This is a genomic window from Mesorhizobium sp. WSM4846, from assembly GCF_055811415.1.
Genome location: NZ_JBVVPZ010000001.1, coordinates 1 through 56,091, shown reverse-complemented (window position 1 = coordinate 56,091; position 56,091 = coordinate 1). Strand labels below are relative to the sequence as shown.

Here is a 56,091-nt window from a genome sequence, read left to right as displayed (position 1 = left end):
CAGATCCGGACAGTTCTCCTTGAATGCGATGCCAAGCACCAGGACACGGCTGCCGACGACGGGAAAGCCGCGCTTCATCATCAGGAGAGCGACGCGCTCGGCCACCACCTCGCCCATGCGGTCGTTGATGCGCCGGCCGGCCAGGATGACCTCAGGATGGTAGCCCACCTCCTGGGCGCGGTGGGTGAGATAATAGGGGTCGACACCGATGCAGTGGCCGCCCACCAGGCCCGGCCTGAACGGCAGAAAGTTCCACTTGGTGCCGGCCGCGGCGAGCACCTCGAGCGTGTCGATGCCGAGCCTGTGGAAGATGATGGAGAGCTCGTTCATCAGCGCGATGTTGAGGTCGCGCTGCGTGTTCTCGATGACTTTCGCGGCTTCCGCCACCTCGATTGACGAGGCCCTGTGGGTGCCCTTCGGAACGATCGAGCCATAGAGCGCGTCGATTGCTTCCGCCGCTTCGGGGGTCGAACCGCTGGTGACCTTGGTGATGGTGGTCAGCCGATGCTCGCGGTCGCCGGGGTTGGCCCGCTCGGGGCTGTAGCCGAGGAAGAAATCTTCATTGAATTTCAGACCTGACGTCGCTTCAAGAATTGGCATGCATACCTCGCGGGTGCAGCCGGGATAGACAGTCGATTCGAAGATGACTACAGCACCCTTCGACAGTGCCGATCCGACCGTATGACAAGCCCTGATGAGCGGCGTCAGGTCTGGGCGATTGGCGGGGTCTATCGGCGTCGGAACGGTGACGATGAAAATGCCGCACCCGCGTAGATCGTCGGCACAGTTCGAGAACGAGATATGTTTCGCTTCAGAAAACGCTGCGGCATCGACCTCTAGGGTCGAGTCCTCATTGCGCTCCAGCGCGTCGATCCTGGATTCCCTTATGTCAAATCCGAGGACAGCCCTTTTCTTGCCGAACTCCATCGCCAGAGGCAGGCCGACATAGCCCAAACCGATAACTGCTATTTTCAAATCGTCTAAATTCATTACAAATTTTCTCGATGAACATTGTTTGTACACTTTAGCAACCCGTGCGGAAGACTCATTGGGGAGCGAACCCTGTCAAGATTGTCCAATGATGCGCAGAAAGTCACCAGCCACGTACGCAACGTGGTGGAAATCGCAGTATAATTCTTCTCGCTCATCATCATCACTCGCGACATAAGAATCCATCGCCTGCTGGCTTGGTGTAATCTTACCTTGCGGTAAACGTGCGATAATGACCCACATCGCCCATCCAGCTATTTCCGCGGAGCGTTCTCCGCCACCACAATGGCTACCGCACTCCTGGGTGAAACCCGAGAGCCGGCTTTGCAGCAGCTTGCATCGCATAACCGAGCGTCAATTATGCGATCGCGACGAGTTCCCTTGTATCCATGTCAACAGGGATCTTGCCATTCATGATGGCAACCAGAACCCGGGCCCTTCCGGCGGGGTCGAGCCGGTCAAGGCGACCGATCATCTCCGCGAAAGGACCTGAAAGAATCCGAACCGAGGCGCCTGCAGTAAGGCCTCCGCTGAAATCAAGCAAGCCGTCCTTGCCGGTCAGGGCAATCAATCGCTCAACCAATCCCGAGGGCACCGGCAATGGCCGTTCGGCCTGCATGATGAGGGAGCGCACACCGAACGTTCCGTTGACCGAGCGCCACCGCTGCAGCGCGACATCGAGGGCGATGAACATGTAACCTGGAAAATAGGCCGCCGGTCGCGTCTCGATGCGCCGGGCATGACGTATGGTCTTCTCGCAGCGAGGTATAAACGGGTGAAACCCCTGTAACCGGAGATGCCGTTCGGCGAGGTCTTCATTTCCCGGAAAAACGCTGGCGGCGTACCAGCGCGCTGCGGCGCCGGTTGAGGGCCGTTGCAACGATAGAGTCGCCTTAGCAGTTGTTTTTTTCGGGCTAATCACGCGTCTCGCTCTCGGCGGTCTTCGGCATGGTTGATGTCAAGGGTCGCGACAGCGCAACGATCTCGGCAAGCAGCTGTCTCGCGGGGATCAAGGCGGTTCGTCGAAAAATTCCTGCTATTTGTCCATTAAACTGTGCCTAAGAAGTTATCGAGCTGCATTATTTTTTTGCGACCCAACCAGCGATACAGAACGATTGCGTCGCTGTGTAGCCGCCTGGTTACACTGGCTCGCGACGATCGCCGGCTGGTCCTTAGTCCCCAGTCTTGACCATTGTGTGACAGTATCGTTAGCAAAGCGTTGCATTGCAGATGCAGCCCAATGGACGCCGCCCTGCGTTGACGAGTCCGACGAGCCGTCGCTGAAAACGGATCATTCCTGTGCTTGCCGATCAGTGCTGCGCCCCAGAGTTCAGGAGCGCTTGAGCAGCGACCAGACGGCTGGCACAAGGCTCGCCGCCAGGGCGACCTTGATCAGGTCGCCGACGATGAACGGCACGATAACGAACTGCCATGATTTTTCCGGGCCGATGACCAGCGCCAGCCAGGCAAAGCCCATCGCCATAATGACGATTTCGGCAACCAGAATCGCGTTGAAGAGCTTGACCGGATGGCGATCCCAACCACGATCGGCGGCCCAGACCGCCTGCTGCTGCCCGGCCATGGCGGGCCGGTGACAGCGCCAGCAGCTGAAAGCGCGGCCGAAGCAGGAGATGCTTTGGATTGGGCAGTTGGATGGTGGTGGTGTTCAAATTGCCACTCGCGAACCGGGTCCCACGAAAACCTGACATTCACCTGCAAAGATGCCGCTCTCGGCCAACGCTCGAATAGGCTATGCCTTCCTTCACGACATCCTCACCTCGGTAAACGTTTCGAAGGTCAACCATCACTGGCATCGCCATGAGTGCACGGAGCCGCTTGAGATCCAATGACCGAAAGGCATTCCACTCGGTGACGATCACTATCGCATGGGAGCCGTCGGCTACCGCGTAGGCGCTGTCCCCGAATTCAATGCCCTCGATCAACTTGCGCGCCTGCTCCATGCCGACCGGATCATACGCCTTGATCGAAGCGCCCGCATCCTTCAGCGCCTGAATGATGGCTAATGAGGGGGCGTCGCGCATATCGTCGGTGTTTTGCTTGAACGTAAGGCCGAGGACACCAATGGTCTTGCCGCGAACCGAGCCCCCGCAGGCATCGACCACTTTGCGCGCCATCGCCCGTTTACGCTGGTCGTTTATCGAGACCGTCGTTTCAATAAGCCGGATGGGACTTGCCGCGTCCTGCGCTGTCTTGACCAGCGCCAGCGTATCTTTCGGGAAACAGGAGCCGCCGTAGCCCGGCCCCGCGTGAAGAAACTTTGCGCCGATGCGATTGTCCATGCCGATGCCCCGCGCGACGTCCTGCACATCGGCTCCCAACCGCTCGCAGAGATCGGCAATTTCGTTGATGAAGGTGATCTTCATCGCCAGAAATGCATTCCCTGCATATTTCGTAAGCTCCGCCGTACGTCGGCTCGTATAGAAAATCGGCGCGGCATTCAGCGAGAGCGGACGGTAGACCTCGCCCATCACTGCCTTGGCCCCTGTGGTGTCGGTGCCGACAATGATGCGATCAGGTCGCTTGAAATCGTCGATCGCCGATCCCTCGCGAAGAAATTCCGGATTGGAGACCACCGCAAAATCGGCCGTTGGATTCTGCTCGCGGATAATTCGCTCGACCTCGTCACCAGTACCAACAGGTACCGTTGATTTCGTCACAACGACCGTAAATCCCTTCAGCGCCCGGCCTACTTCGGCCGCCGCGTCATAAACAAAGGATAGATCGGCAAAACCGTCGCCACGTCGCGACGGCGTGCCCACGGCGATGAAGACGACATCCGATTGAGAAACCGCGTCCGCCAGATTGTCGTCGAAACGCAAGCGACCTTGCAAAGCGTTGGTCGTGACGAGTTCCTCGAGCCCTGGCTCATAGATTGGGATCTTGCCGCCCTTGAGCATGGCAAGCTTTTCTGGATCGCGATCAATGCAGCAGACCTGATGGCCAAAGTCGGCGAAACAGGCGCCCGAGACAAGCCCGACATAGCCGGCGCCAATCATTGTTATTCGCATGCCACGTACTCCCAATCGGCGCGGATGAGACGATCTCGCAGAGCGCGAGTCTTACCAACCGACGGCTACCGCACTCCCGGGTGAATCCCGAGAGCAGATACCATAACAATTTACATACCGCGCCGCCTTGATGGTGGCGCTACGCGATCGCGACGAGTTCCCTTGAATCCAGGTCGACAGGGATCTCGCCATTCATGATGGCAACCAGAACCCGGGCCCTTCCAGCCGGATCGAGCCGGTCAAGGCGACCGATCATCTCCGCGAAAGGGCCCGAAAGAATCCGAACCGAAGCGCCCGCAGTAAGGCCTCCACTGAAATCAAGCAAGCCGTCCTTGTCGGTCAGGGCAATGAACCGCTCCACCAGCCCCGACGGGACCGGCAATGGCCGCTCGCCCTGCATGATGAGGGAGCGCACACCGAACGTCCCGTTGACCGAGCGCCACCGCTGCAGCGCGACATCGAGGGCGATGAACATGTAACCTGGAAAATAGGCTGCCGGTCGCGTCTCGACGCGCCGGGCATGACGAATGGTCCTCTCGCAGCGAGGGATAAACGGGCGAAAACCCTGTATCCGGAGATGCCGTTCGGCGACGTCTTCTTTTCCCGGAAAAACGCTGGCGGCATACCAGCGCGCTGCGGCGCCGGTTGCGGGCCGCTGTGGCAACACAGTCGCCTTAACAGTTGTTTTTTTCGAGGTGATCACAAGTATCCTTCTCGGCGGTCTTTGGCACGGTCGGGGCAAGCGTTACGACAGCGCCAAGATACCAGCAAGCAACCATATCGCGAGAATCGATGCGGTTGGTCGAATCCTGTTAATTGTCCACTACTTTAGCTGCGCCTAAAAGTCATCGCGCCGCTTTCTTTTTTAGCTATCCAGCAGCGGTATCGAGCAATTGTGTCGATATGTAGCTGCCTGGTTACGCTGACTCGCGACGAACCGCTGGCTCTTCTGGTCCTTAATCAGTCGATTTGAACATAGTGTGACGGTGTCGTTAGCAAAGTGTTACCGACCGCTTGGCGCGGCTTGCTTTGACGAGAACTCGAGGCAGGCCGTCGCTGAAACGGGACCCATTCCACGATCTGTGGTTGCGTGCTCGATCAGTGCCGCGCCCGATCTGTCGACCAGAGTTCAGGAGCGTTTGAGCAGCGACCAGACGGCCGGCACAAGGCTCGCCGCCAGGCCGACCTTGATCAGATCGCCGACGATGAACGGCACGACGCCGAACTGCCATGACTTTTCCGGGCCGATGAGCAGCGCCAGCCAGGCAAAGCCCATCGCCATCATGACGATTTCGGCAACCAGCATCGCGTTGAAAAGCTTGACCGGATGGCGATCCCAGCCGCGATCGGCGGCCCAGCCGACGATCGCCGCCATGACCACGAAGCCGGCAAGATAGCCGCCGGTCGAGCCGAGCATGTAGGCAAGGCCGATGCCCTTTTCCGGCGTGCCCTGGAAGACCGGCAAGCCCATCGCGCCCTCCGCCATGTAGAGAAGCAGCGTGGCGACGCCGAGGCGCATGCCGAATGCAGCTGATATCAGGAACACGGCCAGGGTCTGCATCGAGATGTCGACCGGTCCGAGCAAAACCCTGGTCTTGGCCGACAAGGTCAGCACCAGTGTTCCAACGATCGCCAGTAAAAGCTGCGTCGCCAGGCGGGCCGCGCCCTTTTCAGGCAGAGCGAGAGAAACAAGCGGCGTCGTTGCAATTGCCATGGTCTTCCTCATTGCGGACTGCCGCAGATCGCGGCCTTGCGTTTTCCTATATTGGCTTCTGTGTTATGCGGCAATCGGTTTTGCCGACATCGGTTTTGCCGCCTCTGGAACAGGGCTGAACTGCCATGGCGCTGAAATTCGACACATACTTCGACCCGGCCTACGGCCAGGGCGTGAAGGTTGCGCCCGACGTGGTTCGGATCACCGCGAAAAATCCCAGCCCGTTCACATTCTACGGCACCAACAGCTACATCGTCGGGCGCGAGACGCTGGCGGTGGTCGATCCCGGGCCGGATGACGAGGCGCATCTCAAGACACTGCTCGAGGTGATCGCAGACAGGCCGGTCAGCCACATTTTCGTCAGCCACACGCATCGCGACCATTCTCCGCTGGCAGCGCGGTTGAAGCAGCACACCGGTGCGATTGTCCTGGCCGAGGGTCCGCATCGGCCGGCGAGGCCGCTGCGCATAGGCGAAATCAACCCGCTCGACGCCAGCGCCGACACCGCCTTCAATCCGGATATCGCGCTTGCCGACGATATGGTGGTCGACGGCGACGGCTGGGCGATCAGAACGGTGCCGACCCCGGGCCATACCGCCAATCATGCAGCCTTTGCGCTGGAAGGAACCGGTACCCTGTTCTCGGCCGATCATGTCATGGCCTGGGCGACCTCCATCGTTGCGCCGCCGGACGGCGCCATGGCCGACTATATGGCCTCGCTGGATCGGCTGATCGAGCGCGACGACCGCCTGCTGCTGCCCGGCCATGGCGGGCCGGTGACGGCGCCGCGCAGCTTCATGCGCGCGTTGAAGACGCATCGCAGGATGCGCGAGCAAGCGATCCTGGAGCGGATCAGAAGCGGCGACCGGACGATCAAGGAGATGGTCGCGGCGATCTATCGGGATACCGACCCGCGTCTGCACGGCGCGGCCGCGCTGTCGGTGCTTGCCCATCTCGAGGGCCTGGTGGCGCGCGGCCTGGTGAGCACCGACGGCGACCCTGATATCGACGGCATTTTCAGCCTGCCTGGCTAAGCTCCCGCCAGAACGCGCACTCCGCTCCTGAAAGCTCAGAACCGGCTGGAACGCTCTTCCGGTTGAGGCGACTTCAGACCCTGGCAAGAGCATTGCGGATTGACCGGAAGTCGCGCGGCGGTCTCCAGCGCGACAACCGAGGCTGTCATCGAGAGATTGGGCAGCACGTCCTCCTGCAGCAATTTCTGGCGGTTGCGGTCCATATAGTCGTTAAAGCCCGCCGTGACGAACGCACAGGGCACGAAGCAGGCGCCGATCTCGCGCGCCAGGGTCGCCTCGGGGGCGATGGAGTGGTTGAGCACATCCGCCCCCATGCCGCGATACGCCAAAGCCTCGGCCGGCGTTGTCAGCCGCGGCCCATAGCAATGGGCAGCCACCAGCTGCTGTTCGATGCCATGGACGCGGGATGGCCACTGGCGGCGGGCCGTTTCGACCAGAACCGCCGCACATCTTGGGCATACGATCTGCTTGCCCGAACAGTCAAAACTCTGGCGATCCGGAAGCAGTGAAAACGGGGTCTGCGTCAGTTCGATGATATCGGCGGGCACCACCATGTCGCCGGGCTGGATCGCCTTGTTGACGGCGCCAACGGTCGAGCAGGCGAGGACTTGCCGCACCCCCGCTTGCATCAACACCCAGAACGCGCGGCGATGGCAGGAATGGTCGATATGGTCGCGGGGATTGCCGTGCGAATACATGCACAACGCCCGCTTTGCTCTGCCTTCGGCTGAAATCGAGGCATCGAACTCGAGCAACTTCCAGTTGTCGGAACGACCGAAAGGCGTTTCAAAACTCATGTCGCGCCGCAGCGTGCGCACGCCCTCGACTCCGACATCTTCCGGGAAGGCAAGCCCCCAGTTTGCCGACCCGGTGATGATGGCCAAGCCTACCTGAGGAATGTCAGTCGATTGATCCGCCGGAGCACCGGCCGCGTGATGATTTTGGGGCATGCTTCCAGTCTCGGTCAGGATTTTTGGCGAACGGCCACGATCACGACGACGACCACAACAATAGCGGTCCACAATGTCGAGATCGCCGCAATGGTCGGATCGATCTGATCGCGCAGCGAGATGAACATGAGCTTCGGCATCGTGCTGTTGCGACCACTTGCGACGAAGATCGAAATCACGGACTCATCGAGCGACGTCAGGAAGGCCATCAAGGTCGCCGACAACAGGCTGAGCCGAAGTTGCGGAACGATTATTCCGCCAATGGCCCTGGCCCAGTCCGCGCCGAGGCTGCGCGCCGCCTGAACCTGGTTCCAGTCGAAGCGAGCCAGGGCCGGCAACAACACAATGCACGCCACCGGAACAGCCAGCACCACATGTCCGACCAGCACACCGAACAGCGTTCCGACCAGACGTTGCCCCGCCAGCACAAAGAAGAGGCCGATCGCCAGCAGGATTCCGGGGGTGACCGAGGGGGTGAGCAGGACGCCCTGGATGGAAGCCGCGGTCTTGCCGCCCAGCCGATTCATCGAGATGCAGGCGAGCAGCGCAAAAGGCACCGCGATCAGCGCCGTCAATGTCCCGAGGATCAGGCTGGTCCTGAGCGCTGCCATCCACGTCGCCGAGCCGAAGAAGTTCTCGTACCAGCGCAACGAGTAGGCTTGCGGCGGAAACTCGAGGAGGCTCGACGCCGAAAACGAAAGCGGCACCACCACGAGCGTCGGCAACATCAGAAATGCCATGACCAGAGCAGCAAAGCTCCACAGGACGATACGGGCGAGCCTGTTTTGCGGATAGGCTTCAAGCATGGGAGGCTGCCGCTGCGTTCTGGGCCAGCAGGCGGCGTGCCGCCAGCAGCATCACACCGATCAGCGCCATCAGAACGAGGAGCAGAATGCCCAGGACGCTCGCCGATCCCCAATCCTGAAAGGTCGATAGCGCACGCTCGATCCGGGTAGAGAGAGGATTTACCTTGCCGCCGCCAAGCACCGCCGGCGTGATGAAGAAACCGATGGAATAGATGAGCACGATGACCGAGCCCGAGAAGATGCCGCCGGCCGAAAGCGGCATTATGACGGTGCGGATGACCTGCCCGAGCGTGGCTCCCATGCTCGCTGCCGCGCGAACGAGGTTTGGGTCGATATCGCGCATCGCGGCATAAACCGGCAGCAGGAAGATCGGCAGCATGTAGTGAACCATGCCGATCAGCGTTCCGGTGAAGTTATAGACCAGCGGCAAAGGCTCCGCCGTCAGGCCAGAACCAGTCAAAGCCGCGTTGATCAGGCCATCACGCCGCAACAGCACGAGCCAGCCATAGGTGCGCACCAGGATGGCGGTCCACAGCGGCAGCATGACGAAGGCCATCAGCACGTTGGCCACCCTTGGCCTGGCGCTGGCCAAGGCGAGCGCCAGCGGGGTGCCCAGAAGAATGCAGATCGCCAGCGTGCCGAGGGACAGTTCGAGGGTGGTGACGAGCGCCGACCATGTCAGTCCGCTCGAAAGCACTTTCGCGTAGTTGCCGATAGTGTACTCACCGCCTGTGGTCAAAAAAGATTGCCGGATGATCCAAAGGATGGGCAGTATCGCCGCCAATCCAACGATGATCAGCGCCGGCAGCGAAAGCGAAAGGAAAAACCGCCGCTCGCGGCGCGCATCCGCCAAGAGCGCTGGATCCGCGGTGACGGTCACGCCAGCGCTCCCGGTATCGCGTGAATCTTCGCTGCTGGTGCATAGGCGGTCATCCGCTGACCGGCGGCAAGCTCGGCGCAACCGCCGGCCAGCGCTGCCGGAATGCAGACAAGGACCTCCTGGCCACCGTCGAGCGCCAGCGTCAAAAGCCAGTTCTCGCCGCGGAATGCCTTGGCGCGCAGTGTTCCTTCGAGAGCCACTGCGTCTGCCCCGGCGAGCTTCGCATCAAGATGGAAGCTTTCGGCGCGAATCATCAGGGTTTCGCGTGACGCTTCGGCGCCATCGATCCTGCGCACCGAGCCCGGCGCCACAATGTTGGCCTCGCCCATGAACTCGGCGACGAAGCGGGTCGATGGACGATCATAGATCCGCTGCGGCGTATCGATCTGCTGGATGCGGCCAAAATTCATCACCGCAATCCGGTCAGACATGATCAGCGCCTCGCGCTGGTCGTGGGTCACGTAGATTGTGGTGATGCCCAGATCATCGTGCAGACGCCGGATTTCGTACTGCATGGTTTCGCGCAGATTCTTGTCGAGCGCCGACAGCGGCTCGTCCATCAGCATCACGCGCGGTTCGAAGACGATTGCCCGCGCCAATGCCACCCGTTGACGCTGGCCGCCGGACAGTGCGGCAACATTGCGCTCCGCCAGGCCTTCCAGCTTGACGCGGGCCAGGGTGGCAAGCGCCCGCTGACGCGCCTCCGCTCTCGGCGTCTTGCGCAGCGCCAGCGGATACGCGACATTCGCCAGGACGTTCATGTGGGGAAACAAGGCGTAATTCTGGAATACGATGCCGATGTCGCGTTTGTTGGGGGCCAGGCGGGTGATGTCGCGATCGCCCAACAACAGCCTGCCGGAATCCGGCCGGACAAAACCGGCCAGAGCCATGAGCAGCGTGGTCTTGCCCGATCCCGATGGCCCCAGCAGCGTGAGGAACTCGCCAGCTTGAACGTCGAGCGAAACATCATCCAGCGCGACGTAGGACCCGTAAGCCTTGCTGACGCTGTCGATGGTGATCGGGAGCGACTTCATCATCTGCTCCAGCCTTGTCAGCCGAGACTCAGCGGGCCATCATCTCATCGAAGGCCTGTTGGGCAGCCTCGCCGTTCTTGACCCACCATTCTGAATTGGAAAACACCGAGGTGCCGGCATTTTCAGGCGCGGTCGCAAGCGTCTTCAGACGGTCCTCGGGAATCAGGCCACCCTCATAGGCCGCAGGATTGACCGGGCCATAGGCGATGAAATCGGTCAGCTTCGCAACGCGCGCGGGCTGCGTCATCGCTGCGATGAGCTTCATCGCGGCTTCCTTGTTCGGCGCGCCCTTCGGCACCCCAAGGCAGTCCGTGCCGATGACCGAACCCTTGAACGTGTAGTCAGCCGCGCCGCCATCTTTTTTAACAGTCTCTGCGCGTCCGTTCCAGGTAACGACCAGATCCGCCTCACCATCCTTCAGCAGCTGCGCGGACTGGGCTCCCGAGGTCCACCACACGGCGACATCCGGTTTGATCGCTTCAAGCCGCTTGATGGCGCGCTCCAGCCCTTCCGGCGTGCTGAGCACGGCATAGACGTCCGCCGGCGCCACGCCATCGGAGAGAAGCGCGATCTCGATCGAGTCCTGCGCATTGGCGCGCAACGCGCGGCGGCCCGGGAATTTGGCAACGTCCCAGAACTCGGCCCAGGTCTTCGGCGGGTTGTCGCCATAGGTCTTGGTGTTCCACGACAGGACGGTGCCATAGGAATCGAACGGATAGCAGTAGTCGGACGCGGCACCCTCCGGCACGGATTTGGCATCGATGATCTTGTAGTCGAGCGGCTCCAGCAGCGACTGAGCGGCGGCCTGAGCGCCTTCCGGCGAGCCGAGGTGGATAATGTCGGTCGCAACTGCCCCCGAGGTGACCTGCATCTTCAAGGCGGCCAGGCCGTCGCTCAGCGTCTCCTCGCGAACATCATGGCCAAGCTCTTGTGCAGCAGGGCCCCACATGGCCTCTTTCATGGCGTTGCCATAATCGCCGCCTGCGGTCGTGATGGTGAGTGTTTGTGCATGGACGGGCAAGGCAGCCGAGATGGCGAATGCTGTTAAGGAAATGCGCAGCCAGGACATAGGTTCTCCTCCACAACTTGATCAAATATTGCCTGAAATGGCTATTTATTTGTAATCGTAACGTTACGATTGCATCTGAATACGCAGGAGTCAAGCTGCTTGCGACGGGCGTTCGGATTGACCGGGATGTCGAATCCGGTAACGTTATGGCGGTCAGCAAGTCAGCCGGCGCATTCGCAAATGAAGTCGGGCGAACAATGGCCAATCTAAAGCAGATCGCGGCGGAACTTTCCCTCTCGGTGACCACGGTGTCCCGCGCTCTGAAGGATGGGCCGGAAGTGCAGCCCTCGACCATAGCCCGCGTCAAGGAGGCGGCCAAGCGGGTCGGCTATCTGCCAAACCATCATGGCCGTGCGCTGAAAACCGGTCGAACGCTGACGCTGACGGCAGTGCTCCCGATGGAGACCCGAGATCATCTGTCCGATCTGTTGAAGCTGCCTTTGATCGAAGGCATGACGCTGGCGGCGCGGCAAGCCGGTTATAGTCTGTCCATCTATTCCACCACGCCCGACGACGATCCCGTCGAGAGTGTGCAGCGGCAGCTCCAGGCGCGCAGCACGGACGGACTGATCATCACGCGCCTGGTGTCGGGTGATCCGCGCGTCAAGCTGCTGCTGGATCAACGCATGCCATTCGTCGCGTTTGGAAGAACCGACCTGGACACCGCCTATCCTTATGTCGATGTCGACAATGAACAGATTGCCTACGAGGCAACCCGACGGCTCATGGACAAGGGCTGTCGACGCATTGCACTGCAACTTCTGGTTCCGGAGGATCAGGCGAGTGCCATGCGTCTTTCCGGCTATGCAAGGGCAATGGCCGAGGCCGGCATTCCGATCGACCAAGCGCTGATCGGTCATGGCATGTTCACCATGGAATCGAGCGCAGCCTGGTTCGATCGCTTGCTGGCTTGTTCAGATCCGCCGACAGGCTTGGCATGCGCCAACGAACTCGGCCTTCTGGGGGCGCTGCACGCGCTTGGCAAAAGAGGTCTTGCGCCGGGGAGCGACGTCCACATCGTCACGCGTGACAGCACACGGCTGGCACGCTTCCTGCCGGCAAAGATCGAAGTTCATTCCGTCGATATGGCGGCTGTCGGACGCAAGCTTGTCGAAGTCCTGGAGAGCCGGATCATCAATCCGCTTGGACCGGTGGAGACAATCCTGCTCAAGGGTGAATTCGACCCCGGCGAATAGCCTGCCCGCATACTCAACCCATGATTGTATCAGCCGCATTTCTGTGGCGTCAAAGCGATTCACTCGGCCGGGGCCGTGCCGACCTGGCCGGCGACTTCCTTATCCAGCTCGGCCAGGAAATCCACGATGCGGGCCGCATTGTCGCCAAGGTCGTAGCGGCCGTAACGCGAGGCCGAGCGCATGTCGACGATGACCGCATCGCCATCGTCGGTCACACGGATGGCGACGTCGGCGGGAAGGCTGAGGACGAAGCTCCTGGCCAGGGCGTTGATCGTCACCTCGCTTTGCCCGACCGCACGGGGAAACGGCGCCGCAAGCTGCCAGTCCCGACGATCGAGCACGGTTTCGACTGCTTCCAGGACCCGATCGAAAGGCAGGTTATAGCTGCGTCCGGTGACAAACGGATAGGTCTCGGTCTGCAGCCGCCGCTCGCCCGGGGTCGGCGGCGAAAGCGCGTTCATATCCCCGGTCCGGGTGCTGGTGTCGAGCACCGGCGGATCGTCGAAATCCGTCGAGATGTCCCTGAGCGGCGGAGAAGTCGCTGCCCAGTAGGCGGCAATGCCAAAAGGAACAAGCACCAGCAGTGCCAGCACCGTTCCGACGGTGAGATCGCGGCCGCCACGGTCGCCGAAATTCCACAGTCTCGAAAAGGCAAATCCGGCGAACAGCAGCGCAAAGGCGGCAAGCAGCGCGACAATGCCGAGCACCCAAAGGAAAGCCGGCGTTTCAACAAGCTGATATCGGTGGCCGACAAGAACGGTCAGCAGCAGGACCGCCGAAAAAGCGCCTGTCCGCCGCGACCAGCCGGCCGCCCTCGACGTCTGTCGCTCGGGAGTTTTCATCATTTTCAGCACTGCTTCACCCCGAACCGTCGCTTAAGCCGTCCAGCGGCGGCTTGAAGGCAAACGATGTCACACCCGTCAATCCGTCGGCAGGCGGTAGTCCCTGAACTGCCGGCGCAAGGTTGTCTTCTGGATCTTGCCGGTAGCGGTGTGGGGAATTTCGCCGACGAAGGCGACGTCATCCGGCATCCACCACTTCGCCACCTTGCCGTCCATGAAGGCCAGGATATCCGCCTTGGTCGGCTCCCGGCCCGGCTTGCGGACGACGACAAGCAACGGCCGTTCGCCCCATTTCGAATGTTGGATGCCGATGGCGGCCGCCTCCGCCACATCCGGATGACCGATCGCGAGATTCTCAAGCTCGATGGTCGAGATCCATTCGCCGCCCGACTTGATGACGTCCTTGGCGCGATCGGTGATCTGCATGTAGCCGCCTGGGTCGATATGGGCGACATCGCCGGTATCGAACCAGCCTTCTTCATCGAACTGTTCGGATCCGATGCCGCCATAATAGGCACGCGCGACGGCCGGTCCGCGGACTTTCAGGCGCCCGAATGTCCTGCCGTCCCAAGGCAGTTCCTTGTCGTCGTCGTCGGTGACCTTCATTTCGACCCCGAAAGGTGGAAAACCCTGCTTGCTCTGGACGTCGAGCCGGGCTTCGCCCTCAAGCCCGGCATAGCCCGGCTTCAAGGTACACAGCGTGCCGAGCGGCGACATTTCGGTCATGCCCCATGCATGGATGACCTCAACATCGTAATTGCCCTGGAACTTTGCCGTGATCGCACGCGGGCAGGATGAGCCGCCGATAACGACCTTGTTCAGATAGGGCAGTTTCTTGCCGGTCTCCTCCAGGTACTGGAGCAGCATCAACCACACTGTCGGCACGGCGGCGCTGAACGTCACCTTTTCGGTGTCGAGCAATTCATAGATCGAGGCGCCGTCCATCTTGCAGCCAGGCATGACCAGCTTGGCGCCGATCATCGGGCCGCTCTGGCCGAGGCCCCAGGCGTTGGCGTGGAACATCGGCACAACCGGCAGTATGGTGTCGCGCGAGGAGAGGCCCATCGCATCGGGCATCGCCGCAATCATGGCGTGCAGCACGTTCGAGCGATGGCTGTAGAGGACGCCTTTCGGATCGCCTGTCGTGCCCGAGGTGTAGCACATGCCGGCGGCGGTGTTTTCATCGAAGGTCTTCCAGGTGAAGGCGCCGTCGGCTTCGTCGAGCCATTCCTCATAGGCGACAGCATTCGGCAGCGCCGTCTGCGGCATGTGCGCCTTATCGGTCAGCACGATCACCTTTCTGAGCGATTTGACCGCGCCGGCGATCTTTTCAAGCAGCGGCACGAATGTCAGGTCGACGAAGATCGCCTTGTCCTCGGCATTGTTCATGATCCAGGCGATCTGCTCGGGAAACAGGCGCGGATTAAGCGTGTGATAGATCGCGCCGACACCCATGATGCCGTACCAGGCTTCGATGTGGCGCGCCGTGTTCCAGGCCAATGTGGCGATGCGATCGCCAAGCCCAAAGCCATCACGCTCGAGCCGCTCGGCGACCCGCAAGGCGCGGCGATGAATGTCGACGTAAGTGGTCCGGACGATCGGGCCCTCGATCGAGCGCGACACAATCTCGCGTTCGCCGTGCTGCCTGGCTGCATTGTCAATAAGCTTGTGGCAAAGCAGCGGCCATTCCTGCATCAGTCCGAGCATTCTTCTCCTCCCATGGGTTTTCGTTCCCCCATTGGTTTTCGTTCCATTGTGGGACGAACACGCGGATTGTCCAGCCATGACCGGGCAGAAGCAGCCCATTGTTCAGAAAAGGCAGGGAAAACCGCCACAATCCGGCCATTGTCGACATTAACTTTGATTAATGGTAGGTGTGTGATTGGCGAATGAAAGAGGTTCGCATGGACGCGCAGCTCGACGACAAAGCTCTCGAAGATTCGCTTGCCGAAAGTCTGGCCGATTTGGTGCCGGACGCCAAAACCGTTTCCGAGGACGAATTCGTCGAAGTTGTCGGCGGCGCCCTTGAGGCGGTCGGCGGCACGCTGCTGTTCAAGATGTGCGTTCAGAACGAAGGCGAAAGCCAGCACGTCGCCGCGGCTTGCGTCGGCGATGGCGGCAACCGCCAGTTCCTGCTTCTTACCTTGCCGACCGGCGGTGGTGCGCTCAAGGTCGAAACCGCATCGCGAAGCACCAATCCTGTCGCCGGTATCGCCGCCGCCTATGCCGGGCTGATGGACGCCTTTCAGGCTGCCGCCTGATTGGTCATCAGCCCTGATCGGTCATCGGCCCTGATCGGTCATCGGCAAGGTCGATTTGACGAGAGATCCTTCAATGCCAAAAGGCGATGGAGCCCCCGCATTCGACAGCGCCCTTGCATAGCGCGCACGCCCTACACACCTTAGGTCGTGCAAGGAGAACCGTCATGGACCATATCGCCAATCCGTCACCCGGCTTTCAGCGCAACCCGGATAAAGTCATTACCATCGAGCCCTACAGCGGAACTGTGACCGTACGCGCCGGCGACGCTGTCATTGCCTCGTCCAGGAGGGCCAAGGTGTTGACCGAATCCCCCTACCCCGGGATCCTCTACATTCCATTCGAAGACATCGATTTCGACCAGCTTCGCAAGACGGACTCGTCGACTCATTGCCCATACAAGGGCGATGCAAGCTATTGGAGCGTGCTGCCTGCCGCGGAAGCAGGCAAGGATGCGATGTGGGCCTATGAGCGGCCTTTCGACGAGATGATCGAAATCCGCGATCACGGCGCGTTCTATCCCAACAAGGTGACGGTCGAAGCCAAACCAGCCTGAGCAGGGCCAGCCTGAGCAGGGACGGCTCGCGGCCTGCCCGCCGATCATTCGCTGGCACGGCCATGGCCGATGCCGGCCCCCTTACCCGCGACCGTTCTTTGCAGCCTGCACCGCCGCCTGCGCGGCAGCAAGCCTGGCGATCGGCACGCGATAGGGCGAGCACGACACGTAGTCGAGGCCGATCTCCTCGCAGAAATGGATCGACGCCGGATCGCCGCCATGTTCGCCGCAAATGCCGAGCTTGATCTCCGGTCGCGTTGCCCTGCCTTTTTCGGCCGCCATCCGCACCAGTTCGCCGACACCTTCGACGTCGAGCGACACGAATGGATCCTGCTCGATGATGCCCTTCTGGCGGTAGGTCTCCAGGAACGAGGCCGCATCGTCGCGTGAGATGCCGAAGGTGGTCTGGGTCAGATCGTTGGTGCCGAAAGAGAAGAATTCGGCGGCCTCGGCGATGACATGGGCGCGGATCGCGGCGCGCGGCAGTTCGATCATCGTGCCGGTAAGATAGGTGATCTTGACGTCGGTTTCCTCCATCACGCTCCTGGCGACGGCATCGATCCGTGCCTTGACGTAGTCGAGCTCCTTCACCAGACCGACCAGCGGCACCATGATTTCCGGGACCACCAGCGCGCCGGCCTTCCTGCCGGCTTCGACGGCGGCCTCGAAAATGGCGCGCGCCTGCATCTCGGCGATTTCGGGATAGGAAACCGCAAGCCGGCAGCCGCGATGGCCAAGCATCGGGTTGAATTCGTGCAGGGCCTCGGTGCGCTGCCTGAGCTTGTCGGGCGACACGTTCATGGCGGCGGCGACTTCGGCCACCTCTTCCTCGGTCTTGGGCAGGAATTCGTGCAGCGGCGGATCGAGCAAGCGGATCGTCACCGGCAGGCCGGCCATGATCTCGAACAATTCGAGGAAATCCGAGCGCTGCATGGGCAAGAGTTTTGCGAGCGCCGTTCGCCGGCCCTTTTCCGTGTCGGCCAGGATCATCTCGCGCATGGCAACGATGCGGTCGCCCTCGAAGAACATGTGCTCGGTGCGGCAAAGCCCGATGCCTTCGGCGCCGAAGGAACGCGCCATGCGGGCGTCGAGCGGCGTTTCGGCGTTGGTGCGCACCTTCATGCGGCGCACGCCATCGGCCCATTCCATGATGGCGGCGAAATCGCCCGAGAGCTCCGGCTGCAGCATTGGTACGGCGCCTTTCAGCACCTGGCCGTTACCGCCGTCGATGGTGATGATATCGCCCTTGCGGAACGTCGATCCCATCGCCATCAGCGTGCCCGCCCTGTAGTCGACGCGCAGCGAGCCGGCGCCCGACACACAAGGCTTGCCCATGCCGCGCGCCACCACAGCGGCGTGGCTGGTCATGCCGCCACGCGTGGTCAGGATGCCTTCCGCCGCATGCATGCCGTGGATGTCCTCGGGACTGGTCTCGATGCGCACCAGGATCGCCTTGCGGCCTTGCGTCTTGAGTTCCTCGGCATCGTTGGAGGAAAACACGATCTCGCCGGTGGCTGCCCCCGGAGATGCGGGCAGGCCGATGCCGATGACATCGCGTTCCGCCTTCGGATCGATGGTCGGATGCAGCAGCTGGTCGAGCGAAGCCGGATCGATGCGGGCGACGGCCTCCTCCTTTGAAATGAGCTTGTCGCGCGCCATTTCGACGGCGATTTTGAGCGCCGCCTTGGCGGTGCGCTTGCCGGACCTCGTCTGCAGCATCCACAATTTGCCGCGCTCGATGGTGAATTCGAGATCCTGCATGTCGCGGTAGTGCTTTTCCAGGCGGTCGGAGATGGTGACGAAAGACTGGAAGGCTTCCGGCATCAGCTTCTGCAGCGACGGCTTGTCGGAGCCGGCGGCAATGCGCGCCGTCTCGGTGATGTTTTGCGGCGTGCGGATGCCGGCGACGACATCCTCGCCCTGCGCATTCACCAGGAACTCGCCATAGAGCATCTTTTCGCCGGTCGACGGATTGCGGGTGAAGGCGACGCCGGTGGCCGAGGTCTCGCCCATGTTGCCGAAGACCATGGCCTGGACGTTGACCGCGGTGCCCCAGCTTTCGGGAATGTCGTGCAAGCGCCGGTAGGTGATGGCGCGGTTGTTCATCCAGCTCGAAAACACGGCGCCGATCGCGCCCCAGAGCTGCTCGTTCGGATCTTGCGGAAACGGCTCGCCGAGTTCCTCCTCGACCTTGGCCTTGTAGAGCGCGATCACGCCCTGCCATTCGATGGCGCTCAGTTCGGTATCGAGTTCATGGCCGAGCCCGCCCTTCTGGTCTTCGAGGAGTTCCTCGAACACCTCATGGTCGAGGCCCATGACGACATCGGAATACATCTGGATGAAACGCCGGTAGCTGTCATAGGCAAAGCGGGCATCGCCTGAATCGGCGGCCAGCGCCTCGACCGTCTCGTCGTTCAGGCCGAGATTGAGCACGGTATCCATCATGCCGGGCATCGAAGCGCGGGCACCGGAACGCACCGACACCAAAAGCAGTTTTGAGGGATCGCCGAAACGGCGCCCGGTCAACCGGCCGATGTGGTCAAGCGCCACCGTGACGTCCGCCTCCAGCGAGGCCGGGTAGGTGCGGCCGTTGGCGTAGTAGGCGTTGCAGACCTCGGTGGTGATGGTGAACCCCGGCGGCACCGGCAGCCCCAGGCTGCACATTTCGGCCAGATTGGCGCCCTTGCCGCCCAAAAGGTTCCTGTCGCCGGCACGGCCTTCCGCAGCGCCGTCGCCAAAGGTGTAGACCCATTTGGTCATGCTTGCTCTCCGGTTGCAGGAGATTGAAAAGATTGACGAAGCCGAAGTTCCGCCGTGTCCCTGCACGAGCGATATGATGCTGCAGTGCGAAAGGCAAGCCGTCGGCGGGCCAGCCGGCTTCTACAATCGATTAAGAAAAAGCGATGACAAAAAGACTTGCGGCTCGACGGCCAGTTTAGGAGGACAAAACAGGAACTAGCGATAGCGCCATGTGACTGACCGGAGAACTCGAAACGCTGGCCGTCGAAAATGCCGGCGGCACGACCCCAAGCCCATCTTCTCATTCCCGGCGGCAGGCGGTTCCATTTCTTCGATCCGGCCGGCAATGAAATGGCAGTTGGGGTGAATAGATGCCATCGCCCGACAGCAGACGATGATACGCGACGCCAATCTGCGGGAACCGGTGGATCAGTTCCGCGCACTTTCCGTTCTCGACACTTGCCATTCTCGCCATTGAGCTTTCCGTCGGCTCGTCCTATAAGGCCGCGCGCAGCGGGCATGTTCCGACTGCTGGGGCGTAGCCAAGTGGTAAGGCATCGGTTTTTGGTACCGACAATCCCAGGTTCGAATCCTGGCGCCCCAGCCAATCCGGCATTTTCCGAACTGTGGACCCGCGAAGGCCGCCAGGATTGATCCGTCCGCCGCATATCAGCTCATTGGCCAAACGATCATGAGCATCGGCACGGCAACAATGACGACGAGGAACGATAGCAGCAGTCCCAAATGTGGATAATCGCTGAAACGGTAGCCGCCCGATCCCATGGCGAGCGTGTTGCACTGGTGGCCGATCGGTGGCAGCCCTTTTCTCGAATCCAATGGGGCGCGGCGGGATGAGGCGCTGAGTGCCTCGAAGGCGAGTGGACGCTGGAGCGGCTCGGCTACCGCTCGAGTTTATTACGGCCGCACCCTTGTCACCCGCGTCGGCAAGCTTGAGCTGCGGATTCGTAGGACCGGGTTGGCCGCTTCTCCACCGGGCTGTTCGAGCGTTGCCAGCGTTCGGAGCGGGCCTTGGTGGCCACGCTTGCGGGGTTGTATGTGCAAGGCGAGTCGACCAGCAAGCAGCTGGTCCAGCAGTTTCTCGATAGCCAAGCGATGATTCTTTCCTTTCCATCATCATGGCCTCGCGCACAGAATTCCTGCAGGCCCGCGCGATGACTGCCTGCAGGAGCTGTCGATGCCGGCACGCTCTCGCCGAAGCCAAGTCCAAGGCCGATCTCTCTGCATGAGGAATGCAACATTTTGTCTAAATTTATCAAGATAGTTCAAACCAGAACCTAAAGTCCTGTGTGTACAACGCACTCCAGAACAATAACATTGGAGGCAAGCACATGACGTTTTCTACTGCGCATCGGAACCGTTTTAGAAGAGTGGCGATTGCAGCGATCGGGCTTGCTGTTTCCGTGGCTCTCGGCGCAAACGCGCAAGCAGGCGAAATGCGTAAGCCAGAGGGAGAGACACGGTCTGTCTACCTTGTCAAATATCGGGTTAACAACGATGTTCGCTACAACAAGAAACCCGTCGGCAAGGTCGTTAAAATATCAGCATCCCGGTACTTGAACAGCAACCCCTATGTCTGCACTCCGAGCGGCTTTGGTCAGAAAGCGCGTTGCTACACGCGGAGGGTCTCGAATCAGCCAGGCGTTTAATGTTGGATCTGGTTTTGACAGAAGCCGCCGCGCCTGAAGCCGCGGCGGCTCCGTTTTTGCGCAGTTATCGAGAATTCGCCTTGAGATGCGAAACTTCTTTGCTTACCCGATTACCTTTGACCAGTTTGCGCGCCTCATCGTCCCGGCGAGCGGGATTGTGACGAAAGACATACCATGTCCCACCGATGAAAGGCTTCTGATAAACGACGCCATGTTTTTCACGGTGCAGGAAACATGTGATTGCACCGCTTCTTGCCAGACTCCCTTTCGCTACTTTGCTGGTCCAGAGAGCGCGCATGCACAGCTTGCCCCCATTGGTCGCATACCAGTTTCCCTCCGCATAGGACCATGCTGCCCGTTTGCGCGACCAAGCGGCGAACGGCTTCCAATTTGCAGAGAACAGCCCGCGAGCAGTTGTCTCCGCAGAATAGAACCCACCGCCGTTTTGCCATTTCCAGGTGCGGCCGGCATAGAGCTTTTCAACCGCTGAGGCCTTCATCGGCGTCGCGGCAGCGGCGCGTTTTTCTATAGCGTCGCCCGCCGGTTGTTTGGGAGCGGCGTAGGCATTGCCTGCAAGCAAGACCACAAACAGCACCGCACTTGAGATAATCGAACGGATCGAAAACATTTTACTTCCTCTCCACCAAGGCAATTCCAGTAAGACTGCGTAAGAGTCCTGCGTTGGAACCGAATAGAAATAAAGCGATGGAGCGGTTCGGCCATCTGGTGAAAGCCGAACCACTCTGTCGAACGACTTGGATCAGTCCAGCGGATGGTTGGCCACGCGCCAATCGGGCCGGCCAACCTTTCTTGGCCATGGATAGACTTCAAGATCGTTGAAGTAGACAACGGCTGTCATGTCCGGGAACTCGGCATGCGGCTTGTTTGCTTCCGCGGCCCAGTCACGAGCATATTCGTCGTTACCTTCGTAGCCAAGCTCCGCAATGGCGATTGGTTTGCCGAAGCCCGTCACACGGTCATAACCCGGCTTTGTGCGCTCCACAAAAGTCGTATCACGACCGACCTCCAGCTTGTCATAGGGCTGATAGCCAAAGACGGACAGACCGATAATGTCGACATACTTGTCGCCAGGATAGAAGGCTTCCAGTCCTTCTTCTCCTTTCGGTGACCACATGTATTGGGCCGACGGAAGATGCTTGCGGCATACGTCGATGACATGCCTGTAGGCGTTCACATAACCTTCAGCATTCCAGAAAGCCCAGGTGAATTGCCCGTCATTATCTTCCATTTCCTGCGCCCAGCGGATAGTTACGGGGCTTTTCAGCTGCGCCGCCGCAGAGCAGACCGCTGACATATTGGCATCGTAGCGCCCGCCCAAAATCCCGGCGAGCAAATCCTCAGGACCTACACGCCAGTCCCGCGCCCAGGACCACGGCTCGACCGTGATCAACAGGGAACGTCCACGCTCACGCGCATAGGCATCTGCGGCGCTGAGCGTTGCCAGATCCACATCTTCCCAGGGAAGAAAAAGATGTTCGATTTTTGAGTTGGAATCGTTGGTATAATCCGCGTGCGGATCGTAGGCGCCGGGGGTTACGGAGTCAGCCGTGATGATGGGACGCTTGTCCCGAAACTGATTGCGGCTGTCGACACTCGCTCCCGACACGCCGCTGGCTGCATAGACACCACCGGAAATGCATAAGCCGCAAAGCAAGGCTGCTGATAGTTTAAAGAGACTTTTCATGGCCCCCTCCCTTTCTTACTGTTCAGATTGCTGTGCCGCACCAAGCGCGGCTTTGATGGCATCGAGTTGACGGGAAACCAGATCGGTGGACACTAGCTTGCTGGCCTCGTCGTCTTGGTGGACCTCGGCGTTACGGAACGCATACCACTCACCACCGGGCTCGCGCTTCTGATAGATCGTTCCATTATCGATGCGATGCGAAAAGCAGGTCTTGGCGGGAAATACACCCTGTTCGGAATGCCATGTCGCGTTGAGACACATCCAACCTGTCTCGGTGATGATCCAGCGGCCTTCCGCCCAGGATTGGCCCGTCTCACCGTCGGTCCATGCCGAAAAATGCCGGTTCGCGCCCACCATTCGTCCGGCTCCGCTGTCCCACTGCCAGCTCTTGTCTCTATAGAGATCGTAGATTTCGCCTGCTGTCATGCGACGTGCCCCTTCCGGCAGAACGGAAACCTGTGAGGAAGAGGCAAAGGCCGGTGCAGCAATGCAGGACACTGCCCAAGCGACTGCTGTCAGCATCCGGAAACCTGACAGCAATAGAGCCCTTTCAGATTTAGAAAGTGCCACCGGAACCTCCTGCCATCTCGAGATGAGCGGCGCCAGCCGTTTGTCCTCGATGGGCGTGTCCGGTCGCATGGACGTAGCCTGTTCCAATGGTTGCGATCTTCATGTGTTGATTGCCTTCTATCGCTGATTTGAATTGCTGGGAGCATTGCTGCGCCAACGTGGATTGAAGATGGTTTTGTGAACAGCGCGACCACCGACGCCTGCCCCGGCAATTGAGAAGCTGTCGTCGAACAGGGAAAAGCTTTTGGTTCCCCAGGCGAGCGCCTCGATGCCGTCGCGTCCACGCTCGACCGTGGCGAAGCTGGTAACCATCAAAAGGGCCATGAAACTGCTTGCCAGCGCGGGGCGATAGGCGCGGCTTTTCATCCGCACGTCATTCTCCCTGCCATGCTGCAGCAAGATCATGAAAATCAGCAGCAAGTAAAAGCAAGCATTGATGATGGCGAAGACGAAAAAGCCGCGCGTTTGATACGCATCCTGCACGAACACGACCGGCAGAATGGAGATCAGGACCACGAAGGCATACGGCGCCAGCACGCGAAACGGTAGCGGATCGACCTCGGACGTGCCTTTTGGCGTGACGCGAAAATCAACAAAGGATCCGGTCATCCAGTCACGGAACGCGGCAAAGGTTCCAGCCAGAACCCACGGCCAGCGCGCCAGCAAAAACAGCATCGCTTCCCAACTAAAAATCTTGCCGTCGATAGGCCGAAATGTGCGACTCGACCGCCACCAGAATGCCAAAAGCAGGATCATAAGCGACTGCGGCATGAAATGGAGCAGAAACTCTGGGTAAGTGACGTTGATGAAATTATCGCCTTGGACCAGCACGATCACGGGCAACAGGAATGTCAGAGCAAGAAAGAAGGCGTAAAGCGGGTACCAGAACTGCGAAAATAGGAATTGAACCTTCAAACGCAGCGGTAAGTTTCCGATCAGTTTTGGTGAGTATTGCAACAGGATCGTCACCAGGCTCCGCGACCACTGGAACTCCTGCGTTACAAGATCGGCAAACGTCCGGGGGCCGTCGCCATGGGCGATGGCATCAAGCGCGTGAGCCCCTCGCCAGCCATAGGCATTCATGAAGAGCGTTGTGGAATGATCCTCGGCGAGTTCTGGCCCCAGCCCACCGATTTCCTTCAATGCCGCAGTGCGCACCGCATAGTGCGATCCGATGCATACGGGCGCGAAGCCATTATTGTATCCGGCTTGCAGTGCCCCATGCATGCTCGCTTCGATGTAGAGGCGGCCACGCGCGGACCAGCTTTCATGTGCATTGCGATCGCAGATGCTGGGCGCGGAAACATAACCGATTGTCGGGTCGGCAAAAGGCCGCAACATGTTGTATAGGTAGTCCGGTTCGGGAACATGATCGGCATCGAGCTGCGACACAAAATCATATTGGTCGTAGCCATAATGATCGTAAAAGAAAGCCAGGTTGCCTTCCTTGCAGCGTGTGCGGCGAGGCCAGGACTGGCGATGGTAATCGGCGCGACTTTTGCGGGTGGAAACGAATACGCCATGTTCGCGACACCATGCGAGCGTTGCGGGCGATGGGTCCTCATCGGCCAGCCACGTGTCGTGAGGCACGTTCTGGGCTAACATGGCCCGCAAGGTTTCGGCCACCACCTCAAAAGGTTCTGATGGAGCCTTGGTGACCACCATGGCAACGCGACTTCCTGCGGAAATACGCAGCCGTCCGTGCGGCCGGCGTGCATTGAAGAAAATGGTGATGAAGTAGACTGGCAAAAGCGTTATCCACGCCAGAAGCGCCGTCACCAGAATTGAGCCGACCATGTTGGTGTGGGTGGCTTCGAAAACCCACCATTGCCAGAAGAATGCGACGGCCATCGCCCACAAAACCGCACCCATAATGTACTCGACGCGCTTTCGGCCGGTGAAGACCGGCACCATCAGGGGTTCTTCCCTGTCAACGGCCAGCGCGATGCGCGGCGTGCTCATGAGCGCACCTCGAGCCGGAAGAAGGGAGCCGCTGTGCGAATGATCGTATCGAGATCGGAATAGAGCGCCTGAAAGCCAAGTTTTTCGGCAGCGAGCGCCGGATCGGCATAAAGCACCGGAGGATCGCCCGCACGACGAGCGCGCATCTCGACCGGCACGTTACGACCTGTCAGCCGGCTGATCGCTTCGAGAATTTCCTTGATGGATGTACCACGCCCGCTGCCAAGATTGACGGCCAGATTGCCACCGCCGTTGATCAGATGTTCGAGCGCCAGCACATGCGCGCGCGCGAGATCCGCGACATGAATATAGTCGCGAATGCAGGTGCCGTCGGGCGTATCGTAATCCTGGCCATAGACTTCGAGAAAATCGATCCTGCCTGCAGCGGCCATCATGGCTCGCGGAATGAGATGTGTTTCTGGATCGTGGGTTTCGCCGATTTCCCCGTCGATATCCGCGCCGGACGCATTGAAATAACGAAGCGCCACGTAGCGCAGCGCATAGGCAGCCGAATAATCGGCAAGCATTTGCTCCGCGATGAGCTTCGTGCGTCCATAAGGATTGATCGGGCGCTGGCTCTCGCCTTCGCGGATCGGCAAGCGATCCGGAATGCCGTAGGTGGCGCAGCTTGACGAGAAGATGATATTGCGCGTTCCGCTTCTCTGGCAGGCGTCCAGCAGCGATTGGGTCCCGTTGACGTTGTTCTGATAATATTTTGCCGGTTTCTCTACGGATTCGCCGACATAGGCCGATGCAGCAAAATGGATCACCCCGATAGGGCGATACTCATCCATGACGTGGGTCAACCGCTCCGAATCAAGGATGTTGCCTTCAACGAAGGCGCCCCATCGGACGGCTGACCGGTGACCCGTGGATAGATTGTCGTAGACAATCGGATCATAACTCTGCCTGGCCAAAAGCTTGGCTGTATGGCTGCCGATAAAGCCGGCCCCACCAACGACAAGTACGTTCTTGCCGGACATCAGGCGGCCTCCGCCAGCTTTCCGGAGGGCTTCCTCAACTGCCGTTCGAAATAAGCGATCGTTGACTTCAGCCCATCGGCCAACGCCACGGTCGGCTCCCATCCAAGTTCTCTCTGGGCCACTGTGATGTCGGGCCGACGCTGGCGCGGATCGTCCACGGGCAACGGGTGATAGACGACTTTGGAGCTCGAGCCGGTCATTCCCACGATCTGCTCGGCCAACTCACCGACTGTAAATTCGCCGGGATTGCCGATGTTGACAGGCGTATGGATCGCCTGAGGGCTGTACATGAGCCGGTAGAAGCCTTCGATCAGATCGTCCACGTAACAGAAGGAACGGGTCTGCGACCCGTCGCCGTAAACGGTGATGTCTTCGCCCTTGAGCGCCTGCACGATGAAGTTGGAAACGACCCGGCCGTCATCCGGGCGCATGCGCGGACCATAGGTGTTGAAGATGCGCACGATACGGATGTCGACGCCGTATTGCTGATGAAAATCGTAGAACAGAGTCTCGGCAGAGCGCTTTCCTTCGTCATAACAAGAGCGCGGACCGAAGGAATTGACATTGCCCCAATAGCTTTCGGGCTGCGGATGCACATGGGGATCGCCGTAGACTTCCGAGGTGGAAGCCTGGAAAATCCGCGCCTGGTAATGTGCTGCCAATTCCAGAAGATTGAGCGACCCGATCACGTTCGTCTTCAACGTATGGACCGGGTCGGCCTGATAGTGCGGCGGTGAAGCCGGGCAGGCGAGATTGTAGATCTCGTTGACCGGCAGATCGAGCCGTTCCACGATATCGTGGCGCACAAAGCTGAACGTGTCGTAGTTCAGGAGGTGGCGCAAATTCTCAAGCCGCCCCGTGGAAAAATTGTCTACGCAGAAAACAGAATGGCCGTCTTGCAAAAGACGTTCGCACAGATGTGATCCGAGAAAGCCGGCCCCGCCCGCGACAAGTACCCTCCGTTGCGATGAAAGAGCAGAGTTCAAATTTGTAGGATGAAATCCTATACTCACTGGAACACCTCATTCGTTAACCATCAGCGCTAAAATGAAGACATGTAGGTGTCTAGAATGCACTGAGACTTCAGGTTTTCTTTCTCAAGTGAATTTGATGATGTCCAATACCTCCCCGGTTCCTACGTTGCGATATCAGGGAATCCGGAAACTTTTCACATCGTCCATTTTTGCAGCTGACCGCCGCAGACATTTGTTTTTTGATGGAGACGGTGGGCTTCAGGCGATTCTATTGCCTGTGCCGAGATCGGTGCTGCCAAAGGCCTTTATCTCGAAGCGAGCCAAGAAACCCATCATGGTCGGTTCAGGATCGATCCGCTAACGGCGAAGCTTTGTTGACTTGGTGCACGATATAATTAACTACTTTACAACCAGGGATCCTTAAATATAGCCAATGATTTTGTTTCTTATAAACGATACACTTCGAAGATGACGACGCATGTCGTTCTTCCATACAAGTTGGCAGGGTCGGAATGTTGTCTGAAGCAGCGCGACGACGCGGACTTCCGGGTCGTGGCTGGAGGCAATGATGTCGGATAAGACGGTCCCACTTAACGACAGGGAGCCGACATCTGTCGAACGTCGCCGCTGGCCGCGCATGTCGCAGGATCCACTCGGTGAGGATGAGGTGGGGAAGGCCGTCCTGACGTCGTTGCGCTTTGAGACGGAAATCCTTCCACCAGTCCAGCAGTTTGCTGCCTGGCGGGAGCATATGGCGATATTGATGGATTCGCGTCTGCCGAACAATGTGAATCCCGAGGATGGATTTGTCGTCCAGCAGGCGGTGTGGAATCTGGGCGGCATGCTTTTGTTGCAACAAACCGTTCCGGCCTTCAGTTACGAACGCTCGCCAGACGCGGTCCGGTTCAGTCCAATCGACCATTGGCAGATCACCGTTCTCCGCGCCGGTCGCACCTGGACCGGAGTTGACGGACGTGTCGCGCAAAATGAACCGGGCATGATTGAAATCCGCTCGCTCGGGCATCCGTTTAGCGGGCGGGCGCTGGCAACAGAGTCGATCAGCCTGATCGTTCCCGTCGATCTGTTTGCCGATGGAGGTAGCTTGCCGGCGGCGAGCAACAACGTCGTTTTGGGTGGACACCGGGCCAAACTGCTGATCGATCTTATGTCAAGCGTTGAAGCCAATCTCGATCGCTTCACGCAAGACGACCTTCCTAGAATCAAGGACCGTTTGCGGCAAATGGTATTCGACGCGGTTACACCTTTGGTGGATCGCGATGACGGCAACGATCAGATCTCACAAATCGGATTGATGACGCGGGCGAGACGCTTCATTTCGAGCAATCTTGCCTCACCCGACCTGACACCGGATGCTCTCGCCCGGCAACTGGCGACCTCGAGGACACGGCTCTATGAGCTTTTCGAAACGTCCGGCGGCGTTGCGAATTACATTCGTCGACGACGTCTATCCGCAGCTCATGCAATGTTAGCGGATCCTTCCGACACCCGAAAGGTCGCCGAAGTTGGTCTAGCAGTCGGCTTTGATTCAGCGGCGAATTTCAGTCGAGCTTTCACGCAGCAGTTCGGCTATAGCCCGAGCAACATACGCAAGCAGTCGTCCGAAGACTATACGTACCCGGATAGGCAAACAGATAAGAAACCCAAGGTCACATTCGAAAGCCTGCTGCAAACACTCGGCCTCTTTTGAGGATGGCGAGGAGCATATATTAGCTCATCGGCCAAACGATCATGAGCATCGGCACGGCAACAATGACGACGAGGAACGATAGCGGCAGTCCCAGGCGTGGATAGTCGCTGAAACGGTAGCCGCCAGGCCCCATGACGAGCGTGTTGCACTGGTGGCCGATGGGGGTGAGAAAATCGCAGCCGGCGCCAATGGCGACTGCCATCAGAAATGCTTCCGGCCGGTAGCCGAGATCGCCGGCAAACGCGGCGGCGATGGGCGCCATGACCAGAACGGTTGCGGCATTGTTGAGGAATGGCGTAACGGCCATGGCGGCGACAAGGATGAGCATCAAGGCGCCGGGCGCCGGAAGAATGGTTCCCAGTTTGGCAAGCTCGCCGGCAATGATGCCTGTCGCCCCCGTACTGCGCAGCGAATCGCTCACTGGAATGAGAACGGCGAGCATGACGAGGATTGGCCCATCCAGCGATTGGTAGACGTCCCGGACCGGGATGACCTTGAAAAGCACCATCCCGACCGCGGCCGTAAAGAAAGCGACGGAGACCGGGAGCAGCCCGAGCGCAGTCGCCACCATGGCGAGAGCAAGGATCGTTACCGGCACAACACCTTTGCGGACGCTGCCAAGCAGGATAGCCCTTTCTGCCAGCGGCAGGCAGCCGAGTTCACGCAGTATCTCGGGTATCGTCGCTGCATTGCCCTGCAGCACGATGACGTCGCCCAGCCTTAGCTGGATTTCGGCCAGCCTGCGGTCGGGGCGCTCGCCGTGACGGCTGACAGCCAGGAGGTTGACATTGAAGCGGTGATAGAGGGCAAGGCGCTGGGCTGTCCAGCCGATCAACGGGGAGTTTTCACCGATGACGGCCTCGATGGCGACCAGTTCGCCGGTCGTGTCATCCCCGCTGGCCCTGCTGCCCGTAACGCTGAGTTTGCCCTGGGAGACGAGGCGATCCAGCGCCCCTGGGTCGCCCTCGAGCAGCAGAATGTCGTTCATCTTGAGGACAACGTCGGGCAGTGGCGTCATCCGCATGGTCCGGTTGCGCAGGATCGATGTCACGATAGCATCGCCGCCGGAAAGCTTCATGAGGTCTGCGACGGTTTTGCCGAGCACAGTGGAATCGCGGACAATCCGGGCCTCTGTCAGGTAATTCTTGATATCGATGGCTTCATTCACCGACCCGCCGAGCTTTTCGCGCACCGGCAACAGCCAATAGAAAGACACCAGGAAGATCGTTCCGGCGGCGGCCAGCCCGGCTCCAACAGGTGTAAAATCGAACATTGTGAAGGCGGTGCCGGTCAGTTCCTCCCGCACCCGCGACACAACGACATTGGGAGATGTCCCCACCTGCGTCATGAGTCCGCCGAGCAGCGACCCGAACGCCATAGGCATCAGGAATATCGACGGTGAAACGCTCGACCGGCGCGCGAACTGGAAAGCTATCGGGATCATGATCGCGAGCGCACCGATGTTCTTTACGAAGGCAGACAGGATCGTGACCACGATGACCAGCAGCGCCAGTTGCGAGCGAACGCCCGACAGGTTCGGAGCGAACCGCCTGATGGCGACTTCCATGATGCCCGAGCGTGCGATGCCTGCGCTCACCAGCAGGGCACTGCCGACAATGATCACGATATCGTCGCTGAACCCGCTGAAGGCCTCGTCAAAAGGCACGATGCCAACCGCGAGTGCGGACAACAGTGCCGCGGCTGCAACCAGATCATATCGATACCGACCCCATACGAGCGCCGCCATCATTATGAAGATAACGGCGAACGACAGGATTTGCGGCGTAGTCATGTCTTCGGATACCCCGCCGCTTGTGCGGCTGATCAGAACGGCCAAACCGCCCTTTTGTTGCTTTCGCTGGTCACGGTTTTGCTACCACGGTTCCGTGCCTGCCAATAAGCCCGTGTCGAGCAATGTTCCTGACTTTCGCAGCCATGGTCCTGGGGCGGCGCCTTTCAACCTGGCCGGCGCGCGGCCGTTCCGACTTCAGCCCTTCCATGAGGCTCGCAGAAAAGCCTTCGACGGCCTAAAGCTGGTTGCATTAACGGCCGTGCAAGGGAGAGAACACAGATGACCGCGCCCGCCATAAGCCGCTTCCCCGTTCCCGAGATCGCCGGCCTTCCCGACGACATCCGCGAACGGATACTCGCCGTGCAGGAGAAGTCGGGCTTCGTGCCCAACGTCTTCCTCGTGCTTGCGCATCGGCCGGACGAGTTCCGCGCCTTCTTCGCCTATCACGACGCGCTGATGGACAAACCCGGCCCGATCACCAAGGCCGAGCGGGAGATGATCGTCGTGGCCACGAGCAATGCCAATCAGTGCCAGTACTGCGTGGTGGCCCATGGCGCGATCCTGCGCATTCGCGCAAAGAACCCGCTGATCGCCGATCAGGTGGCCACCAACTACCGCAAGGCCGACATAACCCCGCGCCAGATGGCGATGCTCGATTTCGCCATGAAGGTTTCCGCGCGCGCCTACGAGGTCGGCGACGCGGACATCGCCGACCTCAAGATCCATGGCTTCACCGGCGAGGACGCCTGGGACATCGCGTCCATCGCCGCCTTCTTCGCCATGTCAAACCGGCTGGCCAACGTCACCAGCATGAGGCCGAACGACGAGTTCTACGCGATGGGGCGCTGACCATGCCGAAGGGATACAAGGACCTGCTGGCCGACGCCGATGCGGTCGTCCGCTCGGTCGAGGCAGCGGATATGGCGGGTTCCATGCGCCGCGCGGCATGCTCGAATTCTGGATCGATCCCGAAAGCCCCTACCACAAGCCGAAATTCGCCGAGCCCAGGACCTTTGTTTTTTACTGCGCGTCCGGCTGGCGGTCGCTGCTCGCCGCCAAGATCGCGCAGGAGATGGGACTTGACGCGCGCAGCCTGCGCGGCGGCTTCTCGGAGTGGAAGAAGCGCGGCAATACCGTCGCCGAGAAACCGAGGAAGGACAGCTAGGCGCGACGACCGGCACCGTCGCTTGCCACTGGGAATGCGGGCGATCAAGGCGCGCGATCGGTCAGCGCGCTTGCACCTTCCTCCGCGGCGCAATGTGCGCAGCAGTAGATGATGTCATCTTGTTCGACACCATGTCCGATGATCCGGCACCCGCAATGCGGGCAGAGCGGCGCAAGTTTCTGGATCGCGCATTCGAAGCTGTCGAACGTATAGCTTTCCTCAGCCAGCGTCACTTCGAAAGCCTTGTCGTAGTCATTCCCGCATTGATCGCATCTGGCCATGGTTCTTTTCCTTCTTCCTCATTGGTTCAAACTCGACCAACCCGCCGCATGGCGATAGGTTCCCGGCAGGATCGTAGAGTCCTGCCAAGCAGGAGACGAGCCCGAGCAGCCTCACGCGCGCCGTTCGATCAAGCGGATCACCTCCTCGATGTCGCGCGGCGCGATGTCGAGTTCCTTCAGGCCCGGCGCGCCGATTGCGGCCACATTGTCGTGCCGCATTAGATCGACCTGGTTGCGCGTAATCGGCGCTTCCGGAAGGAGTTCCGCGACGCCGGCCAAGGCGTCCCACGCCGCAAACGGCACCGGCATCAGCCTGATGTTGGTGCCGAGCTGTCGGGCGATATCCCGCAGCAGTTCCTTATAGGTGTAGATGCGTGGGCCGCCGAATTCGAATATCGATGAGGCCTTGTGGTTTCGCCCGCCGATCAGCCGACTGACTGCGTCTGCGACGTCTTCCACATAGACCGGCTGAAGCCGTGTGCTACCATCGCCGAACAGCGGATAAACCGGCAGGAGACGTATCAGCCTGACAATCGTCGTGAGGAAAACGTCGTCAGGTCCCGTCATGACGGCGGGACGCACAATGATGGCGCCGGGAAATGCGCTCGCCACCGCCTCTTCTCCGCGCCCACGTGCCCTGATGTAATTCGAATCCGATTGAGGATCGGAACCGATCCCCGAAATATGGACGAACCGGTCGACCTCGCCAGCGCGCGACGCGGCGGCAAGTTCAGCTGCGGCTTCCACATGCACCCGTTCAAACGTCTGGGCGCCCTGCTCGACGTAGAGACTGACGGCATTCACGATCGCCTGCGATCCGGCAATGGCCGAGCCGATCGAGGACGCATCCAATATGTCCGCCACGACGGCTTCTGGCGGCCTTGCCGTCGAGGAAAAAACCTGGCCAACCCGAGCCGGGTGGCGGGATGCGGCGCGGACGGTGAAACCCCTTTCCAGGAGCCGCTTCACGATCCGGCGCCCGAGAAAACCTGTCCCGCCGAACACAGTGACGATCCGTTCTGTGTTGAGATCGTCAGGATCCATTTGCCTCGCCAATCCTTGGCTTTGCGTGCCCGCCGAGCGCCTGCCGCCGGCGTATAAACCAGCCCCTTCGAACATCGGGGACGGTTCGAGAACAACGCAGGAAAGCTTTTTGTTCCAGTCGGCGCCGAGTTCGATCGAGAGACGGCCGATGTCGCTATGGACGGCGAGTGTTCGACGCGGGGTTGCCATGCTGTCCGTTTCATCCCCAGCCTCCATGCGCTGGCAACAAAACCGGACAACTCACGTGCTACCTAATCCGGACAACTCATCTGCTTACGACACTGTCGTTCGGCCCCACTTGCCTCGCTTTGGCTGCTCCTGTATGAAAACCGCCATGACCAACCGCGCCACCTCCGTCGCTTCCCGTCAGACCGGCTTTGCTGGCGAGACCGTGCGCGCGCTTGCTTCCGCTCTGCTGCTGCTCGGCCTTATCGGCGATCGCCGGGTTCGCTGAAGGAGCGCCCGGCGGTCGAACCGCCGCTCACGCGCATGCTCCTTGGCCAGTCTCAAAATTGGCAAGTCACATCTAGCGAATGAACATCTGGTAAAGGCGCCGCTCGGCACCAAATCCGCCTGAAGGCGGATCCCGCGAGCCGCCGGGAGAGACGACAATGAACGCACGAGAAGAGATCCGCTCAGACAGCGGGGAGATGGGCAAGGATGCCCGGGGCATGCCGGAGGCAGCCCGGGGCATGCCGGAGGCAGCCCGCAAATACCAACCTTATCCGACCGTCGGTCTCACCGACCGCGTGTGGCCTTCGAAAGTCATCGACAAGGCCCCGATCTGGTGCTCGGTCGACCTGCGCGACGGCAACCAGGCGCTGATCGATCCGATGGGCCACGAGCGCAAGGCGCGCATGTTCGCCCTGCTCCTCGACATGGGCTTCAAGGAGATCGAGATCGGTTTCCCGTCGGCCTCGCAGACCGACTTCGATTTCGCCCGCTGGTGCATCGAAGAGGGCAATGTATCAGACGATGTCTCGCTGCAGGTGCTGGTGCAGTGCCGGCCGGAACTGATCACCCGCACTTTCGAGGCGCTGCAGGGCGCCACCAACCCGATCGTGCATTTCTACAATTCGACCAGCGAACTGCAGCGCCGCGTCGTCTTCGAGAAGGACGTCGCCGGCATCAGGCGGATCGCCACCGATGCGGCCAAGATGATCACCGACATGGCAGCGAAGGCCGGCGGCTTCTATAGTTTCGAATATTCGCCGGAGAGCTTTACCGGCACCGAGCTCGAAGTGGCGCTGGAAATCTGCAACGCCGTCACCGAAATCATGAAGCCTACGCCGGAAAACAAGCTGATCATCAACCTGCCGTCCACGGTCGAGATGTCGACACCCAACATCTATGCCGATCGCATCGAATGGATGTGCCGCAATCTGGACAACCGCGAGAACCTGCTCATCTCGCTGCATCCGCACAACGACCGCGGCACCGGGATCGCCACCACCGAACTCGGCCTGATGGCGGGCGCGGACCGCGTCGAAGGCACGCTGTTCGGCAATGGCGAGCGCACCGGCAATGTCGACATCGTCACGCTGGCGCTCAACATGTACACGCAAGGCGTCGATCCCGAGCTCGATTGCTCCGACATCAACCGGATGAAGGACGTCTACGAATATTCGAACCAGTTGAAGATCCCCGAGCGCCATCCCTATGTCGGCGAGCTCGTCTACACCGCCTTTTCCGGCTCGCACCAGGATGCCATCAACAAGGGCATGAAGGCGTTGCGCAAGGCCAACACGCCGTACTGGGAAGTGCCCTATCTGCCGATCGACCCGGCCGATGTCGGGCGCAACTACGAAGCGATCATCCGCATCAACTCGCAGTCCGGCAAGGGCGGCATCGCCTATGTGCTGCAGGCGGACTACGGCCTCAATCTGCCGCGCAACCTGCAGATCGAGTTCAGTCAAGCGATCCAGGCGATCACCGACGCCGAAGGCAAGGAGGTGCCGGCCAAGCGCATCTACGAGCGCTTTCTCGAAACCTACGTCGATCAGCCCGTCGCGCGGCTGAAATTCCTCGACCACCACACTTATCCCGACATCGAGATCAAGGGGCGGCGCGCGGTGGAGGCGATCATCCTCGACAGCGGCAAGGAGGTGACGATATCAGGCTCCGGAACCGGCCCGATCGACGGCTTCGTCGACGCGCTGTCGCGCCATGTCGGCGTGCCGATGTCGGTGCTCGACTATTCGGAGCACTCCATGCAGCGCGGCTCGAATGCCTCGGCCATCTCCTATGTCGAGATGGAGCATCCCGGCGGCAAGCTGTTCGGCGCCGGCATCAACACCAATATCGTCGCCGCTTCGCTGGAAGCCGTGGTTTCCGCCGCCAATCGCATCGTCGGCGGAAAGGCCGACTAGAGGAGCTGAGCTGGAGCAAGATGACCCCGGATGGTATCATCCTGCTCCAGTCTTTCGCGCCATTAACCACCGGAATATTATCCGGTGGGGTACGCGATCGCATAATGGATGCATGCTTGTATGGCAGTGCAGGCGCTATATGATTGCGTCTTAACCTGTGCCGACTTCGAGAGGATCGACACTTGCAGCATGCCACGCCTGCCGCCCCCGCAGTGCGCGAGACGCTGGAGCGATTGCTAGCCAGCGAAACGTTCGGGAGATCCGAACGAGCGCGTAAGCTGCTTCGCTATCTGGTCGAGCGCGAGCAGGCAGGCGAAGCCGACAAGCTCAAGGGCTTTTCCATCGCGATGGATGTTTTCGGCAAGGACGGCGATTTCGATCCGTCGACCGACGCCGTGGTGCGGGTGCAGGCGGGCAGGCTGCGCGAGCTTCTGCAGCATTACTTTGCCAATGAGGGTGTTGCCGAGCCGATCCGCATTGCCATTCCGCGTGGCGGCTATGTTCCATCCTATGAACTCAACGCGATCCGCCTGCCGGTCGAGCCGGCGTCGGCGGAACACGTCGAAGCGGCGGCCACCTTGCCGGAATCGCCCGAAGAACCCGTCATGGCCGCACCTGCCGCATCGTCCCCCGTCGTTCGCCAGCCGGCACCCTCGCTGCTGCGTCATCTCCAGTTCTTCTGGCTGGCGATCGCTCTGGTCATCGCCATGCTGGGGGTGCTGATCCTTCGTCAGGGGGGCAGCGCATTGCTGGCCGGAAGCGATGCCGCGCCGACGATTGAAAATGCGGTGGCAACCGGCAGCATTGCGCCATGGGCTCCGGTTGAAAGCCTTCCGCTCGTCTACATTGCTGTGAAAACCAACAGTGCCGAGGCTGCCCGCGTCGCCGCATCGCTGCGCGCCGGCCTCAGCCGCTTCGACACGGTCACCTTCATCGGTCGCGATGCTGACGGCCCGCCCGATCCGGTCGCCGATGCGATCAGCTTCGTATTCGATGTCTTGCCGGGGCCAACGGCAGGCGATGTCACGCTGGAGCTTCAAAGCGTGGCGACCGGGCGGGTCCTGCTGTCACGCAACTTGACTGCCGCCGACAGCACACCCTCCACCGTCGAGGACAGTGTCGCCGGCATTTTGAGTTCGGCCGTTCCGGCTCCGGGCGCGATCTACAACTATATCGAACAGAGCGGCCTTCAGACCGGCCTGACCGAATGTCTGCTGCTCAACGACAAATACTATCTCGACCAGGGCGCCAAAACCCATGAGGCTGCCTATCGCTGCCTCGAAATCCTGGTCGATCGGGATGCGAAATCGTCGCTCGTCTTTTCGGAGCTGGCGACCCTGCATCTCGAGGCGGGCACAGATCACTACGCCTATCCAGCCGGCGCAACGATCGAACAGGCGATGTCGCTGGCCCGTCGCGCCGTGCAGATGGGGCCGACCAGCCCCTATGCCCACCGTGCCTATGGCTATCTTAATTCCCGCCTCGGCAATTCGGAGGAATCGATCCGCTGGATGCGCAAGGCCTACGAACTCAACCCTTACGACCTCAGCATGGCGGCAGCTTATGCCTACGGGCTGATTTTCGCCGGCAGGTACAGGGAGGGAACACCGATCCTTGCTCACGCCGCCGAAACCTCCAGCGCCCATCCGACCTGGTGGGATTACGGGCTTTTCGTCGGCCAGTTCATGGCTGGTGATATGAACAAGGCCGCGCTTGCCAGCGATGCGCTGCAAGCGACGCCGACGAAATCGCACTATCTGGCTGCGCGGCTGATCACTGCCAAGGCCGCCGGTCGCGATCATCTGGCGCACGAACTTTTGGACGAGTTGACGGTCAAGTTCCCGAAATTCGCTGCCGATCCGCGCGCGGCTTTTGTCGAGCGGAGATACCCCGCCGATCTGACCGAGCGGCTGGTCGAGGCTTTGCGTGCCGCCGGGCTCGGCAATGCCAGCTAGTCCTTGCGACCAGCACGGCCGATCGCAAAAACTTGGTACAAGACGCAATCCAGCCACATCCGAATTCGCATAAAACCATAGTATTTCATGATTTCATCGCTTTACGTTGCCGAACGGGGCGCCGGCCCGAAGACGGTTGCCTTTCTGCATGGCTTCGGCGGTTGCCACGGCGACTGGCACGAGGTGATTTCGACACTGGCACCTGGTTCACGGACACTGGCCTATGATCTTCCGGGCCATGGGCTGTCCCTCGATTTCCCGGGTGGCGGCCCGGCCAGGACAGCCGCCCGGGCTGTTCTGGCAGACCTCGCCGCACGCAGAATCAGGAGGGTGCATCTCGTCGGCCATTCGATGGGCGGGGCGGCGGCTGTGCTGATGGCACTGGCCGAACCCGCAAGGATAGCCTCGCTGACGCTTCTGGCGCCGGGCGGGTTTGGCACTGAGATCAATGGCCCGCTGTTGCGCCGTTACGCAGCGGCAGCCGGCAAAAGTGAAATTCGCGCCTGCCTCGCCGCCATGTCCGGACCGCAAAGCCCGCCCTCGGAGCGCATCGTGGATGTGCTTGGCGCAATGCGCGCGCGTCCCGGCCAGTTGCACAAACTTGTCGAGATCGCAGCCGCCATGACCAGGGACGATCGGCAGGGCGTCATCCCGCACGAACGGCTCGAAACACTGGATATGCCGGTGATTGTGGTCTGGGGGACCGATGACGCGGTGCTGCCCTTCAGCCAGGCCGATGGTCTGCCGGCGCATTTCCACCTGCACCACGTGTCGGAGGCCGGCCATATGCTGGTCGAGGAAGCGCCCGGCCTGATCGCCGAGATCGTCCGCCACAACATGAAACGCCGCAACAGGCCGCTTCGTCCAAACTCCGCTCCCGCAGCGGGCTGATCCCTGTCAAAGCGCGGCTTCGGGCCGGATTTTGCAAGCCGCCTATCGATCTCGCAAGCGCATTTTGCTGCATTTTGCCAACGACTATGTTAATTCGGTGTTAACCAAACGTGAGGCAACGCCGATGAAGGATGCAGCCGAGACCATAAGCCAGGCCGATGAGTCGCGAAAATTGTCGGACGCCATCCGCGACGTGAAAAACGCTTTCGCCGACCGCGACGACGTCGTGGTCGACATGCGCGAAGCGCATCGCATGCGGCTCGAATTGCTTGCCGCCGAACTCGCGCCGGTCTTCGCCGACGTGCCCGCCGACATGGACAATTTCGACTTCGCCGTCTCGTCCGGGCTGCAGCCGCGCCTCTGGATCGACGCCGTCAGCCATGTCGCCATGGGGCGCGACCGCCGCACCTATCGCTTCCTCAAGGACACGCGCATCGGCCGCGTGGTGCTCGCCGAATCGACCGAGATGAAACCGGTTGCCGATCAGGTGACGCGCTACGTCGCGGAGCGCGTCATCGAACGCCAGAGAATGCTGGAAGGCGGGGTCGAGCAGGCTGCCGGCCTGAAACGTGCCTTGGTCCCGGAAGCCGAGCCGCCGCTGCGATCCGTCAAGCGCCGCAAGCGTTGGTCAGCCTTTCTCTCCGGTCTCAGCCTGATCGCTGCCGGCGCCCTGGTCGGGCTGGCGGTATCGATCGTGTTGTTCTGGGACCGCCTCGTTGCGATGGGACTGAGTTTCACGCCATAGCGTCCGCGCCAAGCTCCACAACCTCCAGATCGGCAGGCGGGATGGCCGGCCCGGTCAGGCCACGTCGCGTCAGCCTGAGCCGCCAGTTGCCTATTTCACCATCGATCTCCAGCAGATTATATTGCGCCGCTGGACGCCTGCCGCCTGGCGCCTGCCCTGCGGCAGCGACGCCGACCACTGGAATTTTGGCGCCGCGCCCATTGATCGAGAACAGCGTCGGCTCGTGCGAATGGCCGTGCAGCACAAGCTCGGCCCCGTGCCGCTGAACGACCTTTTGGAAGCGGGCAATGCCGAACAGCCGCTTGGGCTGCGAAACGGCGCCGCGCACCGGCGGATGGTGGATCATGATCACCCGGAACAGCCCGCGTTTGGCCGTGGCATCGAGCACGTCCCGCAGCCTTTCCGCCTGGTCTTCCAGAAAAAAGCCGTTGGCCATGAACGGAGCCGTCGCCCGCGCCGTCGTGACACCGATCAGCGCGACGTTGCCACGCACGCGCAGATAGGGAAAGGCTTCGCGGTCGACCGGCGTATTGACGCCGTCGCCGGTCATCCACGCCGTCCACGACCGGCAGGACTTGTCGAAAGCACCGGGCACATAGGCGTCGTGGTTTCCCGGAACGACCGACACATCATCGGGAGAGCCCAGCGTCTCCAGCCAGTGCTTGCCCATCTCGATCTCGCCATCGAGCGCCAGATTGACCAGATCGCCGGTGACGGCAAGGTGATCGGGTGCGCTCGCCTTGATATCGGCGACGATGGTGTCGATGACGGCGTCGCGCATGTGGCGGCGGCGATTGCGCTGCCAGTTGACGTAACCGACCACCCGCTTGGAGGCGAGATCGCGATAGGTTACACCGGGAAGCGGTCCCAAGTGGATATCGGAAATATGCGCGAGCCTGAACATCCCTCCTTCATAAGCGACGCACGCGCTGCTTTCCACCCACGGTTTCGTGGGTGATGATGCGGCCCGATCCGGAGCAAGCTTTCCGCCAGACCGGCTGGCCGGGTCTCAGGGCAAGGCTGTTTCATCCGTACTTCGTGCTGCGGCGGCCGATGACGCTTGGGGTGCGTGGCTTGATCCACGATCGCACGTCCAGTTCCGTCTTCCTCATTCGCCATACCTATGTACCGGGCTGGCAGCTTCCCGGCGGGGGCGTCGAGCTGGGCGAGACGATGATCGAGGCGTTGGCGCGCGAGCTCTCCGAGGAGGGCAATATTGCATTGACCGCGCCGCCGGTGCTGAAATCGATGCATTTCAACCGTCGGGCCAGCCGCCGCGACCATGTCGGCCTTTATTTTGTCGAGCAGTTCAACCAGACGGCGCCGAAGCTGCCGGACCGCGAGATCGCCGCAGCCGGCTTCTTTCCGCTCGACCGCCTGCCGGAAGCAACGACGCCGGCCACGTTGCGGCGGATTGCCGAGATTTTCAGCGGCGCGGCGGCATCGCCCTACTGGTAGATCACGCTGCCTTCCTGAACCGCGCCCGATCATGCGGCGCCGCGTAGTCCAGTTCCGGCCCGACCGGCACGATGTGCGTCGGGTTGATCGTTGCGTGGCTGCCGTAATAGTGCGCCTTGATGTGGTGCAGGCTCACCGTGCCGGCGACGCCCGGGACCTGGTAGAGGTCGCGCAGATAGTTCGACAGGTTCGGATAGTCGGCGATGCGGCGCAGGTTGCACTTGAAATGGCCGACATAGACCGGGTCGAAGCGGACCAGCGTCGTGAACAGCCGCCAATCGGCCTCGGTGATGCGGTCACCGACGAGATAACGCTGGCGAGATAGGCGATCCTCGAGCTGGTCGAGCGCCGCGAACAGTTCACCAAACGCTTTCTCATAGGCCGCTTGCGTGGTGGCGAAGCCGGCGCGATAGACACCGTTGTTGACCGATGGATAGACCAGAGCGTTGACCGCGTCGATTTCGCCGCGCAGTGCTTTCGGATAAAAATCGAGGCTGGCATCGCCCCATTTGTCGAAGGCTGAATTGAGCATCCGAATGATCTCGGAGGACTCGTTGCAGACGATTGTCTGTTCTCGCCTGTCCCACAGAACCGGCACCGTCACGCGGCCGGAATAGGCGGGATCGGCCTTGGTGTAGATTTGATGCAGGAAGTCGAGGCCGTAGAGCGTATCGCCGGTGGCGCCGTCCTCGGCCAGGAAGGTCCAGCCGTTGGCGCCCATGAAATGATGGACGACCGAGACGGAAATCACGTCCTCGAGCTTTTTCAGTGCCCGAAAGATCAGCGTCCGGTGTGCCCAGGGACATGCAAGCGAGACATAGAGATGGTAGCGCCCCGGCTCGGCCTTGGAGCCGCGCGTGCGGCCTTCGGCCGGCCTGCCGTCAACCGTGACCCAGTCGCGCCATTGCGACTGCGCCCGCACGAATTCGCCGTCGCTCGCCTTGGTGTCGTAGCCGCTGTCCTGCCATTTGCCGTCCACCAGCAATCCCATGTGATGTCCTTTCCTCTTCGTAGGGATTTAGGCACAAACCGACGATGCGGAAATCGCCAGGCGTTGAACAGTTCGTCAATCGCCCGGTGCGGCAGACGAATGACGGCAAACGAAGGCGGCAAACGAATGGCGGCAGCAAACGGCCGATTGCAGTGGCTGAAGATTGGTGCTAGCGGAAAATCCGCATGCTTGACTTTGCCTTGATCCGGTTCGACCGACGACGAAAGGGCGCCCGCGCTTGATGAAGCGCTGACTGGCGAACGCTGCCGTTTGCAGCAAACCTTTCCCCGTCTACCCGGAACGCAAAGACCATGAGCCTTGCCGACGTGAAATACCTGCCGGAAACTCCGGCGCATGACCCCGAAATCGAAACCATCAACGACGAAGCCTTCGGGCCGGGCCGTTTCGTGCTGAGCGCCTACAAGATCCGTGACGGCGGCCCGCATGAACGCGCTCTGTCCTTCGTGGCCGTCGATGGCGATATCGTCGTCGCCTCCGTGCGCATGACGCGCATCGCGGCCGGCGCCGGCCGCGCGCTGATGCTCGGACCGCTTGCCGTGCGGCCGGCCTACAAGAATCTCGGCATTGGCCGCCGGCTGGTGGCGATCGCGCTGGAGGCCGCCGCCAAAGCCGGCATGCCGGCGGTGATGCTTGTCGGCGACGAGCCCTATTACGGCCCGCTCGGCTTCAAGAGAATCCCGCGTGGGCAAATCTCCATGCCGCGCCCGGTCGATCCTGACCGGCTGTTGTCGCATGAGATCGTGCCGGGCGCGATGGCACGGCTGGTGGGGGAGGTTTGCCACGCCGATCAGGCAAGGATTGCCGCGCAAATCGCCGCGATGGCGTGACCATCCGGATGCTGTTGCGCCATACTGTCAGGCTCCGTAGCATGTTGCCGATGGTGCATGTCGCCCAAAAGTGCGCAGCGGTTTTGGGTAACGAGATGCAATAAAACAGAGATTTAAAGCGCTTCGATTGAGTCCGTTCAGTTCGACGCGCTTTAGATGGAGGACGCCGACATGAACCCGAACGGCCAGATTGCGATCGTCACCGGTGGCGGCTCCGGCCTCGGAGAAGCGACGGCACGTGCACTGGCCGCAAAGGGCGCCGGCGTTGCCATCCTCGACCTCGGCATCGAGCGTGCGGCGAAGATCGCGGCCGATATCGGCGGCATCGCCATCCAATGCGACGTAAGCAGCGCCGACGGCGGCGCTGCTTCAGTGGCAGAAGTGGTAAAAAAGTTCGGCGAACCCCGTATCCTGGTCAATTGCGCCGGCATCGCCATCGGCATGAAGACGATCGGCAAGGACGGTCCGCACCCGCTCGACCAATACCGCAAGGTGATCGAGGTCAATTTGATCGGCACCTTCAACATGATCCGCCTCGTCGCCGACCGGGCCGCGAAGCTTGAGCCGCTGGAGGGCGGCGAGCGCGGCGTCATCGTCAACACGGCATCGGTCGCCGCCTATGACGGTCAGATCGGCCAGGCGGCCTATTCAGCCTCCAAAGGCGGCGTCGTCGGCATGACGCTGCCGGTGGCGCGCGATCTTGCCCGGTCGGGCATTCGCGTCTGCACCATCGCGCCCGGCATCTTCAAGACGCCGATGATGGCCGGCATGCCGCAAGAGGTGCAGGATACGCTCGGCGCCGCGGTGCCCTTCCCGTCCCGTCTCGGCGAGCCTTCCGAATATGCAGCCCTTGTGCTGCATATCATCGAAAACCAGATGCTCAACGGCGAGACCATCCGCCTCGATGGCGCCATCCGCATGGCGCCGAAGTAGCCGACCATGAGTGCCGAAGTCGCCCTTCAGGCGAAGACTGGCCCGCTCGCCGGCCTGACGGTGATCGAGATGGCCGGGCTTGGACCGGTGCCGCTGGCCGGCCTGATGCTGTCGGAGATGGGCGCCGAGTTGCTGCGCATCGAGCGGGCTGGGTCGAGCCAGCCGTTTCTGGCGCTACCGGACGAATACGACATCGACTGTCACGGCCGCTCCATCCTGCGGATTGACCTGAAGCGCTGGGAAGGCGCCGAACTGGTGCTGCGCCTTGCCGAAAAGGCCGACATGCTGGTCGAAGGGTTTCGTCCCGATGTCATGGAGCGGCTTGGTCTCGGGCCGGATGCGGTTCTGGCGCGCAATCCGGCCCTGATCTACGGCCGCGTGACGGGTTTCGGTCAGGACGGTCCGCTATCGGGACGTGCCGGCCACGACATCACCTACCTCGCCTATTCGGGTGTGCTGCATGCCATCGGCCAGCAAGGCGGCCGGCCGGTCCCACCGCTCAATCTTGTCGCCGACTACGGCGGCGGCGCCATGATGCTGGTCGCCGGCGCACTGGCCGCCCTGTTTGAGCGCTCGCGCTCCGGCAAGGGTCAGGTGATCGACGCCGCGATGACCGAGGGCGCTTCAATGCTGGCGACACCTGTGCACGCCCTCATGGCGGCGGGCCTGTGGAGTGACACGCGTGGCACGAACCTGCTCGATTCCGGCGCGCCCTTTTACGACACCTATGAGACCGCGGACGCACGGCACGTCGCCGTCGGCTGCCTTGAGCCCCGGTTCTTCGCCGAATTCGCAAGACTGCTGCCGCTCGACCAGATTTTTGTACGCGGCCAATACGACAGGTATTTGTGGCCGCAGATGCGGGCCGCCATTGTCGATCGGGTCGGGCAAAAGTCACGGGACGACTGGGACCGTCTCTTTACTGCGACCGATGCTTGCGTCGCACCGGTCTTGTCGCTGCGGGAAGCCAGGGATCATCCGCACAATCGCGCTCGCAACGCCTTCTTGAAGTCGGGTGCGCTTGAGCGCCCCGCCCCAGCGCCGCGCTTTTCGCGCTCCCGGCCGACGCTTGCCGCCATGCCGGCCGATCACGATTGTCAGGCGGCGACGGTGCTGGCACGCTTCGGTCTTTCGGAAAGCGAGACTGAGGCCCTTTTCAAATCTGGGGCCCTTGTCAAATCCCGTGTGATAGGTTGATAACTGGAGAGCAAAGATCAGCTTAGGACGGTGTGGATTTGAACGATCGGAAGAAGGACGTGATCCGCGAGACCGACGCCGAAGCGATCAGGCTGGCGAAGACGCTGATCCGCAGTGCCCGTTTCGGCGCGCTGGCGGTGATCGAGCCCGGCACCGGTTCGCCGCTGGCCAGCAGGGTTGGTGTCGCGACCGATATCGACGGCACGCCGCTGATCCTTGTATCGATGTTGTCCGCCCACACCGGCGCGATCCTTGCCGACCCGCGCTGTTCGCTGCTTGTCGGCGAGCCCGGCAGGGGCGACCCGCTGGCGCACCCACGGTTGACGCTCGTCAGTCGGGCGGCACGGCTTGAGCGTGGATCCGACGAGCACGCCGGCGCCGAACGGCGCTATCTCAACCGCAACCCCAAGGCGAAGCTCTATGCCGGCCTTGGCGACTTCTCGATCTTCCGCCTCGAGCTGGAGCGCGCCAGTCTCAACGGCGGCTTTGGCAAGGCCTACCTGCTCGAACGCGCCGATCTGGTCACGACCGCGCCGATCGTCGAAGAGCTTGCCGCTGGCGAACAATCCGCCCTCGACCATATGAATGCCGACCATAGCGACGCAATTGCCGTCTACGCGCGCCACTTCGCCAAGGCGGCGGGCGACGGCTGGGTCGTCACCGGCTTTGACGCCGACGGCATGGACCTGGCATTGGGCGACGATATCTGCCGGGTGTTCTTTCCCGAGCCATTGAGGACGGCGCGCGAGCTCAGGCATGTTCTGGTCGACATGGCAAAAACCGGCCGAGTGGCGGATTAAACACAGTCCGACAGTTAATCGCTCCGGGTCGAAAGCAAGTCTTGAGGTTTGAGCTAGATGTTCTACGCTTTCCCGGTCGCGTTGAATCGCCAGCGCAAATTCGCAAGTGAGCCTATGGAATCAGACGCTATTGCCCCCATAGCGCCGGAGGAGCAGGAAGGTATGGGGGATCGATGGTCTCGAAAAAGCTAATCGCCAATGCCGAATCAGCGGCCTCGTTTCTGACGCTGATGGGCAACGAGAAACGACTGTTGATCATGATCCACCTGGCCGAAGGTGAAATGTCCGTCGGCGCTATCGCCGAAAAGGTTCTGCTCAGCCAATCCGCTCTGTCACAGCATCTGGCCAAACTGCGGGCGCTCGATCTCGTCGAGACCCGGCGCGACCGGCAGATGATCTACTATTCCTGCAAATCCGATGCCGTGCGCGAACTTCTCAACACGCTGGACGGGGTTTTCGGCGAGGGTGAGCTATCGCAGATGGCATACCGCTCGCGTCGCTCCGGGACTTGACCGGCCAATGCATGTCGCCCAAAGCCGGCACATGCATAAGATAAGAACTGGTCCGAGCGCCCCTTGCCTCGCTGACGACTCCTAATGCATGTCGCGCAAAAGCATGGCCGTGCAGCGGTTTTGCGATAGCGACATGCATAAAACAACAACCTAAAGCGCGTCGCGAGAGGTCGGTTGAGGTCGGTCGAACGCGACGCGCTTTTGAGCGACTTGCGTCCACTTGGACGCAGAAGGTACGCTCTGACACTTTGGATCCACGCGTCGTGCTGTCGCAAAACCCACCACGATCGGGCCGATGCGGGTCAGTTGAGGCAAGCATGCGCAGCATTCGTATCGACGACCCGCAAGACCCGCGCGTCGCCGCCTATCTCGACATTCGCGAGCGCGATCTTGCCGGCCGGCAGGGTCGTTTCGTTGCCGAAGGCAAGGTGGTGCTCGAAATGTTGCTCGCGGCCAAACGCTTTGCCGCCGAATCGGTGCTGGTGCTCGAAAACCGGCTGGCAGGCCTCGACGCAACCCTGCGCAAGGCGCCCGCGGACCTTCCGGTCTACGTGGCGGCCAGCGAGGTTATGGACAGGATTGCCGGCTTTCACATGCATCGCGGCATATTGGCGATCGGCCGCAAGGGCGAGGCGCAGCCTGCAGAGGCCTTGCTGGATGCCCTGCCCGCCCGCGCGTTGATCGTCGTGCTGGTCGGCATCGCCAACCATGACAATATGGGCTCGATCTTTCGCAACGCCGCCGCCTTCGGCGCCGATGCCGTGTTTCTGGACGCGACCTGCTGCGATCCCCTGTACCGCAAGGCGATCCGCGTTTCGGTCGGCGCCGCGCTGAAAGTTCCTTTTGCCTCCTTCGCTGAGACCGTCGGCTTTACCGCGGCGCTCGATCGGCTGGGCTTCGGCCAATTCGCATTGTCGCCGCGCGGACAAACCGACATCCGCGATGCGAAAAGGACCGAACGGCTGGCACTCTATCTCGGCACTGAAGGCGAAGGCCTGCCCGAGATGCTGCTCGCCCGCCTGCGGACGGTGCGGATCGATATGACAGAAGGCTTCGACAGCCTGAATGTCGCCGCCGCGTCAGCCATCGCCTTGCATCATTTCTCGGCAAGCAGGACCTGAGCCGCAGAAGTCAGCATCACTGCCTTGGCTCAATGCCCCGATTCGGCCTGCTGCAGCGCCCGCACGCGATCGGCAAGGCTGCGTTCACCGCTTCCTGGTGGGTTGGGTGCCGCAAGAACCTTTGCGATCGGCGATTCCGGCCCGTCGAGCTTCGCCGTCAGGGCTACGACCTGCGCCGCCAGGTCGCTCATCTGCTCGCGCAACGCAGCGCTGGCGCCTTCGGATCTGGATGCCGCGTCGGCGGCAAGATCCGTTTTCAGCCGCTTGTTCTCGCTGGCCAGTGCCGTCAATCTCGCCTCCAACTGCTCCCGGTCGCTGTCGAGCCTGGCGATAGCTTTTTCCATATCGCCCTTGACGGCCACATCGGCCTGACTGCCTTGCGCTCCGACGAGACGCACCGCCGCCGACGCATTTTCCACGCTTTCGCTTTTCAGCTTTTCGCGAAGCCGCGCGATTTCCTTTTCGCGGCGTTCAAGCTTGTCCTCGCGATCGGCAAGCGTGGCGAGCAGGCGCTCGATCTTCTTGTCCAGTTCGCCGGTCCTTTTCTTCTCGGCTTTCAACGCGTCTCGCGCGGCCTTGCTCTCGGCCGCGATCTCCTGTTGGCGCCTGTCCGCCTCCTTGCGCTGACCGCGCAGCACTGAAATATCATCGGCCAGCTTTTGCAATTCGGATTCGCGCGCCACAAGTTCGATCTGACGGCTGCTGGAAGAAAAGCTGGCGTCGTCATACATGTGCTCCAGTTTTTTCAGCTCGAGCACACGCTTTTCCAGGGCATCCTCGGTTTGAGCAAGCCGATCCGACAAAAGCTGCAACTGGTCTTTGCGCTGCCGAAGGTCTTCGCCCTTGACCTCGAGCGCGGAAAGGGCCTGTTCCTTGTCCTTCCGCTCGAGCGCCAGTTCCTTCAGTGCTTCGCGGCCACGGCCGATCTCGACAAGCTGTTCGGCCGATTTCTCGCGCAACGCCTTGACGCTCATCTCAAGCCGACGTGTCGCCATGGCGAACTCGGCGCGGATGCGATCCTTCTCCGCCTGGATCTCGGCCAGCGTCAGCGGCATCGAGCCCTCGATGCGTTTACGCGTCAGCATCACGGCCCGCCGCCAGATGGCCGGGGCAATCATCAGCGCCAGAAAGCCGGCGCAGAGAAAGCCGAGGACAAAGAACAGGACCGACTGAACCAAGGTGACTATCCGTTATGAACGGCAAACAACCGTAAGGGACTGTGCCACGTTCGCATGACGGAATTCCAGTGCCGCGGCAAGGGTCTGCCGCAGCATTGTTCAGACCGTCGATCCTGGAAACAATCGCGGTGACGAGGCAACCACTTGCTCAGAATGGATTCCAGGTGGCGCGCTGGGTAAGCTTGAGGTAGCCGAGATTGACGCCAAGCCGGGCGCCGACGCCGGTACGGATCGGCACCAGCAGCACATTGTTGTTCTTCATCACGTTGAAGCCGACGCCAGCCACGAGGTAGGCGGAGCCGGCAAGGCCGCCGAAACGATTGTAGAGGCTGTTCACATCGTCGAGATTATAGACCAGCATCATCACCCGCGAGCCCTCGCCGCCAAAATCCCAGCCGAGAGACGGGCCCTGCCAGAACACTTTGTGATCGCCGGCATTCTTGGTGTAGAGTGTGCCTTCACCATAGGTCAGGCCACCGATCAGGGCGCCCGAGCCCTCCTCGCCAAGCAAATAGCCATTGGGCAGGCCATAGGAGGAGAAAATCTTCTCCACGACGGTGGCGAGCCCGCCCGACGTCGCACCGAAGAATTTATGACCGGAATCGACGATCTCCTGAGCGGTGTACTCCTGGGCCCGCGAAGGCGAGGTTGAAAAGACGACAAGGCCCATGAGAGCGATCGCCATCGAGAAGACACGGAGAAAACTCCGGTCTGTGAAGACACGGAAAAAACTCCGGTCGTAGTATCGGGAAAACATGCTTCCAATCTCCGTCAGGGAGCACTTTCGCCGACGCCTCGCATCCGTGCGGCTCTTTGGCGGCCGTTAAGGATGACTGTTAAGGACAAACTATGCCGTAATCCTTTTTCAACCATTAAGCTTTCACATGAAGATGGCGGTTAGTAGGCTGGTTTCGCGCTGATTTCGCGTCGGCCCGCAGTATCCGCACCCTGGGTGAACACACCATTTTCGATAACGACAATTCCGGATTTGTTGCTGCACGCTCAGGCGCTGTGTATTCAGTAGGCCTTGGGAGAGCGAGCGTGATTCGTGTGGGCAGGCGTGATCATTGATCGCCCGGCCATTTCCAGTGAAATTTTGCAGGGACTTTCGCCGATGGCCGAGCTTTTCACCCTTTCCGCACCCGATCTCGCCGCGCTTTTGTGCAGCCGGGTCTGCCACGACATCATTTCGCCGGTCGGCGCCATAAACAACGGGCTTGAGCTGCTCGACGAAGGCGGCGCCGACGAAGACGCCATGAGATTGATTCGCCAGAGCGCCAGAAACGCTTCGGCCCGCCTGCAATTCGCCCGCATCGCCTTCGGCGCAGCCGGTTCTGCCGGCATGATGATCGACACGGGCGATGCCGAGGCCGTTGCGATCGCCTTCTTGAAGAACGAGAAGCCGGAACTGATCTGGAATGGAACCCGTGCGCTGCTGCCCAAGAACAAGGTAAAGCTGCTGCTCAACCTCATTCTCGTCGCCAACGCTGCCATTCCGCGTGGCGGCAAGCTTACGGTCACGCTTGAAAACCTCGACACGGAACCACGCTTTGCGCTCGCCGCGAGCGGTCCGATGCTGCGCGTGCCGCCCAAATTCCTGGAGCTCCATTCCGGCAACAAGCCTGAAGAACCGATCGACGCGCATTCGGTGCAGCCCTACTACACACTGCTTTTGGCGCGCGAGGCGAACATGACAATATCGATCCACGCGACCGCAGAAGAAATCGTTCTCTCGGCTGCCTGAATTACCAAGCTGATTGAACGAACAGACGAGCGTTGTTCAGACAATATTTACCGCAACATCACGGTCGAATGAAATGAACCCCAAAGGCTAGATCGGCCGAAGCATCGCTAAAGAAGTTTTCGTAAAAGCTGTTCTTTCAAGAATTTTACCTATCGGCTTTTCAGCTTCTTTACCGGATTGATCCTACGGTGCCTACCAGACCGCGACGCTGCCGGATTGCCGCATGGCAAAGAGGGCCCGGAAATGAAACGCTGCATGTTCATCGACGATTCGAGCGTCATCAGGAGGGTTGCAAAGCGCATCCTGGGTGGTTCCGACATGCTGGTCATCGAAGCTGCCAGCGGGCTTGATGCAGTTGAGATGTGCACTGCCGACATGCCGGATATCATCATTGTCGACGGCGCCTTGCCGGACATGCAGGCCGAGGACGTCATTCGCCGCGTACGCGCCATGGAAAGTCCGAGACAACCCCAGATCCTGATTTTGCTGGTTGAGGTCGACGTCGCTTCGATCATGCGGGCAAAGCGCGCCGGCGCCCAAGGCTATCTGCTGAAGCCGTTCACTCGGCCGCAACTTCTCGAGCGCTTCCGCAGCTTGAGATTTGCCGGCTGATTCGCCGCCGCTGGCGCATGGCCGCGGAAATCGGCGCTCAATGTCTGCGACATAAAAACGCAAAATCCGGCCGAAGCCGGATTTTTGTCGGAAAAATCGATCGGATCGGCGTCGTCAGCTCAGGCGCTGACGCGGATATCTTCCGGCTCGCGCAGCACATAGCCGCGACCCCAAACCGTCTCGATGTAGTTCTGGCCGCCGGAAGCAGCGTCGAGCTTCTTGCGCAGCTTGCAGATAAACACGTCGATGATCTTCAGTTCCGGTTCGTCCATGCCGCCGTAAAGGTGGTTGAGGAACATTTCCTTCGTGAGCGTGGTGCCCTTGCGCAGCGAGAGCAGCTCCAGCATCTGGTATTCCTTGCCGGTCAGATGCACGCGCTGGCCACCAACCTCGACGGTCTTGGCATCAAGGTTGACCACCAGGTCGCCGGTGGTGATGACCGACTGGGCATGGCCCTTGGAACGCCGCACGATGGCGTGGATGCGGGCGACCAGTTCGTCCTTGTGGAACGGCTTGGTCATATAGTCGTCTGCGCCGAAGCCGAGGCCACGTACCTTGTCCTCGATGCCGGCCATGCCGGAGAGGATAAGGATCGGCGTCTTCACTTTGGAGAGGCGAAGTGTTCTCAAGACCTCATATCCCGACATATCGGGGAGATTGAGATCGAGAAGGATGATGTCGTAGTCGTAGAGCTTACCTAGATCAACCCCTTCTTCGCCAAGATCGGTCGTATAGACATTGAAACTTTCCGATTTCAGCATCAGCTCGATGCTCTGTGCGGTCGCACTGTCATCTTCTATCAGCAGAACACGCATTTCATTCCCCTTTTCTGCTGCCGGACCATTTCACGACCCGTCCAGGACCGGAGCAGTGATTGCCTGAGCAGAGGCTGCCATCGAATGGTTAACAAAACCTAATTCCGTGCCGTTGACGGTACCAGATTTTTTAACCCCTTTCTACACCTTGTTGAATCTAATAGCGAATCTCAGAACAAACCGCTAATGCAAAACATTAATAAGCCAGACTAAGTGACTCCAGGGACTCGCTAGCCGTGCTTCCGCATCGGGGCCGGAATTTTTACCCGGCCTTAAGTCCTGAGCCGTATGATTAACAATGCCCGTAAACGAATGGTTACCGCCGGCAAAAAACTTTAGGAATTTGTTTCCCATAGTTCTGGTAAAGTCGGTGGAAGCGGGTCGAAGCCTGAGTTTGCAAGGCGGATTAGACGATATGTGCAGGTGTGCGTTTCCAGGAGTACCGAATCATGAAGTCACGTGAAAACCTCGTTCGGCTGAAGCAGTTTCAGGTGAACGAGAAGCGGCGGCAGTTGCTGCAACTCGACATGATGATCGCCGAATTCGAGCGCATGGCTGTCGAACTCGAACTCCAGATCACTGCCGAAGAAAAGAAAGCCGGCATCACCGACATCAACCATTTTGCCTATCCGACCTTCGCCAAGGCAGCACGCTTGCGCCGCGACAATCTCAGAAATTCGCAAAGCGACCTCGCCCAGCAGCGTAGCGTTGCCGAATCACTGCTCGGCGAAGCCGAAGCGGAGCTTTCCAAAGCAGAAATGCTCGAATCGCGCGACACCAAGATCCGCGACGCCGAGACCGGCGGCCGCAGCGCCATGATCGGCTGAAAACAAGGCTTTAAGGCCGGTCAGCGCCCAGCGATGGGGGCGTTGCTCATCTCGAATGTCGCCGCTCATTGGTCGAGCAACTGCCAGTTTCAGGCCTACGCTGCAAAAATCTCTTTCACGTTCCGCGATCGCCCGCACCTGGGCATCCTGATGTCGGGCGCAGGCGATTCCGGCCAGAACCTATCTGACTGAGCAGCCCACCGGTTCTGGCAGAGTTCGGCTCGGGGCCGACCGCGCAGGCTTGTGGAACGCGGCAAGGTCGACGCGAAAATGCTTGCTCCAAGAAGCAGGCGCTGCTCATGCCTTTTGCCTGCCCGATCGGCAGGTGGTGCTGACCGTCTGAAGCAGAGAAAACCCTGTCGGCAAAGCAAAAGGGCGCGGATTGTCGCGCCTTTTTGACTTCCTTGAACCAGCCCTAATGCCGATATTGCTGGATGCGCGTCGTGCGCAGGCCGGCAAGGCCATATTCATCGATCGACGCCTGCCAGGACAGGAATTCCTCGGTGGTCAGCTTGTAGCGCTGGCATGCCTCCTCGAGGCTCAAAAGCCCGCCGCGCACCGCCGCCACCACTTCGGCCTTGCGCCGGATAACCCAGCGACGTGTGTTCGTCGGCGGCAGATCGGCAATCGTAAGGGGGCTGCCGTCAGGCCCGATAACATATTTGACGCGCGGTCTAACAAGATCGGTCATCGTACTCTCTACTAAAAACTCAAAGACCCAATCCCCACCACATTACCGCCACAGCTTTAAAATTTGCCTAAGCGATCCCTAATAGCTAGGTAAGGATCATGAACGCCGCGTTAGTCTTTTCGTCGGCATTTGAGGCATCTGCCCAGCAAGCGCCCGAATCCGTTCAAAAAATCGGCCGGTTCGCGAAGCTGGCGCACCCGGAAAGCTTGACCTATATTCCGGCCATAGGCATTCAGGCGCCGTCATCCAGGCGCCGTGCAGAACGAAAGAACCATGAACAGCCTCGACCTTCCCGGACGCCCCGAAGAGACCCGCATCGTTGTCGCCATGTCGGGCGGCGTCGATTCGTCGGTCGTTGCCGGCCTTTTGAAGCATGAAGGCTATGATGTCGTCGGCGTCACGCTGCAGCTCTACGACCATGGCGCGGCAACGCACCGGGCCGGCTCGTGCTGCGCCGGCCAGGACATCGACGATGCTCGCCGCGTCTCCGAGACGCTCGGCATTCCGCATTATGTGCTCAATTACGAGGAGCGCTTCCGCAAGGCGGTAATCGACCCCTTCGCCGAGAGCTATGTGGCCGGCGAAACGCCGATCCCTTGCGTTTCCTGCAACCAGACGGTGAAATTCGCCGACCTCCTGGCGACCGCCAAGGAACTCGGCGCCGAGGCGCTGGCCACCGGCCATTACATCCGCTCCGGCGCCAACGGCGCCCATCGCGCGCTGTACCGGCCGGTCGACGCGGACCGCGACCAGAGCTATTTCCTGTTCGCCACCACACAGGCGCAGATCGACTATCTGCGCTTTCCGCTCGGCGGCCTGTCGAAGCCGCAGGTTCGCGCCATCGCCGAGGAAATGGGGCTGACGGTCGCTGCCAAGCAGGACAGCCAGGACATCTGCTTCGTGCCGCAGGGCAAGTACTCCGATATCATCGCCAAGCTGAAGCCGACTGCTGCCAATCCGGGCGACATCGTCCATATCGACGGCCGCGTGCTCGGCCGCCATGAAGGTATTTTGCGCTACACGATCGGTCAGCGCCGCGGCATCGGCATTGCCTCGGGCGAGCCGCTCTACGTCGTCCATCTGGACGCCGACCGGGCCCGCGTCGTCGTTGGCCCGCGCGAGGCGCTTGAAACGCACAAGATCTATTTGCGCGACATGAACTGGCTGGGCGGCGCTGCGCTGTCAGATATCCCGGCCGCCGGGCTGGAGCTTTTCGCCAAGGTCCGCTCGACACGCCCGCCACGCCCGGCCGTGCTGCATCACAACGCCGGGATCACTTCGGTGGAACTGGTCGACGGCGAGTCCGGTATCGCGCCCGGCCAGGCCTGCGTGCTCTATTCCGACGACGGCAACCAGGCCCGCGTGTTCGGCGGCGGCTTCATCGAGCGTTCCGAACGCGGCGCCGAGGCCGAGGCGATGCTGGCGCGGCTGGCGGCCCGGCCGGCGCAGATTCCCGCCGAATAGACGATAATCCCGATTCTATCGGGATGGATCAGGCTCTGATACAGCCGCACGTTCTCTCAGGAAGACGATCCGGTGTGGGCAACCGTGCCAGCGGTCAGGATACGCAGCACCCTGATGGCTTCCTCGCCGCTGGTACGCGGTTCTGCCCGTGTCTCGATGCACTGGATGAAATGCTCGAGCTCTCGCGTCAGCGGCATGCCCTCGCCCACTGCCACGTAGGACGGCTCGTTGGTGGTGAAGGCCCATTGGCCGCTGTCTTGCCACACCGCGTGGCGGTAGACGGCGAGCTTGCGCTCCCACGGCTCGACATCGTCGAACACCGCCATCGCCTTGGTGCCGACCACGGTCAGCCGCCGTTCGCGGTAGGGATTGAGCCGCGACGCGAATAGGTGGCTGCGCAGACCGTTGGGAAAGCGCATGTGCAGATGCGCGAAATCGCTGAGATTGTCGAGGAGCGCTGCCCCTTCTCCACGCACCTCGATCGGCTCCGTGCCGGTGATGGCCAGGATCATCGACAGATCGTGCGGCGCCAGGTCCCACAGCGCATCGTTCTCGGTGTGGAATTTGCCGAGCCCGAGCCGGTGCGAATGGATATAGCGGACCTCGCCGAGCTCGCCATTGTCGATCAGCGCCTTCAACGTCTCGAAGGCGGGATGAAAGCGCAGCACATGACCGACCATGAAGACGCGGCCATTGTCGACCGCCGCCTTCACCGAACGCTCGGCATCGGCCACCGTCAGCGCGATCGGCTTCTCCACCAGCACGTCCTTGCCGCCCTGGACGGCGCGCACCGCCATATCGGCGTGGAACTGCGGCGGCAGCGCCATCACGATGGCGTCGATGTCGCTGCGCACAAACAGCGCCTCCGGCTCGATCGCCAGGCAATCCTGCTCACTGGCGAAACCTTCGGCGCGGGCAGGGTTGACGTCCGAGACCGCGTGCAGCGCGCCGAGCGCCTTGAGGGTGCGGATGTGGTTGCTGCCCCAGTATCCGCAACCGAGGACTGCAATGCGCGGTTTCATCATTCCAACTCTAGAATTTCGTGGCCGAGACATAGCGGCGCGCCCCGCCGAACTCAACCCGGCATTTCTGTGCCCGATTATCTGCCCGGCAAAGCTTTTCGGCCATCAGAGCGACGTGCGTGCGCCTGGACACACAAAGTACGTCTCAAGACCCTGAAGCTTGGCGACGCGACAGGATGCGATAGCGTGTGGCGCCAGACCGGCTGCATCGACACCGGCTGCATCGATGCTTGACAGGCTTGGCGTCCCAACCTTATATCCGCCCGACCTTGGCGAACGCTTCGACATGCCCTCTGATTTGAGGCGGATTTCGGGTCTTTCGCCGCCCTGGCGGGGTAGCTCAGTTGGTTAGAGCACGGGAATCATAATCCTGGGGTCGGGGGTTCAAGTCCCTCTCCCGCTACCAAAGTTCTTCAAATGAAATCAGCCGCTTAGTACAGTGGCAATGCGCATGGGGCGGCTGATCTCATGTCGCGCATGTTGCAAATCACTACCGTTGATTTCCAACGGTTTCCTGCGACTATCGGCAAGTCCACGCGACATGGGGTGCGACATGATGTTGGACGGCTCCCCAAACCTGGACACCCGGTCCCGCCGAAAATTTTCCTTTCGTAGAACATTTAGAAAGTCGGACCCAGGGAGGCGCTCGCCAATAAAAACCGTTCCAGACTGGAACGGTTTTTGGGTCTTTTCGTGGGTGGGGAATTCCCCACCGTGGCTAATTTAGCCACCAACAGCGCTGGTCGCCCGTGAAACGCCCATGGCGCGCAGGCCAGATCCCACCGCTCTCAGGGTCGGCAGGTGCCAATCCGGCATCATCGATCTGCATCTCGCGAAGTACTAGGTCGATCAAAGCGCTGGCCCCGGCAACGGTCGTGGGCGGCGTTTTGCTCATCCTTGGCGACTCGACCTCGACTGGCGCTGGCATCAAAAGGCACTCGATCAGGGCTGCATCTTCAGCATCAATCC

At 60.7% G+C, this 56,091-nt stretch carries 54 protein-coding genes, 2 tRNA genes and 3 pseudogenes (1 of these 59 only partly in view); 26 read left to right on the top strand and 33 right to left on the bottom strand.

The annotated features are described in order from the left end of the window. From AC0L15_RS00295 to AC0L15_RS00265, 7 genes and pseudogenes are all read right to left on the bottom strand, one after another. Window positions 1-990, bottom strand: partial view of a nucleotide sugar dehydrogenase gene (locus AC0L15_RS00295; protein WP_473495776.1) — the 5' portion only. It extends 288 nt beyond the left edge of the window; only the first 990 of its 1,278 coding nucleotides appear in the window; it begins with the start codon at window positions 988-990; its stop codon lies off the left edge, out of view. 75 nt (window positions 991-1,065) lie between these two features. Next, window positions 1,066-1,233, bottom strand: a complete 168-nt coding sequence (locus AC0L15_RS00290; RefSeq protein WP_287238850.1) for a hypothetical protein — start codon at window positions 1,231-1,233, stop codon at window positions 1,066-1,068. Between the two features lie 115 nt (window positions 1,234-1,348). Then, entirely contained in the window at window positions 1,349-1,912 is a 564-nt protein-coding gene (gene nusG / locus AC0L15_RS00285; RefSeq protein WP_473495775.1) for a transcription termination/antitermination protein NusG, read from the bottom strand. A 408-nt stretch (window positions 1,913-2,320) separates the two neighbouring features. After that, a pseudogene (locus AC0L15_RS00280) lies at window positions 2,321-2,548 on the bottom strand (biotin transporter BioY); the annotation flags it as partial. A 151-nt stretch (window positions 2,549-2,699) separates the two neighbouring features. Beyond that, the gene (locus AC0L15_RS00275) at window positions 2,700-4,019 is read right to left on the bottom strand and encodes a UDP-glucose dehydrogenase family protein (RefSeq protein WP_473495774.1); all 1,320 of its coding nucleotides are present in this window, start codon (window positions 4,017-4,019) and stop codon (window positions 2,700-2,702) included. A gap of 139 nt (window positions 4,020-4,158) precedes the next feature. After that, entirely contained in the window at window positions 4,159-4,686 is a 528-nt protein-coding gene (nusG, locus tag AC0L15_RS00270; RefSeq protein WP_287246604.1) for a transcription termination/antitermination protein NusG, read from the bottom strand. A gap of 462 nt (window positions 4,687-5,148) precedes the next feature. Continuing rightward, a complete protein-coding gene (locus AC0L15_RS00265; protein ID WP_287065171.1) occupies window positions 5,149-5,733 on the bottom strand; it encodes a biotin transporter BioY in 585 nt (194 codons plus the stop codon). A gap of 125 nt (window positions 5,734-5,858) precedes the next feature. On the opposite strand from AC0L15_RS00265, the gene AC0L15_RS00260 reads away from it, so the two are divergent. Further along, window positions 5,859-6,767: an MBL fold metallo-hydrolase gene (locus AC0L15_RS00260; protein ID WP_287246302.1), complete on the top strand. Its 909-nt coding sequence runs from the start codon at window positions 5,859-5,861 to the stop codon at window positions 6,765-6,767. A gap of 35 nt (window positions 6,768-6,802) precedes the next feature. Here the strand turns inward: AC0L15_RS00260 and AC0L15_RS00255 are convergent, their stop codons facing one another. The 5 genes from AC0L15_RS00255 to AC0L15_RS00235 form a co-directional block, all read right to left on the bottom strand. Continuing rightward, window positions 6,803-7,651 (bottom strand): phosphorylase family protein, encoded by an 849-nt coding sequence (locus AC0L15_RS00255; protein ID WP_287246301.1) that lies wholly within the window; start codon window positions 7,649-7,651, stop codon window positions 6,803-6,805. Between the two features lie 80 nt (window positions 7,652-7,731). Further along, window positions 7,732-8,445 carry an ABC transporter permease gene (locus AC0L15_RS00250; protein ID WP_473495847.1) on the bottom strand — a complete coding sequence of 238 codons (714 nt, stop codon included), beginning with the start codon at window positions 8,443-8,445 and terminating at the stop codon, window positions 7,732-7,734. 70 nt (window positions 8,446-8,515) lie between these two features. After that, window positions 8,516-9,403: an ABC transporter permease gene (locus AC0L15_RS00245; protein WP_128186910.1), complete on the bottom strand. Its 888-nt coding sequence runs from the start codon at window positions 9,401-9,403 to the stop codon at window positions 8,516-8,518. Further along, entirely contained in the window at window positions 9,400-10,437 is a 1,038-nt protein-coding gene (locus AC0L15_RS00240; RefSeq protein WP_473495773.1) for an ABC transporter ATP-binding protein, read from the bottom strand. The genes AC0L15_RS00245 and AC0L15_RS00240 overlap by 4 nt, the downstream gene beginning before the upstream one ends. Window positions 10,438-10,465: 28 nt before the next feature. Beyond that, on the bottom strand, window positions 10,466-11,506 hold the full coding sequence (locus AC0L15_RS00235) for an ABC transporter substrate-binding protein (RefSeq protein WP_287246296.1): 1,041 nt from the start codon (window positions 11,504-11,506) through the stop codon (window positions 10,466-10,468). 17 nt (window positions 11,507-11,523) lie between these two features. Here AC0L15_RS00235 and AC0L15_RS00230 point away from each other — a divergent pair, with 17 nt between their 5' ends. Next, window positions 11,524-12,702 (top strand): LacI family DNA-binding transcriptional regulator, encoded by a 1,179-nt coding sequence (locus AC0L15_RS00230; protein WP_473495772.1) that lies wholly within the window; start codon window positions 11,524-11,526, stop codon window positions 12,700-12,702. Between the two features lie 59 nt (window positions 12,703-12,761). On the opposite strand, the gene AC0L15_RS00225 is transcribed toward AC0L15_RS00230, so the two are convergent. Together AC0L15_RS00225 and AC0L15_RS00220 are read right to left on the bottom strand one after the other, a co-directional pair. Then, window positions 12,762-13,547 (bottom strand): DUF1499 domain-containing protein, encoded by a 786-nt coding sequence (locus AC0L15_RS00225; RefSeq protein WP_287246293.1) that lies wholly within the window; start codon window positions 13,545-13,547, stop codon window positions 12,762-12,764. 75 nt (window positions 13,548-13,622) lie between these two features. Then, complete coding sequence (locus AC0L15_RS00220; RefSeq protein ID WP_287246291.1) at window positions 13,623-15,251, bottom strand: fatty-acid--CoA ligase; 1,629 nt, start codon at window positions 15,249-15,251, stop codon at window positions 13,623-13,625. Window positions 15,252-15,448: 197 nt separating this feature from the next. Here AC0L15_RS00220 and AC0L15_RS00215 point away from each other — a divergent pair, with 197 nt between their 5' ends. Both AC0L15_RS00215 and AC0L15_RS00210 read left to right on the top strand, forming a co-directional pair. Continuing rightward, window positions 15,449-15,805 (top strand): hypothetical protein, encoded by a 357-nt coding sequence (locus AC0L15_RS00215; RefSeq protein ID WP_023797902.1) that lies wholly within the window; start codon window positions 15,449-15,451, stop codon window positions 15,803-15,805. Window positions 15,806-15,969: 164 nt separating this feature from the next. Beyond that, window positions 15,970-16,359 carry a DUF427 domain-containing protein gene (locus tag AC0L15_RS00210; protein WP_287246289.1) on the top strand — a complete coding sequence of 130 codons (390 nt, stop codon included), beginning with the start codon at window positions 15,970-15,972 and terminating at the stop codon, window positions 16,357-16,359. Between the two features lie 81 nt (window positions 16,360-16,440). On the opposite strand, the gene ppdK is transcribed toward AC0L15_RS00210, so the two are convergent. Further along, window positions 16,441-19,119 (bottom strand): pyruvate, phosphate dikinase, encoded by a 2,679-nt coding sequence (ppdK, locus tag AC0L15_RS00205; protein WP_287246287.1) that lies wholly within the window; start codon window positions 19,117-19,119, stop codon window positions 16,441-16,443. A gap of 511 nt (window positions 19,120-19,630) precedes the next feature. On the opposite strand from ppdK, the gene AC0L15_RS00200 reads away from it, so the two are divergent. Further along, window positions 19,631-19,705, top strand: a tRNA-Gln gene (locus AC0L15_RS00200). A gap of 62 nt (window positions 19,706-19,767) precedes the next feature. Here AC0L15_RS00200 and AC0L15_RS00195 read toward each other — a convergent pair. Then, window positions 19,768-19,917 (bottom strand): annotated as a pseudogene (locus AC0L15_RS00195) (SLC13 family permease); the annotation flags it as partial. A 22-nt stretch (window positions 19,918-19,939) separates the two neighbouring features. On the opposite strand from AC0L15_RS00195, the pseudogene AC0L15_RS00190 reads away from it, so the two are divergent. Then, a pseudogene (locus AC0L15_RS00190) lies at window positions 19,940-20,178 on the top strand (transposase); the annotation flags it as partial. A 269-nt stretch (window positions 20,179-20,447) separates the two neighbouring features. Then, window positions 20,448-20,765, top strand: coding sequence for an MlaD family protein (locus AC0L15_RS00185; RefSeq protein ID WP_128248024.1), 318 nt, complete (start codon window positions 20,448-20,450; stop codon window positions 20,763-20,765). A 64-nt stretch (window positions 20,766-20,829) separates the two neighbouring features. Here the strand turns inward: AC0L15_RS00185 and AC0L15_RS00180 are convergent, their stop codons facing one another. From AC0L15_RS00180 to AC0L15_RS00155, 6 genes are all read right to left on the bottom strand, one after another. After that, window positions 20,830-21,393, bottom strand: coding sequence for a DUF995 domain-containing protein (locus AC0L15_RS00180; RefSeq protein WP_473495771.1), 564 nt, complete (start codon window positions 21,391-21,393; stop codon window positions 20,830-20,832). 132 nt (window positions 21,394-21,525) lie between these two features. After that, window positions 21,526-22,470, bottom strand: coding sequence for a glycoside hydrolase family 26 protein (locus AC0L15_RS00175; RefSeq protein WP_128248026.1), 945 nt, complete (start codon window positions 22,468-22,470; stop codon window positions 21,526-21,528). Window positions 22,471-22,485: 15 nt separating this feature from the next. Next, entirely contained in the window at window positions 22,486-22,992 is a 507-nt protein-coding gene (locus AC0L15_RS00170; RefSeq protein ID WP_128248053.1) for a DUF995 domain-containing protein, read from the bottom strand. Window positions 22,993-23,157: 165 nt separating this feature from the next. Further along, a complete protein-coding gene (locus AC0L15_RS00165) occupies window positions 23,158-25,002 on the bottom strand; it encodes a glycosyltransferase family 2 protein (RefSeq protein ID WP_287246279.1) in 1,845 nt (614 codons plus the stop codon). Then, entirely contained in the window at window positions 24,999-25,985 is a 987-nt protein-coding gene (gene galE, locus AC0L15_RS00160; protein ID WP_128248028.1) for a UDP-glucose 4-epimerase GalE, read from the bottom strand. The genes AC0L15_RS00165 and galE overlap by 4 nt, the downstream gene beginning before the upstream one ends. Beyond that, a complete protein-coding gene (locus AC0L15_RS00155; RefSeq protein WP_287246277.1) occupies window positions 25,985-26,998 on the bottom strand; it encodes a UDP-glucuronic acid decarboxylase family protein in 1,014 nt (337 codons plus the stop codon). Before AC0L15_RS00155 ends, galE begins: the two co-directional genes overlap by 1 nt. Before the next feature lie 526 nt (window positions 26,999-27,524). Here AC0L15_RS00155 and AC0L15_RS00150 point away from each other — a divergent pair. Beyond that, complete coding sequence (locus AC0L15_RS00150; protein ID WP_287289374.1) at window positions 27,525-28,667, top strand: helix-turn-helix domain-containing protein; 1,143 nt, start codon at window positions 27,525-27,527, stop codon at window positions 28,665-28,667. A 19-nt stretch (window positions 28,668-28,686) separates the two neighbouring features. Here AC0L15_RS00150 and AC0L15_RS00145 read toward each other — a convergent pair whose 3' ends face one another. Beyond that, a complete protein-coding gene (locus AC0L15_RS00145; protein WP_287246273.1) occupies window positions 28,687-30,459 on the bottom strand; it encodes an SLC13 family permease in 1,773 nt (590 codons plus the stop codon). Window positions 30,460-30,738: 279 nt separating this feature from the next. Here AC0L15_RS00145 and AC0L15_RS00140 point away from each other — a divergent pair, with 279 nt between their 5' ends. Further along, on the top strand, window positions 30,739-31,308 hold the full coding sequence (locus AC0L15_RS00140) for a peroxidase-related enzyme (protein ID WP_128248031.1): 570 nt from the start codon (window positions 30,739-30,741) through the stop codon (window positions 31,306-31,308). A gap of 97 nt (window positions 31,309-31,405) precedes the next feature. Continuing rightward, on the top strand, window positions 31,406-31,624 hold the full coding sequence (locus AC0L15_RS00135) for a rhodanese-like domain-containing protein (protein ID WP_128248032.1): 219 nt from the start codon (window positions 31,406-31,408) through the stop codon (window positions 31,622-31,624). Between the two features lie 44 nt (window positions 31,625-31,668). On the opposite strand, the gene AC0L15_RS00130 is transcribed toward AC0L15_RS00135, so the two are convergent. Next, window positions 31,669-31,905: a hypothetical protein gene (locus tag AC0L15_RS00130; protein ID WP_023797920.1), complete on the bottom strand. Its 237-nt coding sequence runs from the start codon at window positions 31,903-31,905 to the stop codon at window positions 31,669-31,671. A 111-nt stretch (window positions 31,906-32,016) separates the two neighbouring features. Then, window positions 32,017-33,138, bottom strand: a complete 1,122-nt coding sequence (locus AC0L15_RS00125; RefSeq protein WP_287246271.1) for a complex I NDUFA9 subunit family protein — start codon at window positions 33,136-33,138, stop codon at window positions 32,017-32,019. Between the two features lie 461 nt (window positions 33,139-33,599). On the opposite strand from AC0L15_RS00125, the gene leuA reads away from it, so the two are divergent. The 4 genes from leuA (at window position 33,600) to AC0L15_RS00105 (ending at window position 38,909) form a co-directional block, all read left to right on the top strand. Then, window positions 33,600-35,318 (top strand): 2-isopropylmalate synthase, encoded by a 1,719-nt coding sequence (gene leuA, locus AC0L15_RS00120; RefSeq protein ID WP_287246603.1) that lies wholly within the window; start codon window positions 33,600-33,602, stop codon window positions 35,316-35,318. Between the two features lie 182 nt (window positions 35,319-35,500). Then, window positions 35,501-37,273: a tetratricopeptide repeat protein gene (locus AC0L15_RS00115; RefSeq protein WP_128248035.1), complete on the top strand. Its 1,773-nt coding sequence runs from the start codon at window positions 35,501-35,503 to the stop codon at window positions 37,271-37,273. 87 nt (window positions 37,274-37,360) lie between these two features. Continuing rightward, window positions 37,361-38,164 (top strand): alpha/beta fold hydrolase, encoded by an 804-nt coding sequence (locus AC0L15_RS00110; RefSeq protein WP_473495770.1) that lies wholly within the window; start codon window positions 37,361-37,363, stop codon window positions 38,162-38,164. Between the two features lie 124 nt (window positions 38,165-38,288). Then, window positions 38,289-38,909, top strand: coding sequence for a hypothetical protein (locus tag AC0L15_RS00105; RefSeq protein WP_128186874.1), 621 nt, complete (start codon window positions 38,289-38,291; stop codon window positions 38,907-38,909). Here AC0L15_RS00105 and AC0L15_RS00100 read toward each other — a convergent pair. Continuing rightward, window positions 38,899-39,813: a metallophosphoesterase family protein gene (locus AC0L15_RS00100; protein WP_023797927.1), complete on the bottom strand. Its 915-nt coding sequence runs from the start codon at window positions 39,811-39,813 to the stop codon at window positions 38,899-38,901. The two genes, AC0L15_RS00105 and AC0L15_RS00100, sit on opposite strands and share 11 nt — an antisense overlap. A gap of 53 nt (window positions 39,814-39,866) precedes the next feature. Between AC0L15_RS00100 and AC0L15_RS00095 the strand changes: the two genes are divergently transcribed. Further along, window positions 39,867-40,367, top strand: a complete 501-nt coding sequence (locus tag AC0L15_RS00095) for an NUDIX domain-containing protein (protein ID WP_287246267.1) — start codon at window positions 39,867-39,869, stop codon at window positions 40,365-40,367. A 1-nt stretch (window position 40,368) separates the two neighbouring features. Here the strand turns inward: AC0L15_RS00095 and AC0L15_RS00090 are convergent, their stop codons facing one another. Then, window positions 40,369-41,358: a glutathione S-transferase family protein gene (locus tag AC0L15_RS00090; protein WP_128248038.1), complete on the bottom strand. Its 990-nt coding sequence runs from the start codon at window positions 41,356-41,358 to the stop codon at window positions 40,369-40,371. A 311-nt stretch (window positions 41,359-41,669) separates the two neighbouring features. Between AC0L15_RS00090 and AC0L15_RS00085 the strand changes: the two genes are divergently transcribed. The 6 genes from AC0L15_RS00085 to AC0L15_RS00060 all read left to right on the top strand — a co-directional run bounded on the left by AC0L15_RS00085 (window position 41,670) and on the right by AC0L15_RS00060 (window position 46,769). Continuing rightward, on the top strand, window positions 41,670-42,206 hold the full coding sequence (locus tag AC0L15_RS00085) for a GNAT family N-acetyltransferase (protein ID WP_287246265.1): 537 nt from the start codon (window positions 41,670-41,672) through the stop codon (window positions 42,204-42,206). Window positions 42,207-42,377: 171 nt separating this feature from the next. Next, window positions 42,378-43,139, top strand: coding sequence for a 3-hydroxyacyl-CoA dehydrogenase (locus AC0L15_RS00080; protein ID WP_023797931.1), 762 nt, complete (start codon window positions 42,378-42,380; stop codon window positions 43,137-43,139). A gap of 6 nt (window positions 43,140-43,145) precedes the next feature. Then, entirely contained in the window at window positions 43,146-44,336 is a 1,191-nt protein-coding gene (locus tag AC0L15_RS00075; RefSeq protein ID WP_473495769.1) for a CaiB/BaiF CoA transferase family protein, read from the top strand. Between the two features lie 38 nt (window positions 44,337-44,374). Then, window positions 44,375-45,136 (top strand): HugZ family pyridoxamine 5'-phosphate oxidase, encoded by a 762-nt coding sequence (locus AC0L15_RS00070; protein WP_031254499.1) that lies wholly within the window; start codon window positions 44,375-44,377, stop codon window positions 45,134-45,136. 173 nt (window positions 45,137-45,309) lie between these two features. Beyond that, on the top strand, window positions 45,310-45,648 hold the full coding sequence (locus tag AC0L15_RS00065; RefSeq protein WP_128169352.1) for an ArsR/SmtB family transcription factor: 339 nt from the start codon (window positions 45,310-45,312) through the stop codon (window positions 45,646-45,648). 317 nt (window positions 45,649-45,965) lie between these two features. Next, window positions 45,966-46,769 carry a TrmH family RNA methyltransferase gene (locus tag AC0L15_RS00060; protein WP_128248041.1) on the top strand — a complete coding sequence of 268 codons (804 nt, stop codon included), beginning with the start codon at window positions 45,966-45,968 and terminating at the stop codon, window positions 46,767-46,769. A gap of 29 nt (window positions 46,770-46,798) precedes the next feature. Here AC0L15_RS00060 and AC0L15_RS00055 read toward each other — a convergent pair whose 3' ends face one another. Together AC0L15_RS00055 and AC0L15_RS00050 are read right to left on the bottom strand one after the other, a co-directional pair. Next, window positions 46,799-47,947, bottom strand: coding sequence for a coiled-coil domain-containing protein (locus AC0L15_RS00055; protein WP_128169350.1), 1,149 nt, complete (start codon window positions 47,945-47,947; stop codon window positions 46,799-46,801). A 148-nt stretch (window positions 47,948-48,095) separates the two neighbouring features. Beyond that, on the bottom strand, window positions 48,096-48,704 hold the full coding sequence (locus AC0L15_RS00050; protein ID WP_023797936.1) for a DUF1134 domain-containing protein: 609 nt from the start codon (window positions 48,702-48,704) through the stop codon (window positions 48,096-48,098). A gap of 357 nt (window positions 48,705-49,061) precedes the next feature. Between AC0L15_RS00050 and chpT the strand changes: the two genes are divergently transcribed. Together chpT and AC0L15_RS00040 are read left to right on the top strand one after the other, a co-directional pair. Then, window positions 49,062-49,691 (top strand): histidine phosphotransferase ChpT, encoded by a 630-nt coding sequence (gene chpT / locus AC0L15_RS00045; protein WP_287065216.1) that lies wholly within the window; start codon window positions 49,062-49,064, stop codon window positions 49,689-49,691. A gap of 243 nt (window positions 49,692-49,934) precedes the next feature. Then, entirely contained in the window at window positions 49,935-50,303 is a 369-nt protein-coding gene (locus AC0L15_RS00040) for a response regulator (RefSeq protein ID WP_287246260.1), read from the top strand. Between the two features lie 119 nt (window positions 50,304-50,422). Here the strand turns inward: AC0L15_RS00040 and ctrA are convergent, their stop codons facing one another. Further along, on the bottom strand, window positions 50,423-51,118 hold the full coding sequence (gene ctrA, locus AC0L15_RS00035; RefSeq protein WP_006203583.1) for a response regulator transcription factor CtrA: 696 nt from the start codon (window positions 51,116-51,118) through the stop codon (window positions 50,423-50,425). A 449-nt stretch (window positions 51,119-51,567) separates the two neighbouring features. Between ctrA and AC0L15_RS00030 the strand changes: the two genes are divergently transcribed. Then, complete coding sequence (locus tag AC0L15_RS00030; protein WP_029349790.1) at window positions 51,568-51,945, top strand: flagellar export protein FliJ; 378 nt, start codon at window positions 51,568-51,570, stop codon at window positions 51,943-51,945. Window positions 51,946-52,360: 415 nt separating this feature from the next. On the opposite strand, the gene sciP is transcribed toward AC0L15_RS00030, so the two are convergent. After that, the gene (gene sciP / locus AC0L15_RS00025) at window positions 52,361-52,636 is read right to left on the bottom strand and encodes a CtrA inhibitor SciP (RefSeq protein WP_006203587.1); all 276 of its coding nucleotides are present in this window, start codon (window positions 52,634-52,636) and stop codon (window positions 52,361-52,363) included. 273 nt (window positions 52,637-52,909) lie between these two features. On the opposite strand from sciP, the gene mnmA reads away from it, so the two are divergent. Then, complete coding sequence (mnmA, locus tag AC0L15_RS00020; RefSeq protein ID WP_128248045.1) at window positions 52,910-54,100, top strand: tRNA 2-thiouridine(34) synthase MnmA; 1,191 nt, start codon at window positions 52,910-52,912, stop codon at window positions 54,098-54,100. A 56-nt stretch (window positions 54,101-54,156) separates the two neighbouring features. Here the strand turns inward: mnmA and AC0L15_RS00015 are convergent, their stop codons facing one another. After that, window positions 54,157-55,122: a Gfo/Idh/MocA family protein gene (locus AC0L15_RS00015; RefSeq protein ID WP_023797942.1), complete on the bottom strand. Its 966-nt coding sequence runs from the start codon at window positions 55,120-55,122 to the stop codon at window positions 54,157-54,159. Window positions 55,123-55,451: 329 nt separating this feature from the next. Between AC0L15_RS00015 and AC0L15_RS00010 the strand changes: the two genes are divergently transcribed. Continuing rightward, window positions 55,452-55,528, top strand: a tRNA-Met gene (locus AC0L15_RS00010). 312 nt (window positions 55,529-55,840) lie between these two features. On the opposite strand, the gene AC0L15_RS00005 is transcribed toward AC0L15_RS00010, so the two are convergent. Continuing rightward, a partial coding sequence (locus tag AC0L15_RS00005) for a hypothetical protein (protein ID WP_473495768.1) occupies window positions 55,841-56,091 on the bottom strand: 251 nt, incomplete at its 5' end.

What these genes read in the sequence shown, in the direction of transcription:
- AC0L15_RS00290 (WP_287238850.1), bottom strand. Translation starts at nt 1,233, where the DNA reads ATGTGGGTCATTATCGCACGTTTACCGCAAGGTAAGATTACACCAAGC.
- AC0L15_RS00275 (WP_473495774.1), bottom strand. Translation starts at nt 4,019, where the DNA reads ATGCGAATAACAATGATTGGCGCCGGCTATGTCGGGCTTGTCTCGGGC.
- AC0L15_RS00265 (WP_287065171.1), bottom strand. Translation starts at nt 5,733, where the DNA reads ATGGCAATTGCAACGACGCCGCTTGTTTCTCTCGCTCTGCCTGAAAAG.
- AC0L15_RS00260 (WP_287246302.1), top strand. Translation starts at nt 5,859, where the DNA reads ATGGCGCTGAAATTCGACACATACTTCGACCCGGCCTACGGCCAGGGC.
- AC0L15_RS00250 (WP_473495847.1), bottom strand. Translation starts at nt 8,445, where the DNA reads ATGTTGCCGACGCTCGTGGTGGTGCCGCTTTCGTTTTCGGCGTCGAGC.
- AC0L15_RS00240 (WP_473495773.1), bottom strand. Translation starts at nt 10,437, where the DNA reads ATGAAGTCGCTCCCGATCACCATCGACAGCGTCAGCAAGGCTTACGGG.
- AC0L15_RS00235 (WP_287246296.1), bottom strand. Translation starts at nt 11,506, where the DNA reads ATGTCCTGGCTGCGCATTTCCTTAACAGCATTCGCCATCTCGGCTGCC.
- AC0L15_RS00225 (WP_287246293.1), bottom strand. Translation starts at nt 13,547, where the DNA reads ATGATGAAAACTCCCGAGCGACAGACGTCGAGGGCGGCCGGCTGGTCG.
- AC0L15_RS00220 (WP_287246291.1), bottom strand. Translation starts at nt 15,251, where the DNA reads ATGCTCGGACTGATGCAGGAATGGCCGCTGCTTTGCCACAAGCTTATT.
- AC0L15_RS00215 (WP_023797902.1), top strand. Translation starts at nt 15,449, where the DNA reads ATGGACGCGCAGCTCGACGACAAAGCTCTCGAAGATTCGCTTGCCGAA.
- AC0L15_RS00210 (WP_287246289.1), top strand. Translation starts at nt 15,970, where the DNA reads ATGGACCATATCGCCAATCCGTCACCCGGCTTTCAGCGCAACCCGGAT.
- ppdK (WP_287246287.1), bottom strand. Translation starts at nt 19,119, where the DNA reads ATGACCAAATGGGTCTACACCTTTGGCGACGGCGCTGCGGAAGGCCGT.
- AC0L15_RS00185 (WP_128248024.1), top strand. Translation starts at nt 20,448, where the DNA reads ATGACGTTTTCTACTGCGCATCGGAACCGTTTTAGAAGAGTGGCGATT.
- AC0L15_RS00180 (WP_473495771.1), bottom strand. Translation starts at nt 21,393, where the DNA reads ATGTTTTCGATCCGTTCGATTATCTCAAGTGCGGTGCTGTTTGTGGTC.
- AC0L15_RS00175 (WP_128248026.1), bottom strand. Translation starts at nt 22,470, where the DNA reads ATGAAAAGTCTCTTTAAACTATCAGCAGCCTTGCTTTGCGGCTTATGC.
- AC0L15_RS00170 (WP_128248053.1), bottom strand. Translation starts at nt 22,992, where the DNA reads ATGCTGACAGCAGTCGCTTGGGCAGTGTCCTGCATTGCTGCACCGGCC.
- AC0L15_RS00165 (WP_287246279.1), bottom strand. Translation starts at nt 25,002, where the DNA reads ATGAGCACGCCGCGCATCGCGCTGGCCGTTGACAGGGAAGAACCCCTG.
- galE (WP_128248028.1), bottom strand. Translation starts at nt 25,985, where the DNA reads ATGTCCGGCAAGAACGTACTTGTCGTTGGTGGGGCCGGCTTTATCGGC.
- AC0L15_RS00150 (WP_287289374.1), top strand. Translation starts at nt 27,525, where the DNA reads ATGATGTCGGATAAGACGGTCCCACTTAACGACAGGGAGCCGACATCT.
- AC0L15_RS00145 (WP_287246273.1), bottom strand. Translation starts at nt 30,459, where the DNA reads ATGACTACGCCGCAAATCCTGTCGTTCGCCGTTATCTTCATAATGATG.
- AC0L15_RS00140 (WP_128248031.1), top strand. Translation starts at nt 30,739, where the DNA reads ATGACCGCGCCCGCCATAAGCCGCTTCCCCGTTCCCGAGATCGCCGGC.
- AC0L15_RS00135 (WP_128248032.1), top strand. Translation starts at nt 31,406, where the DNA reads ATGCTCGAATTCTGGATCGATCCCGAAAGCCCCTACCACAAGCCGAAA.
- AC0L15_RS00130 (WP_023797920.1), bottom strand. Translation starts at nt 31,905, where the DNA reads ATGGCCAGATGCGATCAATGCGGGAATGACTACGACAAGGCTTTCGAA.
- AC0L15_RS00125 (WP_287246271.1), bottom strand. Translation starts at nt 33,138, where the DNA reads ATGGCAACCCCGCGTCGAACACTCGCCGTCCATAGCGACATCGGCCGT.
- leuA (WP_287246603.1), top strand. Translation starts at nt 33,600, where the DNA reads ATGGGCAAGGATGCCCGGGGCATGCCGGAGGCAGCCCGGGGCATGCCG.
- AC0L15_RS00110 (WP_473495770.1), top strand. Translation starts at nt 37,361, where the DNA reads ATGATTTCATCGCTTTACGTTGCCGAACGGGGCGCCGGCCCGAAGACG.
- AC0L15_RS00105 (WP_128186874.1), top strand. Translation starts at nt 38,289, where the DNA reads ATGAAGGATGCAGCCGAGACCATAAGCCAGGCCGATGAGTCGCGAAAA.
- AC0L15_RS00100 (WP_023797927.1), bottom strand. Translation starts at nt 39,813, where the DNA reads ATGTTCAGGCTCGCGCATATTTCCGATATCCACTTGGGACCGCTTCCC.
- AC0L15_RS00095 (WP_287246267.1), top strand. Translation starts at nt 39,867, where the DNA reads ATGATGCGGCCCGATCCGGAGCAAGCTTTCCGCCAGACCGGCTGGCCG.
- AC0L15_RS00090 (WP_128248038.1), bottom strand. Translation starts at nt 41,358, where the DNA reads ATGGGATTGCTGGTGGACGGCAAATGGCAGGACAGCGGCTACGACACC.
- AC0L15_RS00085 (WP_287246265.1), top strand. Translation starts at nt 41,670, where the DNA reads ATGAGCCTTGCCGACGTGAAATACCTGCCGGAAACTCCGGCGCATGAC.
- AC0L15_RS00080 (WP_023797931.1), top strand. Translation starts at nt 42,378, where the DNA reads ATGAACCCGAACGGCCAGATTGCGATCGTCACCGGTGGCGGCTCCGGC.
- AC0L15_RS00075 (WP_473495769.1), top strand. Translation starts at nt 43,146, where the DNA reads ATGAGTGCCGAAGTCGCCCTTCAGGCGAAGACTGGCCCGCTCGCCGGC.
- AC0L15_RS00065 (WP_128169352.1), top strand. Translation starts at nt 45,310, where the DNA reads ATGGTCTCGAAAAAGCTAATCGCCAATGCCGAATCAGCGGCCTCGTTT.
- AC0L15_RS00060 (WP_128248041.1), top strand. Translation starts at nt 45,966, where the DNA reads ATGCGCAGCATTCGTATCGACGACCCGCAAGACCCGCGCGTCGCCGCC.
- AC0L15_RS00050 (WP_023797936.1), bottom strand. Translation starts at nt 48,704, where the DNA reads ATGTTTTCCCGATACTACGACCGGAGTTTTTTCCGTGTCTTCACAGAC.
- chpT (WP_287065216.1), top strand. Translation starts at nt 49,062, where the DNA reads ATGGCCGAGCTTTTCACCCTTTCCGCACCCGATCTCGCCGCGCTTTTG.
- AC0L15_RS00040 (WP_287246260.1), top strand. Translation starts at nt 49,935, where the DNA reads ATGAAACGCTGCATGTTCATCGACGATTCGAGCGTCATCAGGAGGGTT.
- ctrA (WP_006203583.1), bottom strand. Translation starts at nt 51,118, where the DNA reads ATGCGTGTTCTGCTGATAGAAGATGACAGTGCGACCGCACAGAGCATC.
- AC0L15_RS00030 (WP_029349790.1), top strand. Translation starts at nt 51,568, where the DNA reads ATGAAGTCACGTGAAAACCTCGTTCGGCTGAAGCAGTTTCAGGTGAAC.
- sciP (WP_006203587.1), bottom strand. Translation starts at nt 52,636, where the DNA reads ATGACCGATCTTGTTAGACCGCGCGTCAAATATGTTATCGGGCCTGAC.
- mnmA (WP_128248045.1), top strand. Translation starts at nt 52,910, where the DNA reads ATGAACAGCCTCGACCTTCCCGGACGCCCCGAAGAGACCCGCATCGTT.
- AC0L15_RS00015 (WP_023797942.1), bottom strand. Translation starts at nt 55,122, where the DNA reads ATGAAACCGCGCATTGCAGTCCTCGGTTGCGGATACTGGGGCAGCAAC.